Origin of the sequence: Enterobacter cloacae complex sp. P47BA, from assembly GCF_014930485.1 — a bacterium.
Classification (GTDB): Bacteria; Pseudomonadota; Gammaproteobacteria; order Enterobacterales; family Enterobacteriaceae; genus Enterobacter; species Enterobacter bugandensis.
Genome location: NZ_JADBRF010000022.1, coordinates 1 through 56,870 on the forward strand (window position 1 = coordinate 1; position 56,870 = coordinate 56,870).

Genomic DNA, 56,870 nt, shown 5'->3' on the forward strand with positions numbered 1-56,870 from the left:
GAAGTGAAACGCCGTAGCGCCGATGGTAGTGTGGGGTCTCCCCATGTGAGAGTAGGGAACTGCCAGGCATCAAATAAGTGAAGAGGCCATCCGAAAGGATGGCCTTTTTGCGTTTCTGCGCTGCACAAACCGTAGGCCGGGTAAGGCGAAGCCGCCACCCGGCAAGTCAGACCGCACACCACTTCACAATAAACTCAGCAATCCCATCCTCATCATTTAAATCCAGCACCGGAACCTCAATATCGAGAGCAACATCGCTGGCCACCGCAATCACATGCTCATCCAGCGTTAACTCGCTGATATCGTGCCCGGCATCACTTCTGAACAGTAGGATCTTAGGCACGGCCTCATGCTTAAATCCCTCAACCAGCACCAGATCCAGCGTGGAATGATCCATCCGGCTCACCAGATACGCGAGATCCAGCGGTGCCTCATCCGGCGTTTCTGTCATCAATGCCCAACGCTGGTTGCTTGCTACCATTGTCTGCGCGGCACCCACTTTGCGCAGCTCATAGCTATCTTTGCCCGGCTTATCGATATCCATATTATGGTGAGTATGCTTAATCAAGCCTGGACGAATACCGCGGGCGCACAGTGCGGGTATCAGTTTTTTCAGCAACGTGGTTTTTCCTGTCCCACTCCAGGCTGAAATGGCTAAAACAGAATTCATCTCTTCTCCTGCATGGCCTGTAAATCTTCTATTGTGTTCACATTCACGAACGATGTTTTCATGTCGCTAAAATCAACAGTATGTCCGCCGACCTTACGCATAAACACCATCACTCTTCGCTCTCCGGAAGCCAGATAGTCGCTCATAGCAGGAATCAAGGATCGGTTAATGAGCGCGATAGTTGGGTGGTCGCGCTCGCCGTCATGCACCCAGACCACGGGTGAATCACCTCGCTGTTGCACCATCCGTTCCACCAGGCAGGTGGGTATATATGGCGTATCACACGAACAAAAGAGAAACCACTCTCCCTGCGACTGCTGCATCACCGAAAGCATACCGGCCAGCGGCCCCGGAAAATCTGCGAGATTATCCTGATAAACGGGAAACCCGCTGCGCTGGTAAATATCGATATGGCGATTTGCGCTCAGCGCCATTGCCGATACCTGATCGACAAGCGTATCAGCGACATGCTGCCATAAGGGCTTGCCTTTCAGGAGCTGTAGTCCTTTATCTTCCCCGCCCATCCGCGTAGCTCTGCCGCCTGCCAGAACGACCCCAGTGATTTCCAGGCTAAGATTCACGAATATCGCCTCTTTTATTGTGGGATTGACCCTGCTAACGTGTCACTCTAAATGAAAGGAGCACCACCATGAAATGTAAACGTCTGAATGAAGTCATTGAACTCCTCCAGCCAGCCTGGCAAAAAGAGCCAGAGCTGAATCTGATGCAATTCTTACAGAAACTGGCAAAAGAGTCAGGTTTTGACGGCGATCTGGCAGACCTTTCTGACGACATCCTGATCTACCACCTCAAAATGCGCGACTCAGCCAAAGATGCTGTTATTCCTGGTATTCAGAAGGATTATGAGGAAGATTTTAAAACTGCATTGCTGCGCGCCCGAGGCGTAATTAAAGAGTAAAAGCTTGTAAGCGGAGCCACCGAAATCGCTACAAGATGATATCCTGAATCATTCGTATAATTTCCGGATGATCGGATGAACGACCAGGCTTTTACTTTCCAGACACTACACCCGGATACCATTATGGATGCCCTGTTTGAACAGGGTATTCGTGTGGATTCCGGGCTAACTCCGTTAAACAGCTACGAAAACCGCGTCTATCAATTTCAGGACGAGGATCGTCAGCGCTTCGTCGTAAAGTTCTATCGCCCTGAACGTTGGTCTGCACAGCAAATTCAGGAGGAGCACCAGTTTGCTCACGATCTGCTGGTTGATGACGTCCCCGTTGCCGCACCGATAAAGTTCAATAACCAAACGCTGCTCACGCATGAAGGGTTTTACTACGCCGTATTCCCCAGTCTGGGTGGCCGCCAGTTTGAAGCGGATAATATCGATCAGATGGAGTGGGTTGCTCGCTATCTGGGACGCATTCATCAGACGGGACGTAAAACAGCGTTCACTGCCCGACCAACGATCGGGATTCATGAATATCTCACCGAACCACGTCAGATATTCGAAACGTCTGCGCTGATCCCCGCTGCGTTGAAGGATGATTTCCTCAACGCCACCGATAAGCTTATTGCTGCGGTGAAAACCTGCTGGCGTGATGATATTTCCGTTCTGCGCCTGCATGGCGATTGTCACGCCGGAAATATTCTCTGGCGCGATGGCCCACTGTTTGTCGATCTCGACGATGCGCGCATGGGACCAGCGGTTCAGGATCTGTGGATGCTGCTCAATGGCGACAAAGCCGAGCAGCGCATGCAGCTTGAAACGATTATTGAAGCCTATGAAGAATTTAGCCCGTTTAATTCAGACGAAATTGCCCTGATTGAGCCTTTACGTGCGATGCGTTTTGTTTATTATCTCGCATGGTTAATCAGGCGTTGGGACGATCCCGCATTTCCTCGTAATTTCCCGTGGCTTACCGGAGAAGATTACTGGCGCAGCCAGATATCTACATTCACTCAGCAGGTTAAGGTTCTTCAGGAACCCCCTCTGCAATTAACGCCGATGTATTAATTGGACACACCCAGGAGAGAGTTAATCATGAAAAAAATTTGGCTGGCGCTGGCAGGTATGATTCTGGCATTTAGCGCTTCTGCTGCGCAGTTTACCGACGGTAAACAGTTTATCACGCTGGAAAAGCCGGTTGCTGGCGAGCCACAGGTTCTGGAGTTCTTCTCATTCTATTGCCCGCACTGCTATCAATTCGAAGAGGTGCTGCATGTTTCTGACAACGTGAAGAAAAAGCTGCCGGAAGGCACCAAAATGACCAAGTACCACGTTGAATTCCTGGGCCCGTTGGGTAAAGACCTGACTCAGGCGTGGGCGGTTGCGATGGCGCTGGGCGTGGAAGATAAAATCACTGCTCCAATGTTCGAGGCCGTACAGAAAACCCAGACCGTTCAGACCACTGCGGATATCCGCAAAGTGTTCGTTGATGCCGGTGTGAAAGGTGAAGAGTACGACGCCGCGTGGAACAGCTTTGTAGTGAAATCTCTGGTTGCTCAGCAGGAAAAAGCGGCTGCTGATCTGCAGCTTCAGGGCGTTCCGGCGATGTTTGTTAACGGCAAATATCAGCTGAACATGCAGGGCATGGACACCAGCAGCATGGATATTTTCGTACAGCAGTATGCTGATACCGTGAAATACCTGGTTGAGAAGAAGTAATTTCGTTGATATGAAAACGCCGGTCACTGACCGGCGTTTTTGTATGAAGATTTAATGCTGTCTATCTGTTCGTCTTTCTCTTTCCAGAGCGTATTAAGCCACTGCTGGAAACCACGTTTGAAATTCTTATCGTTAACGTAGTCACCGTGCAGCCCGGCATCGATCGGCACTAAATTCACCCGAACAACAATGCGAGTCAGCTTGCCGCTGAGCATATCGAAGAATGGCGTCCTGTCATTTTCCGGATAGCAGAGCGTAACGTTCAGAAGTTTATCGAACTGTGCACCCAGCACGTTAAGCGCCATCGCAATACCCGCCGCCTTTGGCGGAAGCAGGTTCTGATAAGGGGAGCGTGTTTGTTGATGTTTATCTTCCGTAAACCGTGAGCCTTCCACAAAGTTCACGATGGTCGTTGGATGTGCGCGAAACTTTTCACAGGAGCGGCGCGTGGTCTCCACATCCTTACCGCGACGCTCCGGATGACGAATCAGATAGCTGCGCGAATAGCGTTTCATAAACGGCATATCGAGCGCCCAGCAGGCCAGCCCGATAAAGGGCACCCAGGCGAGCTGCTGCTTCAGGAAGTACTTGTTCATCGGGATATGTTTGCGAAAAAGCACGCATAACACCACGATGTCCGCCCAGCTGTGATGATTGCAGATCAGCAGGTACCAGTTCTTTTTGTTGAGGCTCTCCAGCCCTTCGACATCCCACTTCAGATGCGGATTCAGGCACAGCAGGATCGCTAGCCCTTCACACCAGCAATACATCATGAAATTACAAAACGCAGAGACGGATCGCCACACCGCAGGCACAGGCAGCAGCAGTTTAACGATCCCGGCGATAATGATTGGCACAGAACACGCAATCGTCACCAGAATTGTTAAAATGATGCTTAGCGGTAATGTTATTGCAGCGAGCAATCTCGACATGATGAGCTTTTTCAGGTGGTTAGCTTTAATGGACCCGCCGATGATACGGCGCTGGGGGCTGATTTTATCAGAAAAGTGACAAAATTATGGCGCTTTCATATCGTCAATAGACGGCTTTTCCCCTGAAGCAGAAGATTTCTCTATTATTGTGCGCTAATCAGGACTTATATCCACATAGACTAAATTGCCATCAGCAGGCTATTTTCATGCAGTGTTAGTTGTTAACGTTATGATATGTAATAATTTATTCTCAACGCGCACCTGCTTTTAGTATCTGTTTTTCATTTGAAGTGAAAATATTCACAAACTTATCCACAGTTTGAATTTTGCGAGCGATCCTCACGATCGCAAAATCTTTTCCTGTATCGAACCTGAATAACTGATGTTTTCATCCTTCTGTGGCATCCTTTACGCATAAATTGATTAAAGGCACGGACATTATGGTTCAGATCCCAGAAAACCCACTTATTCTCGTCGACGGCTCTTCTTACCTGTATCGGGCGTACCATGCGTTTCCTCCTCTGACCAATAGCGCAGGGGAACCTACCGGCGCGATGTACGGCGTGCTGAACATGCTACGCAGCCTGATTCTTCAGTATCAGCCCACCCATGCGGCTGTCGTTTTTGATGCGAAAGGCAAAACCTTCCGCGATGAGCTGTTCGAACATTACAAATCCCATCGTCCGCCAATGCCTGACGATCTGCGTGCGCAGATTGAGCCACTGCACGCCATGGTGAAAGCAATGGGCCTGCCGCTGCTGGCCGTCTCTGGAGTGGAGGCTGACGACGTCATCGGTACGCTGGCGCGTGAAGCTGAAAAAATGGGCCGTCCGGTGCTGATCAGCACCGGTGATAAAGATATGGCGCAGCTGGTGACGCCAGGTATTACCCTGATCAACACCATGACCAACACCATTCTGGGGCCAGAAGAAGTAGTCACTAAGTATGGCGTGCCGCCAGAGCTGATTATCGACTTCCTCGCGTTGATGGGCGACTCCTCGGATAACATTCCTGGCGTTCCTGGCGTCGGTGAAAAAACCGCGCAGGCGCTGCTTCAGGGGCTGGGTGGCCTGGATACGATCTACGCGGAATCAGACAAAATCGCCGGACTTTCCTTCCGTGGCGCAAAAACCATGGCCGGGAAGCTGGAAGAGAACAAAGAGGTGGCTTATCTCTCCTATAAGCTGGCAACAATCAAAACCGATGTGGAACTGGAGCTGGGCTGTGAGCAGTTGGAAGTGCAACAGCCTTCCGCTGACGACCTGCTGAGCCTGTTTAAGAAATACGAATTCAAGCGCTGGACCACTGACGTAGAAGCCGGTAAATGGCTGCAGGCTAAAGGGGCCAAACCTGCTGCTAAGCCGAAAGAGACGATTGTCGTTGATGCCGAAGATCAGGCGGAAGAAGAAGCCGCAGCGCTCTCCTTCGACAACTACGAAACCATTCTGGAAGAGTCACAGCTGATCGCCTGGATCGAGAAACTGAAAAAAGCGCCGGTCTTTGCCTTTGACACCGAAACAGACAGCCTCGACAACATCTCAGCCAATATGGTGGGATTGTCCTTTGCGACAGAGCCGGGTATTGCCGCCTACGTTCCCGTGGCGCACGACTACCTGGATGCGCCGGAGCAGATCTCCCGCGAGCGCGCGCTCGAGCTACTGAAGCCGATTCTGGAAGACGAAAAGGCGCTGAAGGTTGGGCAAAACCTCAAGTACGACCGCGGCATTCTGCAGAACTACGGCATTGAGCTGCGCGGGATTGCCTTTGACACTATGCTCGAATCCTACATTCTGGACAGCGTGGCGGGCCGCCATGATATGGATTCCTTATCTGACCGCTGGCTCAAGCACAAAACCATTACCTTTGAAGAGATTGCCGGTAAAGGGAAAAATCAGCTCACCTTTAACCAGATTGCTCTTGAAGAGGCAGGGCGCTACGCGGCGGAAGATGCCGACGTCACGCTGCAACTGCATCTGAAGATGTGGCCGAAACTGCAGAAGCACGAAGGTCCGCTGAACGTATTCCAGCATATTGAAATGCCGCTGGTGCCCGTGCTGTCCCGTATCGAACGCAATGGCGTTAAGATCGATCCAACGGTGCTGCATAACCACTCTGGCGAGCTCGCGCAGCGTTTGACCGAGCTCGAGCAGAAAGCGCATGAGCTTGCAGGCGAGCCGTTTAACCTCTCTTCACCGAAGCAGCTGCAAACCATTCTGTTTGAAAAGCAGGGCATCAAGCCGCTGAAGAAAACCCCTGGCGGCGCGCCGTCAACCTCTGAAGAGGTGCTGGAAGAGCTGGCGCTGGACTACCCGCTGCCAAAAGTGATTCTGCAGTACCGCGGTCTCGCGAAGCTGAAGTCTACCTACACGGACAAACTTCCACTGATGATCAACCCGAAAACGGGCCGTGTGCACACGTCGTATCATCAGGCGGTAGCGGCAACCGGGCGTCTCTCGTCAACCGATCCTAACCTGCAGAACATTCCGGTGCGTAACGAAGAGGGCCGCCGTATTCGCCAGGCTTTCATCGCACCAGAGGATTATCTGATTGTCTCGGCGGACTACTCGCAAATTGAACTGCGCATTATGGCGCACCTGTCCCGCGATAAAGGTCTGCTGACGGCATTTGCGGAAGGAAAAGACATCCACCGGGCGACCGCGGCGGAGGTCTTTGGTTTACCGCTGGACAACGTGACCAACGAACAGCGCCGCAGTGCAAAAGCGATCAACTTCGGTCTAATCTACGGCATGAGCGCGTTTGGCCTTTCACGCCAGCTAAACATTCCGCGCAAAGAGTCGCAGAAGTATATGGATCTTTACTTCGAGCGTTATCCGGGCGTTCTGGAATATATGGAACGCACCCGCGCGCAGGCGAAAGAGAAAGGTTACGTTGAAACCCTGGATGGCCGTCGTCTCTATCTCCCGGACATCAAATCCAGCAACGCGGCGCGCCGCGCTGGCGCAGAGCGTGCGGCGATCAACGCCCCGATGCAGGGTACCGCAGCGGACATCATCAAGCGCGCAATGATCGCTGTTGATGCCTGGCTGGAGAAAGAGAAGCCGCGCGTGAAAATGATCATGCAGGTACACGATGAACTGGTGTTTGAAGTGCACAAAGACGATCTCGATATTGTGTCGAAAAAGATCCACGAACTCATGGAAAGCAGCATGACGCTAGACGTGCCGTTGCTGGTGGAAGTGGGAAGTGGTGAAAACTGGGATCAGGCTCACTAAAGGTTCTGTGAATAACGCGCTTTTTATGTAAGTTAGCAACATAACAACGCGCGTTTTGTGACGATCATTAGAATTCCCTATGTAAAGAATGAAAAAAAACTACAAAAAGTGCTTTTTCTACAGCAAAAAAAGGGGTAGAGTTATCGACGTAGGGTACAGAGGTAAGATGTTCTATCTTTCAGACCTTTTACTTCACGTAATCGGATTTGGCTGAATATTTTAGCCGCCCCAGTCAGTAATGACTGGGGCGTTTTTTATTGCGGCAAAGAAAAGTTCGGGCAAAAAAAAGCGCGGACATCGCCGCGCTCGGTATTACTCTTCTTCCGCTTCCGTCGCGGGTTCCAGCTCGTTAAACCAGCTGTCGAGCTTCTGACGCAGCTTGTCCACGCCCTGTTTTTTCAGCGAAGAGAAAGGCTCAACCTGTACATCGCCATTGAAGGCCAGTACCGCTTCGCGAACCATATTCACCTGCGCTTTACGCGCGCCGCTTGCCAGCTTGTCGGCTTTCGTCAGCAGCACCAGCACGGCGATATCGCTTGCTACGGCCCAGTCGATCATCTGCTGATCGAGATCTTTTAGCGGGTGACGAATATCCATCAGCACCACCAGACCTTTCAGGCACAGGCGTTTTTCCAGGTATTCGCCCAGCGCACGCTGCCACTTGATCTTCATCTCTTCAGGCACCTGCGCGTAGCCGTATCCCGGCAAGTCTACGAGGCGTTTGCCTTCAGCCACTTCAAAGAGGTTAATCAGCTGGGTACGGCCAGGTGTTTTTGAGGTACGTGCCAGGTTCTTCTGATTGGTCAGCGTATTCAGGGCGCTGGATTTCCCCGCATTTGAGCGGCCAGCAAATGCCACTTCAATACCAGTATCAGAAGGCAGGTGGCGAATATCGGGCGCACTGGTGACAAAATGCGTCTGTTGGTAGTTCCAGGTAGTCACGTGGTCGTCTCCAAAAATCGTAATCTGGAGGGATTATACCCGAATGCGGGCAAAAGGCTTTTCTGATTGCACGAGGCTTGCAGGCGAATGCCCAAACGGCTGTGAGAGATCGGCTAATGTTGCTATGGGAGATTTCAGAGAATTCGCAGACGTCAAAAAATGCAAACTGTTTTAAATCATAAGCTTATTTCCAGGTAATTATCTGAAAATCCGTATTTGTACCGTTTCGTTGCTTGTTAGTTTAACGGAACAAGGTAAAGTATGCGGCAAGGCGAGGAAGCCAACAGGAAATCGACTTAAGGATTAGGGTCAGGAGCGCCAGGAGGCGAAGACGCAGGATAGTCAGGACGACCAGCGCCTGGAGGCGTTTTAACAGGAAATGGAACCATACACGGACGGTATCAGCCAAAGGATAAACAGGGTGTGTTGTTGGTAAACATGGAATGTCTGACCCGTTAAGGGTTGTGAGTCAGGAAAAAAGGCGACAGATTGCTCTGTCGCCTTTTTTCTTTGCTTGCTTTCTGCTAGATTTCGCCGCAATTCTATACTGAAGAAAACGACTTTAAGATAAAACATCATGAAAAAACCAACCTCCGCTGCGGGCGCGAAACGCCCTGCAAAAGCACGCCGCAAAACGCGCGAAGAACTGAACCAGGAAGCGCGCGACCGCAAACGCGACAAAAAACATCGCGGTCATGCTGCGGGTAGCCGTGCCAACGGCGGTGGTGCAGCGGGCGCCTCTGCAAAAGGCAAACAGCAGAAAGACCCTCGTATCGGCAGTAAAACTCCCATTCCACTGGGCGTGACAGACACCCCGGTTACTAAGCAGCACAAACCAAAGAGCGAGAAACCTATGCTTTCACCGCAGGCTGAGCTGGATATGCTGGAGAACGATGAGCGCCTGGATGCGCTGCTGGAACGTCTTGAAGAGGGTGAAACCCTGACCGCTGAAGAGCAGTCCTGGGTGGACGCCAAACTGGACCGCATTGATGAACTGATGCAGAAGCTGGGTCTGTCCTACGATGATGAAGAAGACGAAGAGGAAGACGAAAAGCAGGAAGATATGATGCGTCTGCTGAAAGGTGGAAACTAACATTTGCACCCGGCAGGTACACTCGTCCTGCTTATAACCCTTCCGGTTATATGTTATCTGGTGTGGTTATTCGTTAAACTACGGCGGTTGTCGCGGCGACAGAAGTGGCTGCGCACCCGAATGATGGCCCGCAACGGGACCAGAGCGGGCCGCCGTATACGAACGCGACACCAACGGAAGGAGTGAGCATGTCTGTACCAACTATCGACTGGGATTTGGCCCTAATCCAGAAGTATAACTATTCCGGGCCGCGTTATACCTCATACCCCACCGCGCTGGAGTTCTCCGATGCCTTCGGCGAGGCGGATTTTCTGCAGGCCGTCGCGCGCTATCCAGAGCGTCCGCTGTCGCTCTACGTCCATATTCCGTTCTGTCATAAGCTCTGCTACTTCTGCGGCTGCAATAAAATCGTGACCCGTCAGCAGCATAAAGCCGACCAATACCTCGATGCGCTCGAACAGGAAATTGTGCACCGCGCGCCGCTTTTTAAAGGGCGTCACGTCAGCCAGCTTCACTGGGGCGGCGGCACGCCAACGTATCTCAATAAGGCGCAAATAAGCCGCCTGATGACGCTGCTGCGCGGAAATTTCAATTTTAACGACGACGCCGAAATCTCGATCGAAGTCGATCCGCGTGAAATTGAGCTGGATGTACTGGATCACTTACGCGTCGAAGGCTTTAATCGTCTGAGCATGGGCGTGCAGGATTTCAATAAAGAGGTGCAGCGTCTGGTCAACCGCGAGCAGGACGAAGAGTTTATCTTCGCCTTACTCAACCACGCACGCGACATTGGCTTTACCTCGACCAACATCGACCTGATTTACGGCCTGCCAAAGCAGACGCCGGAGAGCTTCGCCTTCACGCTGAGGCGCGTGGCTGAACTTAGCCCGGACCGCCTGAGCGTCTTTAACTACGCGCACCTGCCGACGCTATTCGCCGCCCAGCGCAAAATCAAAGATGCCGATCTGCCTTCTGCCCAGCAGAAGCTGGATATCCTGCAGGAAACCATCACCTCTCTGACCGAGAGCGGCTATCAATTTATCGGCATGGATCACTTTGCCCGTCCGGATGACGAGCTGGCGATTGCCCAGCGTGACGGCGTTCTGCACCGCAACTTCCAGGGTTACACCACTCAGGGCGATACCGATCTGCTCGGCATGGGTGTCTCCGCCATCAGCATGATCGGTGACTGCTACGCGCAGAACCAGAAAGAGCTGAAGCTCTACTACCAGCAGGTTGATGCAACCGGCAACGCGCTGTGGCGCGGCATCGCGCTGACCCGTGACGACTGCATTCGTCGTGATGTGATTAAGGCGCTTATCTGCAACTTCCGTCTCGACTTTAGCGACGTGGAAGCACAGTGGGATCTGACATTCAGCGAATATTTTGCGGAAGACCTGAAGCTGATTGCGCCGCTGGCAAAAGACGGGCTGGTGGATGTGTCGGAGAACGCGATTGAGGTCACGCCGAAAGGGCGTCTGTTGATCCGTAATATCTGCATGTGCTTTGACGCGTATCTGCGCCAGAAGGCGCGTATGCAGCAGTTTTCACGGGTGATTTAAGGCGCAAAGCCGGGTAAGGCGAAGCCGCTACCCGGCTTTTACATTTCAACCTGCTAGCTAAACAGCCCAACCAGCGCCGCACATAATACCGCAGCAACAGCGGTTTGCGGCGTGTGGCTTTCAGCTGCTCCGCTCGACAGTAAAGTCACTAATGATTCCAGCATGATGGTTCCCCCAATTTCCGGGCACGATCATACAAAACTCATCGGAACAGTAAAGCGCAAAATAACGGCAATTTGCGCTCAATTAATAACCTTTACACAGCGGCGTACGATCACTCCATTCCCAGCTCTTTCAGCTTGCGCGTCAGGGTATTACGTCCCCATCCCAGCAGGCGCGCGGCTTCCTGCTTATGGCCCTGCGTATGACGAAGCGCGGTGGTCAACAGCGTACGCTCCATCTCTGGCTGAGCCTCAGACAGCAGGTTTTGATGACCGGAACGCAGCGCGCGGTCGGCCCACTGCGCCAGCAGCGTTGCCCAGCTGTCCGGCAGCGCGTGCCCGGTGCTGCTTTCGGGCGCGGTGGCCTCAAACAGTTCGGCAGGGAGATCCTGAATCAACACTTCCTGTCCGGCGGCCATCACGGTCAGCCAGCGGCAGGTGTTTTCCAGCTGGCGAACGTTGCCCGGCCACGCCAGACGGGTGAGGGCGGCATCGGTTTCCGGGTGAAGCTGCTTGGCTTCCACGCCCAGCTCGCGGGCCGCCACCTGCAGGAAATGACGCGCCAGGCGCGGGATATCTTCCCGACGCTCGCGCAGCGGCGGCAGGTGGACGCGGATCACATTCAGGCGATGGAATAAATCCTCACGGAATTTGCCCTCCTGCACGCGCAGCTCCAGGTTCTGGTGCGTCGCGGCGATAATACGCACGTCCACCTTCACCGGCGCATAGCCGCCCACGCGGTAAAACTGCCCGTCGGCCAGCACGCGCAGCAGGCGAGTTTGAACGTCCAGCGGCATATCGCCGATCTCGTCCAGGAATAGCGTGCCGCCGTCAGCCTGCTCAAAGCGCCCCTGGCGAATGGTATTCGCGCCGGTAAACGCCCCTTTTTCGTGGCCGAACAGCTCGGACTCAATCAAATCCTTCGGGATCGCCGCCATATTGAGGGCGATAAACGGCGCTTTTGCCCGCGGGCTGTGGCGATGTAACGCATGCGCCACCAGCTCTTTACCTGTACCCGATTCCCCGTTAATCAACACGCTGATGGACGAGCGGGACAGACGGCCAATAATGCGAAACACGTCCTGCATCGCCGGCGCTTCGCCGATGATGTCAGTGGTTGGCCCAAAATCGGGCGCGTGGCGCGGCTGTTGTTGCTCCTGGTAGTGGCTAATCGCGCGCTCAACCAGCGCCACCGCTTCGTCGATATCGAACGGTTTGGGCAGATAATCGAACGCCCCTTGCTGATAGGCGCTCACCGCGGCATCCAGGTCGGAATGAGCCGTCATTATGATGACCGGAAGCATAGGATGGCGCTGTTTGATCTGCTTTAACAGCGCCAGCCCGTCCATGCCCGGCATGCGAATATCCGACAGCAGAACGTCCGGCGTTTTGGTGGTGAGTGCGTCGAGCACCTCGCTGCCGCTCTCAAACGTCGTGCAGCTTAAACCTGCCCCTGTGAGTGCGCGTTCAAGCACCCAACGGATGGAGCTATCGTCATCGACTACCCAGACTATCCCTCGTTGCATAAACGTCACCTTTATTTTTTAATCGGCAGGAAAACCGAAAACTCGGTATGTCCCGGCCAACTGGTAAATTCAATTTTTCCGGAGTGCTGATCGATCAAGCTGCGGGCGATAGATAAGCCCAGTCCCGTACCGCCTTCGCGCCCGCTTACCATTGGGTAGAACAGGGTGTCCTGCAGATGAGAAGGAATGCCAGGCCCGTTATCCTCAACGTCGATGCGTGCCGCCAGACGATAGCGCACGCCGTGCAGCGTGAGCTGGAAGGCGGTGCGGGTGCGTAAAATAATCTCGCCCCCTTCCGGCCCCAGCGCCTGCAGGGCATTGCGCACAATATTCAGCAGAACCTGCTCAATCTGGTCCGGGTCATGCGCCAGTTCCGGCAGGCTTGGGTCGTAATCACGCACCAGCGTGACGTTCTCCGGCAGCTCCATGGAGACGAGCTTCACCACCCGTTCAGCGACTTTATGAATACTTTCTGAAACGTGCATACCCGGCTGCTGCGGCCCGAGCAGGCGATCGACCAGGTTACGCAGGCGATCCGCCTGCTCAATGATGACGTTGGTGTACTCCGCCAGCGCGGGATCGGGCAGCGCCTTGGTCAGAAGCTGCGCCGCGCCGCGTAACCCACCCAGCGGGTTTTTGATTTCATGCGCCAGACCGCGTACCAGGTCACGGGCGGCAATTTGCTGCGCATGCTGAAGCTGCTCCTGGCTCAGGCGACGCTGATTATCCATCGGCGCCATTTCCAGCAGGATCAGTCCTTCGGGAAGACGTTGCGCGGTAAGAGAGAGAATATGTGAGCGCCCGTCGATCACCAGCGTGACTTCGTTATCGGTGAACCCCTGACCGGCCTGCAAACTTTCCTGCATCAGGCCAATATTCAGCGAGAAATAGCTCAACAACTCAGGAAGCGGGGTGCCAAACAGTTTGCGTGAACTCTGGGCGAGCAGCTGTTGCGCCGCCGGGTTGGCGTAATGGACGGCCAGCTCGTCGTCGACCAGCAGAATGCTGTTAATCAAAGAATTGAGAATCTGCCCAGCATCGGGCAGCGTGCCAGTTGCCATTCAGCAGTCTCCTGGAGTCGTTGCACTGTTTTAGTGCAGTATAGCGGTTTCGGCGTAAAAAGCGCGTGAGATCAGGTTGTTGGTGGAGAAAAAAGCCCATCCGGAGATGGGCTAAAAGTTTCCACGGCAACTACCCCCGGCGCTTTTGACGCCGGGTAAAACAACTAAATTAAACGCTGTAGTACAGTTCGAACTCAACCGGATGCGGAGTCATACGCACGCGGTCGTTCTCTTCAGTACGCAGGGCGATGTAAGCATCGATAGCGTCGTCAGTGAATACGCCACCCGCAGTCAGGAACTCGCGGTCTGCATCCAGCGCCTGCAGGGCTTCTTCCAGAGAGCCAGCAACCTGTGGGATCTCTTTCGCTTCTTCTGGCGGCAGGTCGTACAGGTTTTTGTCCATCGCTTCGCCTGGGTGAATCTTGTTCTTGATACCGTCCAGACCGGCCATCAGCAGTGCTGCGAAGCACAGGTATGGGTTAGCCGCTGGGTCCGGGAAGCGAACTTCGATACGACGCGCTTTAGGAGACGCCACCACCGGGATACGGATAGAAGCAGAACGGTTACGCGCAGAGTAGGCCAGCATAACTGGCGCTTCGTAGCCCGGGACCAGACGCTTGTAGGAGTTAGTGGTTGGGTTCGCCAGGGCATTGATCGCTTTAGCGTGTTTGATTACGCCGCCGATGTAGTACAGCGCCTGCTCGGACAGACCGGCATATTTGTCGCCAGAGAACAGGTTGGTACCGTTCTTGGACAGAGACATGTGGCAGTGCATACCGGAACCGTTGTCGCCAAACATTGGTTTTGGCATGAAGGTCGCGGTTTTACCGAAACGGTGCGCAACGTTGTGCACAACGTATTTGTAGATCTGAATTTCGTCCGCTTTTTTGGTCATGGTGTTGAAGCGGGTTGCCACTTCGTTCTGACCCGCCGTCGCCACTTCGTGGTGGTGCGCTTCAACAACCAGGCCCATCTCTTCCATCACCAGGCACATGGTGGAACGGATATCCTGTGCAGAGTCGACCGGAGGAACCGGGAAGTAACCGCCTTTCACACCAGGACGGTGACCTTTGTTACCACCTTCGTATTTGGTGGAAGAGTTCCATGCGCCTTCGATGTCGTCGATAGCCACGTGGGAGCCAGAAATAGAGGCACCGAAGCGGATGTCGTCGAACAGGAAGAACTCTGGCTCTGGCCCGAACAGAACGGTGTCCGCGATGCCGGTGGAACGCAGGTACTCTTCAGCGCGTTTAGCGATAGAACGTGGGTCGCGGTCGTAGCCCTGCAGCGTGCCTGGCTCGAGGATGTCGCAGCGGATGATCAGGGTTGGTTCTTCGAAGAACGGATCAATGACCGCAGTGGTTGCGTCTGGCATCAGAACCATGTCGGATTCGTTAATGCCTTTCCAGCCACCAATGGAGGAGCCGTCAAACATTTTGCCTTCTTCAAAGAATTCGGCGTTCACCTGATGAGCAGGGATTGTGACGTGCTGTTCTTTACCTTTGGTATCGGTGAAGCGCAGATCAACAAACTTCACTTCATGTTCGTTCAGCATCGTCAAAACGTGTTCAGCGGACATACTTAACTCTCCAGATTGGTCATTGTCGTCGTGGTAACGAGGTCTTCAATTTCTGTTGGTACTGGCTGTTGCCATGTATTTTTTATAAAGCGAAATCTGTGCCAACTTTTAAAACACCCCAAAAAGGCGTTATCATGCGCACCATAGTGCAAAAGGGCTGCACCATGATGGATTTGTTGCACCAGTATGGTGCTTCAATGTGAACATTAAGCACCATATTGGTGCAATTTACGTTAAAGTGCCCTTTTACCGCTCCGTGAAAGCGATCACAAAGCATCTCTGCAATACTTGTTTGCGGGGGATGTTTGTGATCCTGTTTTGTAGTGCGATTAATCCGTGTACAATAACGCGCTATTTCTAAATGCCTGAGGCAAAGTTGTGATCGAAAATTTGCGTAACATCGCCATCATCGCGCACGTTGACCATGGTAAAACTACCCTGGTTGATAAGCTGCTGCAGCAATCCGGTACGTTTGATGCGCGTGCCGAAACCCAAGAACGCGTGATGGACTCCAACGATTTGGAGAAAGAGCGTGGGATTACCATCCTCGCGAAAAACACCGCGATTAAATGGAATGACTACCGTATCAACATCGTTGATACCCCAGGGCACGCCGACTTCGGTGGTGAAGTTGAACGTGTAATGTCCATGGTAGACTCCGTTCTGCTGGTCGTTGACGCAATGGATGGCCCAATGCCACAGACGCGCTTCGTGACCAAAAAAGCTTTTGCCCATGGTCTGAAGCCAATCGTTGTTATCAACAAAGTTGACCGCCCTGGCGCGCGTCCTGACTGGGTTGTTGACCAGGTCTTCGACCTGTTCGTTAACCTCGACGCGACCGACGAGCAGCTGGACTTCCCTATCGTTTACGCCTCTGCGCTGAACGGTATCGCAGGTCTGGACCACGAAGACATGGCTGAAGACATGACCCCGCTGTATCAGGCGATTGTTGACCGTGTTCCTGCGCCAAACGTTGACCTGGAAGGCACCCTGCAGATGCAGATCTCCCAGCTCGACTACAACAACTACGTTGGCGTAATCGGCATTGGCCGTATCAAGCGCGGTAAAGTGAAGCCTAACCAGCAGGTCACTATCATCGATAGCGAAGGCAAAACCCGTAACGGTAAAGTCGGTAAAGTCCTGACTCACCTGGGTCTTGAGCGTATCGAGAGCGACATCGCTGAAGCGGGCGACATCATCGCGATCACCGGTCTGGGTGAACTGAACATCTCCGACACCATCTGCGATCCGCAGAACGTCGAAGCGCTGCCAGCCCTGTCCGTTGATGAACCAACCGTATCCATGTTCTTCAACGTCAACACCTCTCCGTTCTGTGGTAAAGAAGGTAAGTTCGTTACCTCTCGTCAGATCCTTGACCGTCTGAACAAAGAGCTCGTGCACAACGTTGCGCTGCGCGTTGAAGAAACCGAAGACGCTGATGCATTCCGCGTTTCTGGTCGTGGTGAACTGCACCTGTCTGTTCTGATCGAAAACATGCGTCGTGAAGGTTTCGAGATGGCGGTTTCCCGTCCGAAAGTAATCTTCCGTGAAATCGATGGCCGTAAACAAGAGCCGTTCGAAAACGTAACGCTGGACGTAGAAGAGCAGCACCAGGGTTCTGTGATGCAGGCACTGGGCGAGCGTAAAGGCGACCTGAAAAACATGAATCCAGACGGCAAAGGCCGCGTACGTCTCGACTACGTGATCCCAAGCCGTGGCCTGATCGGCTTCCGTTCTGAGTTCATGACCATGACCTCCGGTACCGGCCTGCTGTACTCCACCTTCAGCCACTACGATGACGTTCGTCCGGGCGAAGTGGGCCAGCGTAACAACGGCGTGCTGATCTCCAACGGTCAGGGTAAAGCGGTCGCGTTTGCGCTGTTCGGTCTGCAGGATCGCGGTAAGCTGTTCCTGGGTCACGGTGCTGAAGTTTACGAAGGCCAGATCATCGGTATTCACAGCCGTTCTAACGACCTGACGGTAAACTGCCTGACCGGTAAGAAGCTGACCAACATGCGTGCGTCCGGTACTGACGAAGCAACGGTTCTGGTTCCACCGATCAAGATGACCCTGGAGCAGGCTCTGGAGTTCATCGATGATGACGAACTGGTAGAAGTGACTCCACAGTCAATTCGTATCCGTAAACGTCACCTGACCGAGAACGATCGTAAACGTGCTATGCGCGGTGCGAAAGAAGACTAATACGGTCAATCCGTAGTAAAAAAAGCCGCTGAGAAATCAGCGGCTTTTTTATTAGAACGAATAACGTAACCCCAGGCGGATCCTGTACTGCTCGCGGTTGTAATCATTCCATCTGTCCAGCCACTGGAGTTCGAGGTACGGCAGCCAGTTTCTGTCGATCTTATAGCTGAACTTGTTGGTAATTTCCCAGTGATGGTCTTTGCCATTTTTGCTGTGGTAGTCATTCACCCGCTGGAAAAAATGCGGCTCAAAGGTGTAGAAAAACGCATCCGTCACCTTGAAATTCCAGTAGTTGGCGAATTCGTGCGTGTCGTTCTTATCCATCTGCCCGTTATAGTCCGGCGTATCGTAATTGTTATGGTTATAGCGATAGCGGAACGTCAGATTAAACCCGTCCGTGAATTTATAGTTGGTATCTAAATAAACCGCGCCACCCGAACCGGCGCTGCTGTCGTTGATCAACCCGCCCGGCTGGAAGGTGAGTTTGTCCGTCGGTTTAAAGAGCGGATACCACCCCTCTATTTCGTTATAGCTGTGCTTGAGCTCATCCCACCTCCCCACGTTGTAGGCGTTGGTGAACATCAACCCCGCGCCCATATCGAAGTTATAGCCGGCACGCAGGATCACTTCGTGCAACTCAGAGGCCGTATTGTAGGCTTCACGGGTTTCAACATATGCCCCGGCGAATACCGGGCAGGACACAGACGACACGATCAGTACAGTGATGATTCTTTTCATAATTTGTCCATGTATCAGGTACAGAAAGGCCTCCCTCCTGATAAACAGGAAGGACATAGTGGCCGGATTTATTGTTATAAAGTGACTGCTGACGCTTTATTGTTGGTGGTTATCTCAGGGGGATTCGCGGTTTGTTTCTTCCGTTTTCCAATCTCCTCAATAATAAAGGCGAAGCGCGCTTCGTTGAGTTTATAAAACAGCCCCATGGTCACGGCGGCGACGATTGCCAGGGCACACGGCCAGAGGAAAATAAGCTGACGCAAACCCAGCAGCGTACCCGCGCTCTGCACGGCGTGAGGAACGTAGCCGATCTGGGTCAGCATGATGCCGGGCAGGAAGCCGGCGAGGGCGGCGGAGATTTTGCGCGAGAAGGTGTAGCCGGTGTAAACCGATCCCTCGGCGCGGATGCCGGTTTTCCACTCGCCGTAATCAACGGTATCCGGCACCAGCGCCCAGTTCAGGCTGTTCACAAACGCGGTGCCGAAAAAGGCCATGCAGGAAAACAGCACGAACAGCAGGGAGCTGGTTCCCCAGAAGAAGTTCAGCACGTCGCCCACCGCCCACAGCGCCAGTCCGCCCAGATAGACCGGCTTCTTGCCAAAGCGCTTCACCGCGCCGGGCACCAGAAACACGCCAATCAGAATGCAGCCCATGCTGAAAAAACCCATCCACGACAGTAGATGCAGGTCGTTGAGCACGTACTGGGTGTAATAGACCTGAATCGCCAGCTTGATGTTGAACGCGGCGAGAGTACACAGGTTGGCAATGCACAGCACCAGCAGCGGCGGATTGCGAAAAATCGCGCAGAACGATTTCAGAATGCCGGGCTTATGGTTATCGGGCGTTATCTCGACGTAGCGCTCTTTCACCCCGCTGTAGCACCACCACATGCAGAACAGGCCGCCGGTGACGAACACCAGCGCAGCCACCAGATAGCCGAGGGAGGGCTGGTGGACGAACAGCGCCTGAATGGGCATAAAGCCGACGGTGCAGAGTAACAGCCCCACCGTTGCGCCGCCCTGACGCCACGCGGCAAGCTGCGCGCGCTCGTTCGGGTTTTTGGTGATGGCAGGGACCATCGCACCGTAGGCGCAGTTCATCAGGCTGTAGCAGAGCCCAAACATCATGAAGAGCACGGTGGCGAGGGCCGTTTTGACCGTCAGGCTAAAGTCGTTGGCCATAAACTGCGCCGTGGCAACCAGCGCCACCGGGACGGAGGCATACAAAATGAATGGCCGGAATTTTCCTCGCGCGCCAATGTTTCGCCGGGAGTCCAGCAGCACCCCGGTCAGCATGTCGGTAAACGCGGTGAAAAACTTCGCCACCAGGAAAATTATGCCGCCGTAGAACGCGGGCATCCCCAGTTCATCGGTGTAAAACTTCAGCAAATACAGCGTGCCAATACAGAGCATCAGGTTCGAGCCAAAATCGCCCATCCCGTAGGCGCACTTCTCTCGCAGGCTCAATTTCAGGGTTAACGGATCAGTATTGTGTGTCATGGTCGATCCTCAGAGCGCCCCGCCGGGCGCTCTATCACGTCATTTAGGCCGTACGTTTGCGCAGTTCGATCTCTTCCACGATGCGCACATACATCTTCTCGTTGAGGTTGTAGAAGCAGCCCATCGCCACGATGGTGATGAACGCCAGCAGGCTCGGGTAGATAAATATCAGCTGCCGCAGCCCTTCAACCGTCCCGGCGGACTGCACCACGTTGGGCACATAGCCGATCTGGGTGAGCATGATCCCCGGGAAGAAGCCGGCCAGCGCCTGGGATACCTTACGGAAGAAGGTAAAGCCGGTATAGACCGTCCCTTCGGAGCGCACGCCGGTGCGCCACTCGCCGTATTCCACGGTATCGGACACCAGCGCCCAGTTCAGACTGTTCACGAACGCGGAGCCGAAGAACGCCAGGCAGGAAAACGCCACAAAGCTCACCGAGCCGCCGCCGAAGAAGTAGTTAAGCAGATCGCCCGCCACCCAAATTGCCAGCCCGCTGATGTAGACCTTTTTCTTGCCGAAGCGCCGCACCGCGCCGGGCATCATAAAGACGCCGATAAAAATACAGCCCATGCTGAAGAAACCCATGTACGACAGCAGGATCGGGTCGTTCAGCACGTACTGCGTGTAGTAGACCTGAATAGCGAGTTTGACGTTAAAGGCGCCCAGCGTGCACAGGTTCGCGATGCACAGGATAAACAGCGGGCGGTTCCCGGCAATGGCGCGAAACGACTGCAGCAGCCCCGGCTTTTGCGCCGGGTTAGCGGGCTGCGTCTCGACGTAACGCTCGGTGACGCCCTTATAGCACCACCACATAAAGAACAGCCCGAACAGCGAGAAGAGGGTGGCGGCAAAGATGTAGCCAAGCTGGTCGTTACCCTCAATCAGGTTCATCACCGGGACAAAACCCACCGTACAGAGCAGCAGGCCCAGCGTAGCGCCGCCCTGACGCCAGGCAGCCAGCGAGGCGCGCTCGTCCGGGTTTTTGGTGATGGCGGGCACCATCGCGCCGTAAGAGCAGTTCATCATGCTGAAGAACAGGCCGTACAGCATGAACAGCACCGTCGCCATCACCGTTTTGCCGGTCATCTCAAATGGCGTACCAACGAAGTTGGCAATCGCCAGTAAGGTCACCGGGAAGGCGGCATACAGCACGAACGGGCGGAATTTCCCTTTCGGACCAATCTTGCGTCGGGAGTCGAGCATGATTCCGGTGCCCATATCGGTGAAGGCGGTAAAGAACTTCGCAATCAGGAAGATAATCCCGCCGTAGGTGCCGGGCAGCCCCAGCACGTCGGTGTAAAACTTCAGCAGATAAAGCGTGCCGATGTCCAGCAGGATGTTTGAGCCGAGATCGCCCATCCCGTAGGCGAGTTTATCTTTAAACGGCAGGCGTAGGGTTGCCGGATCGGAAGTATGTTGACTCATTATTGTTCTCCGTCTGCCCGCAGGTTTCCCTGCGGGCGAGCCTTATCAGATATCACGTAAGGTGCTAAACAGATCTGCCCATTCGCTGTGCTGGCGATAGAAGACCGGCGGCTTGCCGATCGGGGCATCAACGGTCACGTCACCGCCCTGGCAGGTTTCTCCGGTCCACGCATTGACCCAGCTGTCCTGCGGCAGATAGAGCGACCAGTCCCGGCGGCCCTCTTCATGAACCGGTGCCACCAGCAGATCGCGGCCAAACAGGTACTGGTATTTCAGCGTGTAGGCGCGCGCGTCGTCCTCATAGTGCAGGAACAGCGGACGCATCACCGGCAGGCCGCTTTTCGCGTTCTGCGCGACCGCAGCTTTGATGTACGGCTTAAGGGTGGTGAACACGGTGGTCATGCGCGCAAAGTGCGCGATGGTTTCCGCGTCGCCGTCGAACTGCCAGTTATCGCCAGGGCGGTTGCCCTCGTGGGTACGCATCATCGGCGTAAAGGCGCTGAAGTCGCACCAGCGCAGCAGCAGCTCCTTGCTGCGCTTCATCTCGAACAGGGTCGTATAGCCGCCGATGTCGCTGTGGTGCAGGCCGTGCCCGGTCATCGCCAGCGACAGCGCCGCAGGCACGACGGACGCCAGACCGTCATCCAGGCTCCAGTCAACGTTCTGATCCCCCGCCCACATCATCACCGAGTGCTTCTGGCTGCCGGTGTAGCCCGCGCGCATGAAGAACAGGATCTCCCCGAGCTTGCCGGTTTCCTGGAGCGCCTCGTAGTTACATTTTGCCCACAGCGCAGGCCAGGCGTTATGCATGATCTCCGCGCTCACGCCGTTGTGCAGGAAGGTATCGGTCGGCAGATATTCCCCGAAATCGGCCATCCAGCCGCCGCAGCCCAGTTTGATCAGATTCTTTTTAATGATCTCTTTGTACCAGTCGTAGGCTTCCGGATTGGTCAGGTCGATAACGCCCGCGTAAAACTCACCGAACTCGACGTGGTAGTCCTTGCCGTTGGCGTCTTTGGTCAGATAGCCGCGCGTTGCCGCCTCTTCGCAGAGATCTTTATCGCTGGCGACGTACGGGTTGATATAGGAGAGGAATTGTACGCCCTCCTGCTTCCACTGCCCGATCCGCTCGTCAAGCTGCGGATAGAGCTCGCTGTTCCACTTCCAGTTCCACATCACGCGTTTGCCGAAGGAGGTCATGCGGATGCCGGACCAGTCCTGCGCCCAGATGCCGTTCACCTTCACGCCGCCCTCGCGCATGGCGTCGAGCTTCTGCTGGCACACCTCGGTGCCGCCCTGGATGCCCAGCGTCACGCCGTCGTAAACCCAGTCCGGCAGCTCAGGCTGGCGCCCCAGCAGGCCGGTGAGTTTTTCCAGCAGATCGACGTAGGTTTGTGCACATTCGAAGCGCAGCGTGGCGTTATCTTCCCAGAACGCCAGCTCGTGGAAATCCGGCGCGCTGAAGTCAAAGTTCATGTAGCAGCTGTTATCCACGTGGCAGTAGTACTTCTGGGTGCTCACAAAGGTAGGCTGCGGGAAGAAGGTCCAGTAGTAGTCACCACCCGCGTTCTCTTTACAGTCGGCCTGCCAGGTGACGTAGGTCTGCTTGTTGCGGCCCACGCCCTGCTCGCTGGTCCACAGCGGGAACGGCTTGCCGCGCAGGTCGAAGTACGAGAATTGCTCGCCGCAGCCGTAGATATGATCTTCCGGCTGCGCCGCCAGCCGCAGCCAGATGCGGTTATGGCTGGCGGCGTCATTTTTCAGCTTCAGCTCCAGACGGCCTTCCGCATCCACGCCCACCAGCAGCGTCGCGCTTACCGCATCGCCGCGGGTAAAGCGGATCGCCCAGCCCGCGCTTTGCTGCGTGACGGTCGCGTCCGTCAGGGCAATCTTTTCGTTGAGCTTGTCTTTAATGCTGAAATTGCCGCGAAACATCTCGATGTCGGCCTCGCCTGCTCCGATCCACAGGCAAGGCGCTTCTTCAGAGTGGGACAAAATCAGGCGATCCTGCCAGCGCAGGGTAAAGCCACGTTCGTTATTTTTTAGGTCAATATTGTGTAGGGTACGCATAAAAACTCCGTCTTTATTATTTGGCCTGGCTGTCCAGCAATCCGGCGGCGACGGCAGGCGCTAAGCCCGGCGCCAGCGGCAGGCGGGGGATCACCAGGCAGTGCAGCAGATGGTAAATATCCTGCTTGCCGTCCCAGACTTTGGTGGTCACTTCGTTATTGGTGTCCAGCTCCTGCCACCAGGAACCGTTTTCGTAATCCATCAGGTACTTGATGCAGTAATCCCACCACTTCTGATACCAGGCTTCGTACTGCGCTTCGCCGGTCACGGTATAGAGGGCATAGGCCGTGCCCATCGCCTCGACGATTGGCCAGCGCACGCGTTCGCGGACGATAGGCTTGCCATCCCAGCCCACGGAATAGACAAACCCGTCGGCGCCGTCGGGTGCCCAGGCGTCGCGGATGGTGGCGTGGAACAGGCCTTTCGCATCTTCCAGCAGCCATTCAGGTGGAGTTTCAAAGCGCGCTTCCAGCGCGGCGCGCAGGTGCAGCATCAGGCGGCCCCACTCAATCCAGTGCCCCGGCGTGCCGCCGTAGGCGCGGAAGCGGTGGGCAGGGTTATCGATGTTGTAATCGCGGATCGGGTTCCAGTCGGTGTCGAAATGCTCGTTAACGCGATACTCACCTTTGCGCGCTACGTCGTGAATAATCACCGAGGCGATGCGCAGGGCGCGGTCGAGCCATTTGCGGTCGTGGGTTACGTCATAGACAATCAGGAAGGCTTCCACGGCGTGCATGTTGGCGTTACCGCCGCGGTAATCTTCCGTTTTGCTGAAGGCTTCATCCCAGGACTCGAGGCACATTTGCTCCTGTTCGCTCCAGAAGTAGCGCTCAATCACCTCGATGGCATCGTCCAGCAGCTTGCGTGCCTGCGGGTGTCCGGTGGTGACGGCGCTCGCCGCGCCCAGCAGGACGAAGAAGTGCTGATAACCCTGCTTGGAGGCGTCGACCACGCCCTCATCGTTGACGCAGGCATACCAGCCGCCGTGCTGGCTGTCGCGCAGCGGGCCGTTGAGGGCGTTAATACCGTGCTCAACCAGGGCATACGCGCCGGGACGGCCCATGTTCGCCGCCACCGCGTACACGTGAAGCATGCGGGCGGTGATCCACAGATGGGTGCCCATATCGCTGCGAACCTGCCCGTTATTGCCCAGCCAGCCAAAGCCGGTCGGTACGGCGGCGTTTTTGCCGAAATCGAGAATGCGGTCGGTCTCTTGTTCGAGCCAGCGGTTGTGGCTCAGGGTGTTAAACCATTTCATGTTCGGGTCCTTTCTTAACGGCGAGCCATCATTTCGTCGACGATCTCACCCAGACGCTGAAGTTTTGGTACGGAAATATCACGCAGCATCAGCTCGGTATCCGGCAGGCCAATCACCGAGGACCAGACGGCGCGACCGGCTAAAAAGCCCGATGCCCCAGCCTGCATCGCCACGCTCACGGCGCGCGGGAACAGCTTATCGTCCACGCCGGACGAGAGGATCACCCACGGCATGGCGATGTTCTCGTTCAGCTTCTGCGAGGCCGCCAGCAGTTCCTGCTGGGTGCCCTTGCCGAACAGCGGCATCTCCACCTTGTAAAGGTCGGCACCGCTGTCGCCCAGCTCTTTAGCCGCATCGATAATCGCCTGTTCGCGGTTAAATTCGGCTCCGCGACGCGGCGGACGCACCACAGGCTCGATAATGCTCAGCAGCCCGTTGTCGTGGCACAGCGTATTGAACGCTTTCACCATCTCCAGGCGCTGCTGCGGATCTTCATCGCTACGCCACAGCACCAGCAGCTTCAGCGCCTTGCCGCCATCGCGTTTGATCGCCTGCGCGTCGATGTTCTTGTCGATGACCACGCTGTCGACCGGGATCCCGTTCCCTGGAATAAACTCGTCGGCCGCCACAATCATCGCGCAGCTTTCGGCAACGGCCTGCTGCTCCACAATCTGGCGATAGCAAAACTGCTGATCGACGAGAATGGCAGAGGCGTACGGCGACAGAATCTTCGCCGCGTTGACCTTAAAATCCGTCAGGTGCTGGTCGGTTACCGGCACCGGCGCGCCTGCGGCGGCAAACATCAGGCGCATCGCTTCGCGCTGATCCACGGCCAGCATTGCAAAACCGCCGGAAGGTCGGGTGATATCTTTCAGGGTGTACATCGTCATTCCTCAGTCCTTTCGTATCAGTGTGATTTTTTCAGCCCGGCAGATGCGCGAACCTGTTCAAGAATGGCCGTCCAGTCTTCGCGCCCGCGCCCGGCGGCGCGAGCCTGGTTATAAACTTCGCGGGACGCCGCGCCCAGCGGCATCGGAACGTGGAGCTGGTTAGCCACGTCCAGGGCGATCCCCAGATCTTTATGCGCAAGGTCGATCATGAAGGCGGGTGAAAGATCGCCTTTCAGCACCTTGTTCGGCCATGAGGTGGTGAAGTGGCCTTTACCCGCAGGCGTACCGCTCATAACCTTCAGCGCCACGTCAAAGGAGAGGCCAAGCGCTTCACACAGCACGGCCGCCTCGGCGGAAAGCGCGTTCAGGGCGATGCTCATGTAGTTATTGATGAGCTTCACGCGGATGCCCATGCCCGGCCCGCCGGCGTTAATCAGCTCACTGCCCATCGCCATTAAGACGGGGGTGGCGCGTTCCACCTGCTGCGCGGTGCCGCCCGCCAGCAGAAGCAGCGTGCCGGCGATGGCATGGTCAGACGTGCGTCCCACGGGCACGTCCATCAGGCTGAAGCCGCGCTCTGCCATGTCGCGGATCAGCGCGTCGGTTTGCAGCGGGTGAATGGTGGACATATCAATCACCAGCGCGTCGCGGGATAACCCTTCGCACACGCCGTGCTCGCCGAACAGGACGCTGCGCACCAGGTCGCCGTTTGGCAGCATGGTAATGACGAATTCGGCATCCGTTGCGGCCTGAGCGGGCGTAGCCGCCGCCCGTGCGCCGCTCTCTACCAGCGCCTGAACCGCCTGCGGGTTCACGTCAAACACGTTAAGCTGGTGGCCTTGATTCAACAGATTCTTCGCCATTGGCGCGCCCATCTGCCCTAAACCGATAAATGCGATTGCTGACATGCCTCTCTCCTGTCACATCGTGTCAATTTCTGCGCGTTTGCGTTGTCTGTTTTTGATCGTATTTGTAATTTATAGTCAAAAAATTGACACGGGTCACTTTTTAAACATTTGGTGAAATTAAAATGAAGGCATCAGAAATCGCAGAAGGAATCAACATGACTCGCATCGTTTGTGTCGGCATTACCGTGCTGGATCGCATCTGGTATCTCGATGATTTACCAAAGGAAGGTGGGAAATATGTCGCAAAGGACTATACGGAAGTGGGGGGCGGTCCGGCGGCAACTGCGGCTGTGGCGGCGGCGAAACTGGGCGCGGAAGTGGATTTTATTGGCCGGGTGGGCGACGACGATACCGGCAGACGGCTGCTGGCGGAGCTGGAATCCCTGGGGGTGAACACTCGCAATACACGCGTGTTTAAAGGTGCCCGATCGTCACAATCCGCGGTGCTGGTGGACGCAGGCGGAGAACGAGTGATTGCCAACTACCCCAGCCCCGATCTGCCCGCCGAGGCAGACTGGCTGCATGAAATCGACTTCTCGCAATGGGATATCGTGTTAGCAGACGTGCGCTGGCATGACGGGGCAAAACAGGCGTTTACCCTGGCCCGTCAGCAGGGCGTTCCTACTTTGCTTGATGCCGACGTTACCCCGCAGGACATCGCGGAGCTGATAGCCTTAAGCGACCACGCGGCCTTCTCCGCGCCGGGCCTGCGGCGACTAACTCAGTTGGATAAAGCAGCAGATGCCCTTAAAAAAGCACAAACGCTCACAAATGGACATGTGTATGTCACTCAGGGGCGAGATGGCTGCTACTGGCTGGAAAACGGCGCCTTGTGTCATCAATCCGGCTTTGAGGTGAAGGTGGTGGATACCACCGGCGCGGGCGACGTTTTCCACGGCGCGCTGGCGTTCAGCCTGGGGCAGCATTCCACCGCCGCAGACGCCGTGCGTTTTGCCAGCGCCGTCGCAGCCCTGAAATGCACAAAGCCCGGCGGGCGCGCGGGTATACCCGACTGTGATCAAACCCGCTCTTTTTTGTCACTTTTTGTATAAAATGCGGAGCGTGATGGTTTTCAGAGGACAGCCCATGAGTCTTACCGAACTGACCGGCAACCCGCGTCACGATCAGCTTCTGACGCTGATTGCCGATCGCGGCTATATGAACATTGATGAACTGGCGCAACTGCTGGACGTGTCGACGCAAACGGTGCGCCGGGATATCCGTAAGCTCAGCGAGCAGGGGCTGATCACGCGTCATCACGGCGGCGCGGGCAGGGCATCCAGCGTGGTGAACACGGCGTTCGAGCAGCGCGAAGTGTCGCTTACCGAAGAGAAGCGGGCGATTGCCGAGGCGATTGCGGACTATATTCCCGACGGCTCAACTATTTTCATCACCATCGGCACGACCGTAGAGCACGTTGCCCGGGCGCTGCTTAACCATAATCATCTGCGCATCATCACCAACAGCCTGCGGGTGGCGCATATTTTGTATAAGAACCCGCGCTTTGAAGTGATGGTGCCGGGCGGCACGCTGCGCCCGCACAACGGCGGCATTATCGGGCCTGCGGCGACGGCGTTTGTGTCTGGTTTTCGGGCGGACTATCTTGTGACCAGCGTCGGGGCGATTGAGCACGACGGCGCGATGATGGAGTTTGACGTGAATGAAGCCAGCGTGGTGAAAACCATGATGGCCCACTCTCGCCACATTTTGCTGGCGGCCGATCATACGAAATACCACGCCTCCGCGGCGGTTGAAATCGGCAACGTGGCGCAGGCAACGGCGCTGTTCACCGACGAACTGCCCGGCTCGGCGCTGCAAAACCACCTTAAATCCAGCAAGGTTGAGGTTGTTGAAGTCAATTCCGGAGAAGAGCAGCAGGCTGGCTGACCTTCTGATGGCCCGATATGCCTATTCGGGCCTTTCCTTTCTCTAAGCTGAATCTGGCGCATAGCTAAAGTTACTCTTTCCCGCTACAGTTACTTTTCCACGGCGAAAGGAGATAAACATGCTTTATATCTTTGACTTAGGAAATGTAATCGTCGATATCGATTTTAACCGGGTGCTGGGCGCATGGAGCGATTTTAGCCGTGTTCCGCTGGCGACGTTAAAGCAGAATTTCGCGATGGGCGACACTTTCCATCTGCACGAGCGCGGTGAGATCAGCGATGAAACGTTCGCAGAGCGTTTCTGCCAGGAAATGGGTCTCTCGTTAAGCTATGAGCAGTTTTCCCACGGCTGGCAGGCCATATTTGTCGCGATCCGCCCCGAAGTGATCGACATCATGCATAAACTGCGCGAGCAGGGGCATCGCGTGGTGGTGCTGTCGAATACCAACCGCCTGCATACCACCTTCTGGCCGGATGAATACCCGGAGATCCACGCGGCAGCAGATAAAATTTATCTCTCCCAGGAGATGGGCATGCGCAAGCCTGAAGCGCGTATTTATCAGGCGGTTCTGCAGGAAGAAGGATTCTCCGCGGCCGATGCGGTCTTTTTCGACGACAACGCCGATAATATAGAGGGAGCTAACCAGTTAGGTATCACGTCAATTCTGGTGACCGGAAAAGAGACGATACCGAACTATTTTGCGAAGCAGTTATGCTAAAAACCGTTCATCAAAAAGCCACGCACCATACTCGGCCGCTCCGGGCATGGCTGAAGCTGCTCTGGCACCGCATTGATGAGGACAACATGACGACGCTGGCGGGGAATCTCGCCTATGTGTCGTTGCTCTCATTGGTGCCGCTGGTGGCGGTCATCTTTGCCCTGTTTTCCGCGTTTCCGATGTTTGCAGATGTCAGCTTGCAGCTTCGTCATTTTGTTTTTGCAAACTTCATTCCGGCCACCGGCGACGTTATTCAGAACTATATTGAGCAGTTTGTCGCCAACTCCAGCAAGATGACGGCGGTGGGCGCCTGCGGCCTCATCGTCACGGCGCTGCTTTTGATGTATTCCATCGACAGTGCTCTCAACACCATCTGGCGAAGCAAAAAAATCCGTCCTAAGGTTTACTCCTTTGCCGTGTACTGGATGATTTTGACCCTCGGTCCGCTGCTGGCAGGGGCGAGCCTGGCGATAAGTTCCTATCTTCTTTCTCTGCGCTGGGCGAGTGACTTAAACAGCGTGATTGATAACGTTCTGCGCATTTTCCCGCTCATTTTATCGTGGCTCTCATTCTGGCTGCTTTACAGCGTGGTGCCGACGACGCGCGTACCTAACCGTGATGCCATCGTGGGTGCGCTGGTCGCAGCCGTCCTCTTCGAGCTGGGCAAGAAAGGATTCGCGCTTTACATCACCATGTTCCCGTCTTATCAGCTGATTTACGGCGTGCTGGCGGTGATCCCCATTTTGTTTGTCTGGGTCTACTGGACCTGGTGTATCGTCTTGCTTGGTGCCGAAATAACTGTCACTCTCGGAATATACCGCGAACTTAAAAAAGCAGCAGAAGCTGAAAAACAACAAGAAGCAGACCAACCATGATTGCATTGATACAGCGCGTAACCCGTGCCAGCGTCACCGTGGAGGGAGAGGTGACGGGTGAAATTGGCCCAGGACTTTTGGTGTTGTTAGGTGTCGAAAAGGATGATGACCAACAAAAAGCGAACCGCTTATGCGAGCGCGTGCTGGGCTACCGCATATTCAGCGATGCGGAAGGCAAGATGAATCTGAACGTCCAGCAGGCGGGCGGCAGCGTGCTGGTGGTTTCCCAGTTTACGCTGGCAGCGGATACCGAGCGCGGCATGCGCCCGAGTTTCTCTAAAGGCGCCGCGCCGGATCGTGCAGAAGCACTTTACGGATACTTTGTTGAGCGTTGTCGCCAACAGGAAATGAATACGCAAACCGGACGATTCGCTGCAGATATGCAGGTCTCGCTGGTGAACGATGGCCCCGTCACATTCTGGCTCCAGGTATGAGCCAACTGGCGGCGTGGCCGCGGGTAACAAGAGAGAGTACAGCTATGTATCACCTTCGAGTACCGCAAACGGAAGAAGAGTTAGAAGCGTATTACCAGTTCCGCTGGGAAATGCTGCGCAAGCCACTGCATCAGCCAAAAGGATCTGAACGCGACGCCTGGGATGCGATGGCCCATCATCAGATGGTGATGGACGAAGAGGGCAACCTCGTCGCCGTCGGGCGACTGTATATCAACGCTGATAACGAAGCGTCGATTCGTTTTATGGCGGTTCACCCTTCCGTGCAGGATAAAGGGCTGGGGACGCTAATGGCGATGACGCTGGAGTCCGTCGCCCGTCAGGAAGGCGTTAAGCGCGTCACCTGTAGCGCCCGGGAAGATGCCGTGGAGTTTTTTGCCAAACTCGGTTTTGTTAACCAGGGTGAAATCACCGCTCCGCAAACCACGCCGATTCGCCACTTTTTGATGATCAAACCCATCGCCACGCTGGACGATATTCTTCATCGCGCGGACTGGTGCGGGCAGCTGCAGCAGGCCTGGTATGAACACATCCCTCTGAGTGAAAAGATGGGCGTGCGCATTCAGCAGTACACCGGGCAAAAATTCATTACCACCATGCCGGAAACCGGCAATCAGAACCCTCACCACACCCTGTTTGCCGGCAGCCTGTTTTCCCTGGCGACGCTCACCGGCTGGGGGCTGATCTGGCTAATGCTGCGCGAGCGGCATCTTGGCGGCACCATTATTCTGGCCGATGCCCACATTCGCTACAGCGCGCCGATCAGCGGCAAGCCGAGCGCGGTGGCTGACCTGGGCGCGCTGGGCGGCGATCTTGATCGTCTGGCACGTGGCCGCAAAGCGCGCGTGCAGATGCAGGTTGAGTTGTTCGGCGATGAAACGCCGGGCGCGGTGTTTGAAGGAACCTATATCGTTCTTCCTGCGAAGCCGTATGGCGCTTATGAAGAGGGGGGGAACGAGGAGGAGTAGTCTCTTCCGTTTTTATCGCCGGGCGGCACTGATCCGCCAGGCGATATCCCGCATCACGTCCCTCGCCGACTGACTCACGCCGCCAAGCTGAAAGAAACCGTGTATCACACCCAGCCACCGTTGGGCCGTGCACGTCACCCCCTGCTCTGAAAGATGCCGATACAGCATCTCGCCCTCATCACAGAGCGGATCATACTCAGCGGTAACAATATGCACTGGCGGAAGTCCGCAAAAATCATCCCGCCACAGTGGGCTGGCTTCTGGATGTTGGCGATCGGTGCTGGCCAGATACATTTCATACCCGCTGAGCAGGGTGTCGCGAGTGATGACATAATCCGCGCCGTTGAGAATATAGCTTTCAAAACGAGCCGTCGCGTCGAGCATTGGGTAGATCAGGATCAGCTGTGCTGGTTGCCAGACACCTTTCGCTTTGAGCCGCAGCGACGTCACCAGCGCCAGATGTGCCCCTGCACTGTCTCCGCAAAGGGTTATCCGGTTTCTGTTAACCCCAAGCCTGTCGGCATACTGCCAAACTAAATCTGCCCCTCTTTCAGCGTCGTCATGTGCGGCGGGGAAAAGATGTTCTGGCGCAAGCCGGTACTGCACCGCAACGATACGGCAGTTGCCTTTAAACGCCAGCTGGCGAAGCTGATTATCATGCGTTTCAAACCCACCGCTGACAAAACAACCGCCGTGATAGTAGATGGCTGCAGGTAAGGTTTCGGGTGCATTGAGAGGTGAAAACACCCGAAAGGTCATCTCCTCAAGAACGAGCGTTTCAACAATGACGCGATTTTCAGTCTCACCGGCAAGTTCTGTGCTCGCAATGTACCCGGCTCTGCGGTCATCAATACTTTGCTTTCGCGGGGAGGGCCGTCCTGCCGCAATAAAATCCTGAACAAGCTTTTTAATACCCTTTTCCAGCGCCATGGCTACGTCCTTACACTGTGTTTATATACAGCTTTATAGCCTGGTTTACAGCAGATGAAAACAGTGAAATTTGCGGGTGTGAACATTCTGGAAAGCGGCTCGCAAAACCTGCAACTACCTTGGCTATGCCCTTTAACTCTGTTTTTAATGTGGATATATTGCCTGAAAATTAACCGCAGATGATATACTAAGGTGATATATGAGTCTTTTGGCGGACCTTGATATGGGCAGAATACTGATCGATTTGTCTGATGACGTGATTCAACGACTGGATAACCTGAAGCAGTTACGTAACCGGCCCCGCGCCGAATTGCTGCGGGAAGCCATTGAGCAGTATCTCGATCGGCAAAGCTCGTCCGTTATCCGTGATGCGCTTGGTCTGTGGGGGAACCAGCAAGAAGACGGTTTAGAGTATGAGCGCAAGCTGCGTGAGGAGTGGTAATCATGGAGCACATGGCAGTGTTTGATACCAATATTCTCATTGATCTCTTCAACAACCGTGTTGAAGCTGCGGATGCGATTGAGCATACCGCGTCGCATCGTGCCATCAGCTTAATTACCTGGATGGAAGTGATGGTGGGCGCTCGCAGGCATGGTCATGAAGCGAAAACGGCAGCCGTGATGGGCGCTTTTGAAATTATTGATGTGTCTCGGGATATCGCGGAAAGAAGCGTTTTACTACGTGAGAAGCATGGAATGAAACTGCCTGATGCTATCATCCTGGCTACAGCGCAGAGCAGAAAATGTCCGTTGATTTCTCGCAACACGAAAGATTTTGCGGGTATTGACGAGGTCCTTACGCCTTACCAGGTGTAGGCCGGGCAAGCTCGCGCCGCCCGGCACTCTCACAGGAGATTACTCCCCTTCCCCCGGGAACAGGAACGGGTTGATCGAGCTGCGGGCAAAGCCCTCTTGCTCCATCTTCGCATCCAGAATCAGCGAGGCGAGATCGTCGGCCACCGCTTCGACTTTCGGGTCTTTTTCCTGATACAGGATCTTCAGGTAGGTTCCGCAGTCGCCGCAGCTTTCGGCTTTCACCGCCGCGTCTTCATTTTCCAGCGACCAGTAGTTGAGATCGCGAGTCTGCTCGCAGTTGCTGCACTTCACGCGCACCACGTGCCACTCGGTTTCACACAGGTTGCAGTGCAGGTAGCGCAGCCCCTGCGTGGTCCCAATCTGCACCATGCTGGAGACCGGCATTGAGCCGCACACCGGGCAGAACTGGCGCGCTTCGCCGTATTCGGCCCGGGCTTTGCCCGGGATCAGGCTCGCCATTTGCGCCCAGTAGAGCGACAGCGCGGCCCAGATAAACGGCGCTTTATCGCTGCTGACCAGCGAGAAGTCGGAGGCAAACAGCGCGCTCGCCATCTCTTCCAGCTCCAGGTCAGAGGCTTTTTCCAGGTTCTCAATGACAGCCAGCGCCGTGCCGCTCATTTCCGGCTTCAGCTCGGCAATCAGCGAATGCAGCAGCTTATGCCAGTGCTTGTCGCGCGGCAGGACGTGAATATCCAGCGGCGGCTTGCCCTGCTCGTTAGCTTCTTTGATGCGCGCGGTCAGGTCCATTTGCAGAGGGTGGTCGTACAGCACCACCTCCTGCGCATGGGCGACCAGCGCGGCAAAACGCAGAAAATCGCCCAGCGGGTTGTTCTCTGCCAGCTCGCGCAGACGCTCTGCGCGGCGGTTGTAGAGGTTCTTGAGTCTGGGGAATAACAACGGCGGAATATACTCCGCCGTACGTTTCTCGCTCGACCCCAGCTCATCTTGCGGGATTATGCGAATACTCATTCAGATGACTTTTCCTGTTTCTGGCGGACTTCACGGTACCAGCGCGGGTGATGTTTTTTCGCCCACGTTTTGGTTACCCATCCTTCCACCATCGCGGTAATGGTGCCTTTCACCCAGAGGGCGGCGTAAATATGCACCATGATAACCACAATTAACGCCACTGCGGCAAATGAATGCAGCATTAGCGCAAATCGGATCACCGGGATTGAGAAAGCAGGCGCAAAGTACGGACGCCAGATGATCACGCCGCTCACCAGCAACAGGACCAGGAAGATAATCGCCGCCCAGAATACGCATTTCTGGCCGAAGTTATAACGCCCGGTATCACCCACTTCCTCGTTGACGACGATCTTACGAATATTCTTCGCCCAAAAGATATCATCCCGATTGATTAGGTTATGGTGCCAGTAGCGGAAAAACATGATGATAAACGAGGCAAACATCACCACACCCACGAACGGGTGAAGGATGCGCGCCAGCTGCGGCGTGCCCAGGATCTGCATCAGCCAGTTGAAGGAGGGGAAGAAGAACCCCAGCCCGCTTATCGCCGCCAGCATGAAGCAGAAGGCGGTGACCCAGTGGTTGATGCGTTCCGGCGCGGTGTAGCGCACGATGGTGTCACGTTTTCTCATTTGCGCACCTCGTCTTTCTCTTCATGCAGGTTGTCGTCTTCCTCTTCCGCACGGTTCGGACCGACGCCGACGTAGTGGAAGATGCTCGCTGCGAAGGTGGCAGCAAAGCCCACCGCGGCCAGCGGTTTCCAGATGCCTTTCCAGAACTTCACGGTGGCGCTGATTTCCGGGTTCTCCGGCAGGCCGTGATACAGGTTCGGCTTGTCGGCGTGGTGCAGCACGTACATCACGTGCGTACCGCCAACCCCGGCCGGATCGTACAGGCCCGCGTTGTCGTAACCACGGGTTTTCAACTCGCCCACGCGCTCTGCCGCCAGCGTTTTCATATCCTCTTTGGAGCCAAAGTGGATAGCGCCGGTTGGGCAGGTCTTCACGCATGCAGGCTCCTGGCCTACGTTAACGCGGTCAACGCACAGGGTACATTTGTAGACGCGGTTGTCTTCCGGGTTCATGCGCGGCACGTCGAACGGACAGCCCGCGATGCAGTAGCCGCAGCCAATGCACTGCTCGGACTGGAAGTCGACGATGCCGTTGGCATACTGAATGATAGCCCCTTCTGACGGACACGCCTTGAGGCAGCCCGGATCCGCGCAGTGCATACAGCCGTCTTTGCGGATAAGCCATTCCAGCTTGTCGTTCTGCTCCACTTCCGAGAAACGCATTACCGTCCAGGACTTGGCGGTCAGGTCTGCCGGGTTGTCGTACACCCCGACGTTGTGACCCACTTCGTCACGGATGTCGTTCCACTCAGAGCAGGCCACCTGACAGGCTTTACAGCCGATACAGGTGGTCACGTCGATCAGCTTCGCCACTTCCTGCTGGTGGTCCCGCGCCTGAGGCGCGGGCGTGAAACCGTTAGTCGCGGAACGACGGATAATGTCTTGAGATTGATAAGCCATAAGTCGTCTCCGTTACACCTTTTCCACGTTCACGAGGAAGGCCTTAAACTCCGGCGTCTGCGTGTTCGCATCACCGACGAACGGCGTCAGGGTGTTCGCAATGAACCCTTTCTTCGCCACGCCCTCATAGCCCCAGTGAATTGGGATGCCGATGGTATCCACCTGCTGACCGTGAACGTTCAGCGTGCGAATACGCTTGGTCACCACCGCCTTGGCCTTGATGTAGCCGCGGTTAGAGGAGACCTTCACGGTATCGCCATGGGCAATGCCGAGCTTGTTCGCCAGCTTCTCGCCGATCTCCACAAACTGTTCCGGCTGCGCGATGGCGTTAAGCAGCGCGTGCTTGGTCCAGTAGTGGAAGTGTTCGGTCAGACGGTAAGTGGTGCCCACGTACGGGAACTTGTCTTTTTTACCCAGCGCTTCAAAGTCGCCCTTGAAGATACGCGCTGCCGGGTTAGAGACCACGTTCGGGTGCAGCGGGTTGGTGCCCAGCGGCGTCTCAAACGGCTCGTAGTGTTCCGGGAACGGCCCTTCCGCCATCTTATCGATAGCAAACAGACGCCCCATCCCTTCAGGCTGCATGATAAACGGCCCGACGTCGCTGCCTGGTGCGGCAGTGCTGTAGTCCGGAATATCCACGCCGCCCCATTTCGCGCCGTCCCACTTCAGCAACTGACGCTTCGGATCCCACGGGTTACCCTGCGGGTCAGCGGAGGCACGGTTATAGAGGATGCGGCGGTTCAGCGGCCATGCCCATGCCCAGCCCAGCGTATTGCCGAGGCCCGACGGGTCGGCGTTGTCGCGGTTGGCCATCTGGTTGCCTTTCGGCGTCCAGCTACCGGCAAAGATCCAGCAGCCACTGGAGGTGGTACCGTCATCGCGCAGGTGGGCGAAGGTGCTGAGCTGGTCGCCTTTCTTCGCCAGAACCGCGCCGGTGGCCGGGTCGATAACGTCCGCCAGCGCCTTACCGTTGCTCTCCATGGCCACTTCTTCCGGCGCAGGATTTTCCGGCGTCGAGTAGTTCCAGGTCATGTTCAGCACCGGCTCAGGGTTCGCGCCGCCTTCTGCCGCATACATCTTACGCAGGCGTAAGAAGATGCCGGCCAGGATCTCGCCGTCGTTCATGGCGATGCCCGGGGCGTCCGCGCCTTTCCAGTGCCACTGCAGCCAGCGGCCGGAGTTGACGATAGAACCGTTCTCTTCCGCGAAGCAGGTAGACGGCAGGCGGAACACTTCGGTCTGAATCTTCGACGGATCGACGTCGTTCGACTCACCGTGGTTCTGCCAGAAGGTCGAGGTCTCGGTGTTGAGCGGGTCAATCGTCACCAGGAACTTCAGCTTCGAGAGGGATTCAACAACCTTGTTCTTGTTCGGGAACGACGCCACCGGGTTAAAGCCCTGGCAGATATAGCCGTTGACCTGGCCCTGGTGCATCATTTCGAAGTACTGGAGAACGTCGTAACCTTTGTCCCACTTCGGCAGCCAGTCAAAGCCCCAGCTGTTTTCCGCCGTCGCTTTGTCGCCGTAGAAGGCTTTCATCAGCGAGACGAAGAACTTCGGATAGTTGCCCCAGTAGTTCACCTGGCCTTCGAGCAGCGGTTTTGGCGTGCTGGCCGTCAGGTAGGTCTGCAGGTCAGTCTGTTTCTCGCTCGGCAGGTTCATGTAACCCGTCAGGCTCTGCGACAGCAGGCCGAGGTCGGTCAGACCCTGGATATTAGAGTGACCGCGCAGGGCGTTCACGCCGCCGCCTGCCATCCCCATGTTGCCGAGCAGCAGCTGCACCATTGCCATGGTACGGATGTTCTGCGCGCCGATGGAGTGCTGCGTCCAGCCGAGTGCATACAGGAACGACGCGGTTTTGTCCTTCGCGCTGGTCTCCGCGATCAGCTCGCAGACCTTCAGGAAGTCCGCCTTCGGCGTGCCGCAGATGTTCTCAACAACGTCCGGCGTGTAGCGGGAAACGTGCTCTTTCAGCAGGTTCCATACGCAGCGCGGGTGTTGAAGAGTGGTGTCGCGCTTCGCAAAGCCTTTCTCATCCAGCTCGTAGTTCCAGCTGGTTTTGTCGTACTTGCGTTTTTCCGCGTCATAACCGCTGAACAGGCCATCTTCGAAGTGGTAATCCTCACGCACGATCAGGCTGGCGTTGGTATAGGCTTCGGTGTACTCGCGGTTATATTTTTCGTTGGTCATCAGGTACAGCAGTACGCCTGACAGGAAAGTAATGTCAGTACCTGAACGAATAGGGGTGTAGAAATCCGCCACTGACGCAGTACGCGTAAAGCGGGGATCGATCACAATCAGTTTCGCACCGTTGTGGATTTTGGCTTCCATCGCCCAGCGGAACCCGACAGGGTGCGCTTCAGCGGCGTTACCGCCCATCACCACAATGAGGTTGGCGTTCTTGATGTCGACCCAGTGGTTGGTCATCGCACCGCGACCAAATGTTGGAGCAAGACTTGCTACCGTTGGTCCGTGTCAGACACGCGCCTGGTTGTCGACCGCGAGCATACCGAGTGCGCGCGTGAATTTCTGGGTTAAATAGCCGGTTTCGTTGCTGGAAGCAGAGGCACACAGCATCCCGGTGGAGAGCCAGCGGTTGACCGTAACGCCGTCGGCGTTCTTCTCAATAAAGTTGGCATCGCGGTCTTCTTTAATATGTTTTGCGATGCGGTCAAACGCCTCTTCCCAGCTGATTTGCTGCCATTTATCGGAGCCAGGTGCGCGATATTCCGGGAATTTCAGACGACTTTCGGAGTGGATAAAGTCCACCAGACCGGCCCCTTTCGGGCACAGCGCGCCGCGGTTGACCGGATGGTCCGGGTCGCCTTCGATATGGAAAATAGACGCTTTGGCGTTTTTCGCACCGTCGCCGAGGCTATACATCAACAGCCCACAGCCGACGGAGCAGTACGTACAGGTGTTACGGGTCTCGCGGGTGCGCAGCAGTTTGTACTGCCGCGTTTCCGCCAGCGCTACGCCGGGCGCAAAGCCCAGTGCCGCCGCCGTGGTGCCTGCCATACCGCCAGCGCAGATCTTAAAGAACTGCCTTCTGCTGACCTGCATGGGTCACTCCTTGTTTCGACATTGCTTACATATGGTGTTTTAACTTCGCGGTTGAGAATTGACCGCAAAGGAGAAAAATTTGCGTTAATCCCTCATTTCCACGAGGGATATCATCAGAATACCACAATGTCGGTACGACTGTTCCAATGGCGTTAAAACAAAGTGAACGTATTATCACCCTGTTGACTATAAAGTGTGATATCAATCACACTATTAACCCCGCATGTTAAAGGGGTGTAGCATGCGTTTTGTTGTACCTCTCACAAGTGAGTAGGTAAACTTGATGCTGAAAAGTTGATCCATACTATGCGTAAGCCCTGTTGTTTGTGATGCAATAGCAGGCTCACCTCCGTGGTTGTTCAGGAATACCGTCGTGTCTAAACAAAACCGTGCTACCCACCCGTCACCACTGCCTGCAGGCGTTGTGGAACGGGTGGTACACAGACCGCCCCACATTACCCATGCCATGCCCGATTTTCTGGCGGAAGAGGTGCCTGTTGCCCTGGTTTACAACGGCATTTCGCACGTGGTGATGATGGCTTCGCCAAAAGATCTTGAGCTGTTTGCGATGGGGTTTTCCCTCTCGGAAGGCATCATTGACCATCCGCAGGAGATCTACGGCATGGACGTGGTGAAGGCGTGTAACGGTCTTGAAGTGCAAATCGAGCTCTCCAGCCGCCGCTTTATGGGGTTAAAAGAGCGTCGACGCGCGCTGGCCGGACGCACCGGCTGCGGCGTGTGTGGGGTTGAGCAACTCAACGATATCGGCAAGCCCGTTACGCCACTGCCGTTTACCCAGACGTTTAACCTCGCCAACCTCGATAAAGCACTGGAACACCTCAACGATGTACAGCCCATAGGTCAGCTGAGCGGCTGCACGCACGCCGCGGCGTGGGTTCTGCCATCGGGCGACATTATCGGTGGTCATGAAGACGTGGGCCGCCACGTGGCGCTGGACAAGCTGCTCGGTCGCCGCGCGCGTGAAAGTGACGTCTGGCAGCAGGGGGCGGCGCTCGTTTCCAGCCGCGCCAGCTACGAGATGGTGCAGAAAGCCGCCATGTGCGGCGTGGAAATTTTGTTTGCGGTCTCAGCGGCAACCACGCTGGCGGTAGACGTGGCGGAGCGCTGCAATCTGACGCTGGTGGGGTTCTGCAAGCCGGGCAGGGCGACGATTTATACCCATCCGCAGCGGTTAATGGTTGATCAGTAATTTTGAACGATAATAGCAAATCCTTCCGCTTTTAGTTGTTCAGTATGAGGGCTAGTATTTATCTCATCAAGGCACGGTGCCTTACCTAAACAACTTAATGAAAGGGTTTATATCATGAAAAGCATCAAAACTTTTGTCGCTGTAATCGCTCTGGCTGCTTCTTTCGGTTCTTTCGCTGCGCAGACTGTCACCGCAACCGCCTCTACCATTGATGGTGCAGAAGCGAAAATCGCGGCTCAGGCTCAGGAAGCGGGCGCGTCTTCGTACAAAATTACCCAGGCGTTCACCGGTAACCGCGTACACATGACGGCTGAACTGAATAAATAAGCCGTACAGCCGCTGTCCCTGGCTCTTCGGAGCGGGGACAGGTTTCCTTTCTGCTGCCCTTCTACGAATTTCCCGCATATCATCCTGTCCATTCCTGGCTAACGAAACAATAACTGTAAATGTTTCTCCTCTTTAGTTAATTTTGTTTGAAATTCAGCAATTCTATACACAATTTAAATATAAGGTCAGACCAGTCTGTGGTGTGCATCATTAAAATGAATACATTGTGCCTTTTTGGTTCTCTGTTACCGGTTTTATATTCAATTTAAATATAATTGATCTTAGGTTTTGAGGAATTCCTCAGGCGTAAATCCTAAAAGAAATTTGAAGTATTGATTGGGTTTATCTGAGGTGCTATTTTTCAAAAAATAAAATGTTTGAAGTAATAACCCCGAGCCAGATATTCATTATCTGGTGTGTTTTGTTTTTCACTAATATAAGGAAATAAAATGAACGCGATGTTTAAAAAAGGGTTGCTGGCCTCCGTGCTGGCTGTAACAGCGTCTTCTGCAATGGCGGCATCCAGTGTTGATATTCGGGTTACCGGTAAAATTGTGCCAGCCTCCTGTACGCCGACATTTACTAGCGGTGGTGGTGTTGCTGATTTCGGTACCATTAAAGTGTCATCATTGAATGACACTACAATGACGGCCCTGCCGGATGTGAAAACTATCCCAATTACGATTACCTGCGAAGAAGCCACCCGTATTGGTATGACCTTTAACGATGCTCACGCTGATTCCGCGCCAACGGCAATTCTGCCGATCGCTTATCCTGACACTGATTTTGCCACTCAAGTGGCAAATACATCAGGCCTGGGTATGTATAACGGCAAGAAGATTGGTGCTTATTCAATGGGTATTCAGAAGGATGTGGGTACTGTGACAAATGATGTGGGCGATAATCTTTACCCAATCTACAACACTGATGCAAGTGCAACTTCAGGTTGGGGAGGTAGATTCGGGAATCATTATCTGCAAATTGCTACGGATAAAAGTGAGACGTACTCTTTCACCAATGTATCAGGCGGCACTTCACCTGTTGCACAGAAACAGGTGAATTTTATTGTTGGCATCATGGCGCAGATCAACCCAGCCAATGACCTCCATATTACCGATGAAGCGACGCTGGATGGTTTAACCAACGTAGAGCTGGTTTATCTGTAATAGCGTTATCGTAAACACTCCACGTCAGTGGAGTGTTATTTCAATATTAATGGACTAATATTATGCTGCATTTAACCAGAACGCTGATTTGCGCTTGTTTGCTAGCCTCGTTTAATATTTTGGCTGCCGGAATGGTGCCAGAAACGTCACTGTTGATTGTGAATGAAGACGAGCAGGGCGCCAGCATGGACGTCAAAAACACGGACGGCGACGCACAACTTCTGTATACCAAACTGATTGATTTACCCGATGATCCAAAACCCGGCCTGATTGTGACGCAGCCTGTGGTACGCGTGGATGCGGGCAAAACCCAGCGCGTGCGCTTTGTGCTGAAAAGCAGCGCTGAACCGCTGAAGGTGGAACATTTAAAGCGCGTTATTTTTACCGCCATTCCACAGCGTGAGAAAAATAAAGTCAAAGTGAGCTTTAGTCAGAATCTGCCCGTAATTATCCGTCCAGCCGGACTGGCGGTTAATCTGGAACCGTGGAAGGATCTGGCCTGGCATATCAGTAGTGGGATCGTCACTGTCGAGAACAAAACGCCTTACGTTATACGTATGGAGCAAAAAGCAAAATTAATACCCTCGGGTATTTTTGTTCAGTTCCCTAAAACCTATATATTACCGGGCGAAAATATGACGGCCAGCGTTAGAGGAAAAATCACGTCGTCAGAAAGGAAAGTTGAAATATACCCTGCAACCCGTTATGGCTATAAAGCGCAGAGTTATATTGCCGAACTGAAATAACAACCACACATTTAACAGCACATGGAGTAGTTATGTTAAAGGTTTCCTGTAAAAAGGGAGTGCTGGCATTTTGCCTTACGGCGCTGGCTTTCAGTATTCGGGCGGAAATAAATCCTTCCGCAAATGAATCGGTAGAATTGGCAAGAGCGATATTTGATACCGATGCATTAAAAAATCAGGGCCTTGATCCTACAATTGCTGATTACTACTCCGTGGCTCCTCGTTTTGCTCCCGGCTATCATAACGTCACCGTCAATATTAACGGCAAGCAGCGTACCCTTATGCCGGTAAAATTTGACGAAGAGGGTTCACCCTGTATTGATAACGAGTTTTTGGAAAATGCGGGTTTGCTTAAAAAAACCAGACGCGGCACCTGTCCTAAAATTCATCAATACTGGTCCGGCTCGACGATTCAGTCTTCCCCGGATATTGAAGAAATATCGGTTGTCGTTCCATCGGAAGCGTTAGATCCTAATTTTGGGCGTCAGTATGCGGAAGTGCGCGGCGGGCGTGCGGCAATGCTGAATTACTCCATGTTCGGCACCCATAATCAGTATGACGATGAAAATGCAGATCGTTTTCAGTCAACCTTTGAACTGGGCTTTAATGCCGGGGACTGGATTGTACGCAGCACACAATTCATCAGCGACGGTAGCGATCAAAGCTTTGACGTTGAATCACTCTATACCTACGCCCAGCGCACCTTTACCGATTACGGCGTGATGGTACAAGGCGGCCAGATTAACGTGGCCAACAGCCGCTTCAGTATTCCGTCTATTTATGGGGTGCAGATGATGCCGGATAACGCACTTCTGCCTCAGGCGGGGACCGGGGTGGAAGTCACCGGTATCGCCCGCAACCCGCAGGCACGCGTGGATATCCGCCAGAGCGGACAGTTGATTTACTCAACGCTGGTACCGGCCGGGCCGTTTAATCTGGACGACGTGCCGCTGGCCAACCTCAATACCGACCTGAATGTGACGGTGACCGAGACTGACGGGAGTGAAAACCGCTTTACCGTTGCGGCGAGCACCTTCCGCAGCAATCACGTGGGCCGCGCGCCAGGCTTTACGATGGCAGTCGGACGCGTTGAAGACGACATGGATTCGCGCTTTGAAAATCCGTGGATCGTCTCCGCCAACAACGGCTGGTCCATCAACAAGCGCATGAACTTCCTCGCCGGCATGGTGATGGCGGATAACCACTATTACGGGTTCTCCGGTAACGTGGATACCGTGCCGATGCAGAACCTATATGCCTCACTCGGTTTTCTGGCGTCGATAGACAATCAGACGCAAACGGACGGTAATAAAACCACGCTCGACCTGGGGTATTCTTTGCCGTGGGGCATCAGCCTTTCGATGGGCGGCAGCTACGGCACCCCGGATTACCGTGAAATGGCGGAGCTTTACGGTGACGACGACGATATGTCGCAAACCAAGTACGACACCAATGTGGGTATTAGCTGGTCCAACACCACGTTTGGACGCTTCTCCCTTAGCTATTACCGCAATGAGAGCTGGAACAGCGAGTACGACAGCCGTCGCTTCATTTCATCGTGGTCGCAATCCTTTAAATACTTCAGCGTGAGCGTGAACTGGGAATCTGACGTTAGCCGCAGAGACGAAAGCGATAACGATCAGTTTTACGTGAACGTCTCTGTGCCGCTCGGTCGTACTGGCGTTAACACCAGCTCCTGGTATCGTGAAAGTGAAGGAAAAAGCTCCTACGGGACGCGCGCGATGGGAGCGCTCAACGATGCGAACCAGTATATGGTTGGTATCTCTCAGGATCATAACGAGAACACCACCAGTTGGGACAGCTCTCTTAACAGCAACCTGCATTACACCAGCCTGGCGCTGGCGGCAGGCGGTGATAACAACAGCAACACCAACTACTCCGCGGCGCTGAGCGGTGGGATTGTGGCGCACAGCGAGGGTGTGACCTTCTCGCCTTACCGCGTGGCTGACACCTATGCCATCGCCAGACTGGATAAACCGGTAGCAGGCATTGAGATTGGCACGACGCATGGCCCGGTATGGACGGATAAATGGGGCCAGGCGGTGATCCCTTCGCTGTCACCGTTCCGCGAGAGCACGATAGAGGTCAACACGGAAAGTCTGCCAGGCAACCTGGATGTCAGAAACGGCAGAACGGCAATTAAGGCTTCTCACGGGGCTGTCGCGAAGTGGGAGTTTGCGACGTTAAGCCAGCGCCGCGTGCTGCTTTCTATCATCCGCGCGGACGGTACGCCGCTGCCGGAAGGTGTTTCAATTGTCGACGGGGCGGGTGAGTACGTGACGACCGCGCCTGAGGACGGGGTGATCTTCCTCAACGATATCTCCGCCAGCCAGTCGCTCTACGCGAAGGTAGATGGGGGACGTTGCAAGCTGACGTATACCCTGCCGGAGGCTGAACCCAATAAATTCTATGAAGAGGTGACAGGGAAATGTCTCTAAATAACGCTCATAAGTACGTGATGGCGGTTGCGTTGCTCTGCGGCATGTCGGGTATGTCAGCGACGGCGCAGGCCGATGACGGCGAATGCGAAATGATGTCTGCGGTAAAGACGGTCGATTATGGCCGCTACCGCAAAGACGATATGCGCAAGGGGAGCGCTGAGCATGTGGGCAAAGTCTATAACGGTTATGCCTCGGTCACGCGGGAATTTCAGGTGTCGGTGATGTGCCCTGATGCGCGTAAAATGCGTATCTTCATCACCGGTGCTGCCCGAGAGAATCTGGCCTATCGGTTTACGGACAGCGGCGCGATGAAAATCGAATTCAAGGATGGGCGGGTAGACGGGAGTTCGGTGCAGCTTGCTGCGGTCGATATCGGGTCGGTCGCCGTCCAGGGCGGGGCCGCACAGGTGGGGCTGCCGCCAGAAAAAGCGCTGGCTGCCGTTAACGGTTCGGAAGTGGCGGGAGAACAGTTCACCGCAACGATGATGGTAACGACTTACCTTTCAGACAAAGCGTTTAGCGTAACCAACACAACGGATTTTACCGAGACACTGACGCTAAACGTTGACACTCTTCCTGCGCAATAAACCCTCTGATGCCCGGCAAAGGTGTTCTGCCGGGTATTTTTCTTATTGGATCCCCACCAGCCGCAGCAGCGCCGTCACGATTGCCGCCGCGATAATCACCACGATCAGCGGCATTTTTCGCCAGGCTAAAAACACCGCAAAGGCTACGCCGAGCACGCGGGCCATGCCGGCGAAATGCTCCCCTTCATAGAAGGTGGTTGCCAGCGCCACGGAAAACAGCAGCACCGTCGCCGCATCCGACAGCAGCGCCTGAGAGCGTTCGGACAAGGCCAGCCGACTGCCAAGCTTCGCTCCGCCAAGGCGCATCAGGTAGGTACCCGCCGAGAGAATGGCGATGCCGAGAATAAAAAACGTCATGTTTCCCATTATTTTTTCCTCGCAGCGAGACCGAGTAACGAAAGCAGAACCGGTAAACCCACCGGGGCAAACGGCACGGCAGCCAGTGATAACGCGGCACCGCTGCAGGCGCGGATCAGCGTGGTACGGTTTTTAAACGCGGGTACCACTAACGCCAGCAGGATCGCCGGAAACACCGCGTCCAGCCCGATGGTCTCCGGGTCCGGCAGCAGTTTACCGACCATGGCACCCAGCAGCGCCCCCACCGGCCAGATAATCGCCACACCTAAACCGCACAGCCAGTAGGCCGCTTTACGCTGCTCGGGCGTTTTTTGCGACAGGCCAAACACCACGCTTTCATCGTTCATGATGTGACAGCCGAGATAGCTCAAACCCCGTTTGCCCACCAGTTCACGCACCGTCACGCCAAACGGCACATGGCGCGCGTTGACCAGCAAACCGGCGGCCGCTGCCGCCAGCGGGTTACCTCCGCTTGCCACAATGCCGATAAACATAAACTCGGATGCGCCCGCCAGCACCGTGAGGGAAAGCACAAACGGCACCCACAGCGGAAAACCGTAGGCCATCGCCAGGGAGCCGTAAGACATGCCGACCACGCCTACCGCGAGGCAGACCAAAATTATCGCTTTTATCGTGTCGCCTTTCAGGCAAGAGAGGGGATTCTTCATATCATTTTAGCCATATCGAACGTATTTCCATTATAATGAACGCATCAAAATCGTTTTACAAGATGAACGAATCGTTCGTTATAGAGAGAAAGAGGCCGTTTTTATGACGCAGCCAATCAGCGTGATCGCCAAAAGCCTGGTGCGGGAACGCCTGCGAACCGGGCTGTCACTGGCGGAAATTGCCCGCCGTGCCGGGATCGCCAAATCTACGCTTTCTCAGCTGGAGTCTGGCAACGGCAATCCTAGCCTGGAAACGCTCTGGTCGCTTTGCGTGGCGCTGGATATCCCGTTTGCCCGGTTACTGGAGCCGCAGCAGCCCGTCACGCAGGTGATCCGCCGCGGCGAGGGCACCAAGGTGGTTGCCGGGCAGGCAAACTACGAGGCGATTTTGCTGGCGGCGTGTCCGCCGGGCGCGCGTCGTGATATCTATCTGCTGCTGACGCAGCCGGGCGCAGACCGTATTTCCCAGCCGCATCCGCCGGGGTCGGTTGAGCATATTATCGTGACCCAGGGGCGGGCGATGGTCGGCCTGATCGACGCCGCGGAAGAACTCGGCCCGGGCGATTACATTTGCTACCCTGCCGATCAGCCGCATATCTTTAAGGCGCTGGAGCCAGACACCCACGCCCTTCTGGTGGCGGAACAAAATTAACGAAGATACGGAAAATCATGTCGCTCAAAGCCATTGCTAAAGAACTGGGGCTGTCCGTCACTACCGTCAGCCGCGCCCTCAACGGGTATGACGATGTTTCTGCTGAGACGCGCGCCCGCGTGGAGGCGGAGGCTCAGCGCCGTGGCTACCGACCTAACACCTTCGCCCGCCGCCTCAAGATGGGTAAAATCGACGCCGTCGGGCTGGTCTTTCCCGTACACCCTGTTCCGCTCAATAACAGCGTATTTATGGACATGGTCGGCGAAATTAGCCACGAACTGGCGCGACATGAGATCGACTTATTGCTCATCGCCGACGACGATCTGGCCGATAAGCACAGCTATATGCGCATGGTGCAAAGCCGCCGCGTCGACGCGCTGATCGTGGCGCACACGCTGGATCACGATCCGCGTCTTGAGCAACTTCAGGCCGCCGGGTTCCCCTTTCTGGCGCTCGGGCGCAGCCAGCTGCCGCAGCCGTACGCGTGGTTTGACTTCGACAACTATGCCGGTACGCATCAGGCCACCCGCTGGCTGATCGAGAAAGGCCATCAGCGCATTGCGCTACTGGGCGAGAGCAATAATCAGGCATTCATCACCCAGCGTCGTCATGGCTATCTGGACGCGCTGCGGGAAGCCGGGCTCTCCAGCGAATGGCTGCGCGCCATGCCCCCTTCGCGTCGCGTGGGGTATGCCACCACGAAAGAACTTCTCTCCCTGCCTCAGCCGCCCACGGCCATCATTACCGACTGCAACACCCACGGCGACGGCGCGGCGATGGCGCTGGCGGAACTGGGCCGCCTGACAGGCGAGAACGCCGTTGCGCTGGTGGTTTATGACGGACTTCCGCAGGACAGCATCGTTGATGCTGACGTGGCGGCAGTGATCCAGTCCACTCGTCAGGGCGTCGGGAAACAGATTGCCGATATGGTGCGCCAGCTGATTAACGGCGACGACGTCGAACGGCTCCAGGTGCTCTGGCAGCCCGAATTCTTCCCGGGCCAGACGGCCTAAACCGCGTAAATTTCCAAACCCGATCACAGATCCGAAACGTTTTGGTTTGTATCCGAAACGTTTCGGATCAACACTCAAGGCATCCCGACGACAGGAGATGTCTGATGCAAGATGCCATTTTACGACTCGAAAGCACCACGGTTGACGTGGTGATAAAAACCCAACCGTTCGCCGAAATTCTCTACTGGGGGGCGCACCTTCAGCACTTTTCGCCGCAGAATGTCGCTACGCTGGCGCGGCCGGTGGCAAACGGCAGGCTGGATGTGGACTCCCCGGTAACGCTGATGGCCGAGCTGGGGCACGGGCTGTTTGGCTCGCCCGGTATTGAGGGGCATCGCCAGGGGCTGGACGGTTCTCCGGTGTTTAAAACCACGCAGGTGCAGCAGGACGTAAACACCCTGACGATAACCGCCGAAGATGGATGCGCGGGCCTGCGTCTGACCAGCGAGCTGACGCTGGAGGCCAGCGGCGTGCTGGTGGTGCGCCATGGAGTAACCAACCTGAAAGCGCTGGCGTGGCAGGTGGACCGATTCGCCGTCACGCTGCCGGTGGCCGAGCGCGCGCAGGAGGTTATGGCCTTTCACGGACGCTGGATCAGAGAATTTCAGCCGCACCGCGTCACGCTTGAACACGACAGCTTTATCATTGAAAACCGTCGGGGTAAAACGTCCCACGAACATTTCCCGGCGCTGATCGCCGGTACGCCATCGTTCAGCGAAATGCAGGGCGACGTCTGGGGCGTGCATCTGGGCTGGAGCGGCAACCACCGCCTGCGCGCCGAAGCGAAAACCGATGGTCGCCGTTATATACAGGCCGAAGCGCTCTACCTGCCGGGTGAAATGGCGATTGAAGAGGGCGAAACGCTCTGGACGCCGCGCCTGTATGCCAGCTACTCCCCGCACGGGCTGAACGGCATGAGCCAGCAGTTCCACCGCTACCTGCGCGACAGCATCATCCGCTTCCCGGAAAACAAACCGCGCCCGGTACACCTCAATACCTGGGAGGGGATCTACTTCAGCCACGATCCGGAGTACATCATGCGCATGGCCGATGAGGCCGCCGCGCTGGGCGTGGAGCGCTTTATCATTGACGACGGCTGGTTCAAAGGCCGCAACGACGACCATGCCGCGCTGGGCGACTGGTACCTGGATGAGAAAAAATACCCGAACGGCCTGACGCCGGTAATCAGTCACGTTAAACGGCTCGGCATGGAATTTGGCATCTGGATCGAGCCGGAGATGATTAACCCGGATTCCGATCTCTATCGCGCGCATCCTGACTGGGTGCTGGCGCTGCCGGGCTATCCCCAGGCGACCGGACGACACCAGCTGGTGCTCAATCTCAACATCCCGCAGGCCTTTGATTATCTCGTGGAGCGCATGAGCTGGCTGCTGGGCGAGCATGCGGTTGACTACGTGAAATGGGACATGAACCGCGAGCTGGTGCAGCCCGGGCACAACGGTAAAGCTGCCGCCGACGCGCAGACCCGCCAGTTTTACCGCCTGCTGGACGTGCTGGGCGAGCGTTTTCCGCACATTGAATTTGAATCCTGCTCCTCCGGCGGGGGGCGAATCGATTATGAAGTGCTGACCCGCAGCCATCGCTTCTGGGCGTCCGACAACAACGACGCGCTGGAGCGCAACACGATCCAGCGCGGCATGAGCTACTTTTTCCCGCCGGAGGTGATGGGGGCGCATATCGGTCATCATAAATGTCACGCCACCTTCCGCCAGCACAGCATCGCTTTCCGTGGGCTTACTGCGCTGTTTGGGCATATGGGGCTGGAGCTGGATCCGCTCACCGTCGATGCGCAGGAGCGTGAGGGCTATCGCCATTATGCCGCGCTGTATAAGCGGTGGCGTGAGGTGATTCATCACGGTACCCAGTGGCGCGTGGACATGCCGGATGCCACCACGCTGGCGCAGGGTATAGTGAGTGAAGACAAAGCGCAGGGGCTGTTTATGGTCAGCCAGCTCGCGATGCCGGATTACACCCTGATGATGCCGCTGCGCATGCCGGGGTTAGACGCCAGCGCGCAGTACCGTATTACGCTGCTGGATCACCCGAACATTCAGATCACGGGCGAGGGCGGGCACACCATGCGCAAGCTGCCGGCGTGGATGGAAGCCTCGCAAACGGCAAGCGGTGAATGGCTGATGCGGGCGGGTATTGCGCTGCCGATTCTGGATCCGGAAACCGCCATTCTGATTGGCGTGGAACGCGTGTAAAGGTGACGGGCCGGGCAGCCGGCCCTCCGTTGAGGATAAAAATAATGAACACAACAACATGTACCCACAAAGACAACCCCAATTTCTGGATCTTCGGGCTGTTCTTCTTTCTCTACTTCTTCATCATGGCCACCTGCTTTCCGTTCCTGCCGATTTGGCTGTCGGACATCATTGGCCTGAATAAAACCCATACCGGGATTGTCTTCTCCTGCATCTCGCTGTCGGCCATCGCGTTCCAGCCGGTGCTGGGCGTCATTTCGGACAAGCTGGGGCTGAAAAAACACCTGCTGTGGATAATCTCGGTGCTGCTGTTTCTGTTCGCACCGTTTTTCCTGTACGTCTTCGCGCCACTGTTGAAAACCAATATCTGGCTGGGCGCGCTGAGCGGCGGGTTGTATATCGGCTTTGTTTTTTCAGCCGGATCCGGGGCCATTGAGGCCTACATTGAACGCGTGAGCCGCAACAGCCTCTTTGAATACGGCAAGGCGCGCATGTTTGGCTGCCTCGGCTGGGGCTTGTGCGCCTCAACGGGCGGCATCCTGTTCGGCATCGACCCGTCGTATGTTTTCTGGATGGGATCGGCGGCGGCACTTTTGCTGATGCTGTTGCTGGTGGTCGCGAAACCGAAGCCCAACCAGACGGCGCAGGTCATGAACGCCCTGGGCGCGAACCAGCCGCAGATCACCGCTAAAACCGTGTTCAACCTGTTCCGCCAGCGCAGAATGTGGATGTTCATCCTGTACGTAATTGGCGTGGCCTGCGTGTATGACGTTTTCGACCAGCAGTTTGCCACCTTCTTTAAAACCTTCTTCGCCACGCCGCAGGAAGGAACCCGTGCCTTTGGTTTTGCCACCACGGCGGGGGAGATTTGTAACGCCATCATCATGTTCTGCTCGCCGTGGATCATTAACCGCATCGGCGCGAAGAACACGCTGCTGATCGCCGGGGTGATTATGGCGACGCGCATTATCGGCTCGTCGTTTGCCACCACCGCCGTGGAGGTCATCGCCCTCAAGATGCTGCACGCGCTGGAGGTCCCGTTCCTGCTGGTGGGGGCATTCAAGTACATTACCGGAGTGTTTGATACGCGCCTGTCGGCCACCATCTACCTGATTGGTTTTCAGTTTGCCAAACAGTCGGCAGCGATTTTCCTCTCCGCCTTTGCCGGAAATATGTATGACCGAATCGGCTTTCAGGAGACGTATCTGATGCTGGGCTGTTTCGTGCTGGCGATTACGGTGGTGTCGACGTTTACGCTGAGCAGCAGGCGGGAGATTGCTGCCACCACAGGGGCGGCAGCGTTAACGCATCACTCCAGGTAAAACACCTCTTTCAGCCCGGCGCTCACCGGGCTGTTATCCGGGTTCGACGGCATGACGTCAGCCATATATTTCCACCAGCGCTGGCACACGTCGGTATTCGCCACCGCGTTCCAGCGCTCCTCCGACTCAATCTCCACCGTCGCAAACAGCAGGTTGCGTTCTCTGTCGAGATAAATGGCGTAGTGGTGCGCGCCGTGGGCTTTCAGCACCGCTTCCAGTTCGGGCCAGATCGGATTGTGGCGACGCGCGTACTCCTCGTGCGCGTCCGGATTTATCTGCATCACAAACGCTTTGCGGATCATAATGCCTCCAGGTACAGCTCGCGGACCTCGTCGCGGCTGGCGGTACGTGGGTTACAAGGCGCACACGGATCGGCGAGGGCTTTATCCAACCAGCCTTCGATATCGGCTTTGGTGACGCCGAGCTGGCTGAAGCCTGACGGAATGCCGACGCGGGCGCTCAGGTCGCGAATCGCCTGAATGGCGGACATGCTTGCGGCTTCATTGCTCATCCCGCGGGTATCGACGCCCATTGCCTCCGCCACGCGGGCAAAACGCGCGACCGCGTTCGGGCGGTTAAAGTTTTCGATGATCGGCAGCAGGATGGCGTTGCACACGCCATGCGGCAGGTTGTGCGTTGCGCCCGGCTGGTGCGCCAGAGCATGTACCAGCCCCAGCCCGGCGCTGTTAAACGCCATACCCGCCAGGTACTGACCAAACGCCATCTGCTCGCGCGCTTCCACGTTATGACCGTCGTCGACCGCTTTCGGCAGCCAGAGGTTAATCAGGCGAATCGCTTCCAGCGCGTTGGCATCGGTCAGCGGGTGTGCGCCAACGGACACGTAGGCTTCAATGGCGTGCGTTAACGCATCCATACCGGTCGCGGCGGTCACGGAGGCCGGAATATCAAGCATCACGCTGGCATCGTCCACGGCAATATCCGGGATGATGTTCGGGTCGATAATCACCTCTTTCACCTGGCGCGCGGAGTCGATGATCACCGCGTTGCTGGTCATCTCTGCCGCGGTGCCTGCGGTAGTGTTAATCGCCACCAGCGGCACGCCTGCGTTTTTCACCTTGCCGACGCCGGAGTAATCGGTAGACGGGCCTGGATTAGCGGTGAGGATTTTAATCGCCTTGGCGGTATCAATCGGGCTGCCGCCGCCAAAGGCGATGATGTAATCACACTCCGCGTCCCGGTAAGCCGCAAATCCTTTTTGCACCAGCGCTTCCGTCGGGTTCGGAAACACCTCATCGAACAGGTGATATGACATTTGATGGGCGTCCAGCGCGGTAAACAGGCTGTCGAGCAGGCCCAGTTTCACCAGTTGGCCGTCGGTGACAATCAGCGCTTTGCCCCACTGCCTGGTCGCCACCAGGGTGACCATATCGCCGATTGCACCCGCGCCATGCAGGCTAATTTTGGGAAGTGCCAACATAAAGCTCATGATAATTCTCCTTAACTATCGCCTGTGGCGTTACGCGTATAAATCCAGGGCCGACTGCATCGGGGTAACGCCAAAACGTTTGCCCAGCGCGATCAGCTCTTCCCGGGGGATGGTCTGCTTCATGCCGCCCATGGAGTAGACCTTCACCAGCACTTCTGCGGATTTCTCGGCGGTGTCGATCAGGCCGAAGGTTTCATCCAGCGTCGGACCGCTGCCGAAGACGCCGTGGAACGGCCACAGCACCAGCGAATGTTTTTGCATATCTTTGGCGGTCGCCTGGCCGATCTCGTCGGTACCCGGCACCATCCACGGCAGAATGCCGACGCCGTCCGGGAACACCACCAGACACTCGGTACTGCCTTCCCACAGCTTGCGGGTAAAGAAATCAGAATTATTTTCCAGCACGTAGGTCAGGGCGATCAGGTTAGTGGCGTGGCAGTGCATGATGACGCGGTCTTTGCCGTTGGTCGCCTTGATGCGCTCGCAGTGGGAGAGGAAGTGCGCCGGCAGTTCAGAGGTCGGCACCGCGTCGTCCGTTAGCCCCCACAGAATGTGGTAGCCCGCGCCGTCGCTGTCTACCCTCACGACGCCGAGATTGGCTTCCGGGTCCAGTTGAACGTTACGGAAGAACTTGCCGGAACCGGTAACGATAAACGGCGTGTTGGCGAGCAGCGGCATCGGCTGACTCAGGGCAATATAGCGCGGCTTCTGGTGAAAATCGGCGGCGTAGGGCTCGATGTCCGCATCGTCCAGGCGCAGCGTGAGGTTGCCGCCGTTGCGTTCATCCCAGCCCTTCAGCCAGGCGTCGGAGGTGGCTTTGATCATGCCCTGGACGAACCAGGAGGTGGTGATGGTCTGCATACAGTGTTTCCTTTGAAAATGCCGGGTGGCGCTACGCTTACCCGGCCTGCTTTTACCTGTAGGCCCGGCAAGCAACGCGCCGCCGGGCGATATTTTTTACTGACGAGCGGCGAGCACGTCTTTTTCATACGCCCGCACGTTGTCCAGCCACTGGCTGCCCGCAGGCGCATCGTGACGCTGGCAGTACATCTCCCATACCGCCTGCCACGGCAGGGATTTTTGCTCCTCCAGCAGCGCCAGACGCGCGGTGTAGTCGCCGTTTTCTTCAAGCTGTTTCAGCGCAGCAGTCGGCTCCAGCAGAGCGCGCAGCAACGCTTTCTTCATGTTGCGGGTGCCGATAACCCACGCCGCGATGCGGTTGATGGAGGCGTCAAAGAAGTCGAGGCCGATGTGCACGCGGTCATACAGATCGTGGCGGATGATTTCGCTGGCAATCGCCTGGGTTTCGTCGTCCAGCAGGACCACGTGGTCGCTGTCCCAGCGCACCGGACGGCTGACGTGCAGCAGCAGGCGCGGCACGTAGAGCATGGCGGCGGAGATTTTGTCGGAGATCACCTCGGTCGGATGGAAGTGGCCAGCATCCAGGCACAGCGCGGTCTGGCGGCTGGTGGCGTAGCCCATGTAGAACTCGTTTGAGCCCACGGTGTAGCTCTCTGCGCCAATGCCGAACAGCTTGCTCTCCACCGCGTCGATATGGTGCGACGGGTCCAGCTTTTCGCTGATGGCTTCATCCAGCGCGGCCAGCAGCCGCTGACGCGGGGCCAGTCGGTCTACGGTGATGTCCTTCATGCCGTCCGGGATCCAGATATTCATCACCGACGGCGTGCCAAGCTGTTCGCCGAAATACGCCGAGACGCGTCGGCTGGCTTTGACGTGGTCGATCCAGAACTGCCGGATTTCGTCGTTGGCGTGTGCAAGGGTAAACCCGTCCGCGCTCAGCGGGTGCGAGAAGCAGGACGGGTTAAAATCCAGTCCCAGCCGGTTGGCCTTTGCCCACTCCACCCAGTTCTTAAAGTGTTCCGGTTTGATTTCGTTACGCGCGACCGGCGAGTCCGATTCGAGATAAATCGCGTGCAGATTCAGGCGTTTTGGTCCTGGGATCAGGCTCAACGCCATTTCAAGATCCGCACGCAGTTCGGTGGCGTTGCGCGCTTTGCCCGGGTAGTTACCCGTTGCCTGAATGCCACCCGTCAGGGAACCGCCCGGATTCTCGAAACCGGCGACGTCATCACCCTGCCAGCAGTGCATGGAGACGGGCAGACGGTCGAGCTGGCGCAGCGCCTCTTCGACATCCACGCCGACGGCGGCGAAACGCTGTTTAGCCAGGTCCCAGGCTTGTTCAAGTTGAGTGGTCATGCGCAAAGCTCCTTAGTCAGTCGTTTTTGCTGAAACTGCGCCCGGTAGCGGGCAATGTCATGGCAGGGATTGGGGGTGAAGGTGGTCAGGCTGTTATTCGCCGTCACCACCGAACGGAAATCGTCGACGTTTGATAGTTCGTCCAGCGTCATCAACTGAATGCCAATGTTGCCGAGCGTGGAAGCCTCTACGGGACCTGCCACCACCGTAATGCCGCAGGCATCGGCGCAGAGCTGGTTCAGCAGCCGGTTCTGGCAGCCGCCGCCCACGATGTGCAGCTGGCTGAACGGTTTACCGCGAAGGTCAGCCAGTTCGCTCAGGATGTCGGCATAGAGCAGGGCGAGGCTGTCAAAAATACAGCGCGCCAGCTCGGCGGGGCGGGAAGGTACCGGCTGCCCCGCGTCAAAACAGGCGGCCTGGATCTCAGCGCTCATGTGCACCGGGTTAATAAAGCGGTCGTCGTTCGGGTTAATCAGGAAGGTGCAGGCCTTCAGTTTTTCGGTTTCCGCGATAAGCGCGGGCAGGTCGGTGACGTTCTGCTCTTTCAGCACCCGCTGAAGCAGCCACAGGCCCATGATGTTCTTCAGCACGCGGTAGCGTCCTTCGGCACCGCCTTCGTTGGTGATATTGGCGGCCAGCGCGGCGTCGCTGGTGTAAGGCGTTTTGCTCTCAAAACCCATCAGCGACCAGGTGCCGGAGGAGAGATAGGCCGCGTCTTTGCTGGCGAGCGGCGAGGCAATGACCGCGCTTGCGGTGTCGTGACTGGCGACGGCGACAACGGGAATTTCATTCCCCTGCGGGCAAATCCACTGGCCGATCACATTGCCCGGATGGGTTGGCGCGCCGAACCAGGACGGCGAGGCGCCCGTCCATGCCAGCAGGTGTTCATCCCAGTTATCGGTGTTGATATTGACCAGCTGCGTGGTGGTGGCGTTGGTGTATTCCCAGTTCATGTTGCCGGTCAGACGATAGCTTAAGTAATCCGGGATCAGCAGTGCATGCGCCACCTTTTCAACCAGCTCTGGCTGTTGCTCCACCAGCGCGCGCAGCTGGTACAGCGTGTTAAACGGCAGAAACTGAATGCCGCTGCGACCATAGATGTTCTCCTTGCCAAGCTGCGCGATGGCGTGCGCCATCAGCCCATCGGTGCGGCTGTCGCGGTAGGAGACGGGCAGGCCGACGCGTTCGCCGTGACTGTCCAGCAGCACGTAATCCACGCCCCACGTATCAATGCCGATACTGTCGATGCGGATACCGTTTTCGAAGACGTTGTGAAGTCCGGTGCGGATCTCCGCCTCCAGCGCATCGATATCCCAGGTCACAAAACCGTCCTGTTTTTGCAGACAATTGGCGAAACGGTGCATTTCGCGAAGCGTAAGGGTGTGCTGGTCACAGTCCCAGGTGGCGAGCATTACACGGCCGCTGGATGCGCCTAAATCGACAGCCACACAATGGCGAAAAGTCATGGTCGGGTCCTTTCTTAAGTCATTAGCGATGAGTGTAAGAAAGGGAAGAAATAGCCACCTTCTCTCCACTGACAGCCCAAATCTCGCGCTGGCAAGAAAGCAAAGGTGAACGTGAGGGAGTTCACAGTTTCCAGTAATGGCGGGGTTTGCAGGCAGTGTGACGCTGACCGCATTTCCCGATCTTTCCGCCTGTTTCTTGAAAAACCGGCAGCTTTTGCGCGGTTTACTGTCAAAAATTTAAGGTGAGCGTGAAGGGCCTTAATTACTATTTTGAGAACTTTTCTCATTGGTGGGGGCCGTTATGACCGTACTGCACAGCGTCGATTTTTTTCCTTCGGGGGCTTCTCCCGTCGCGATTGAGCCACGGCTTCCTCAGGCTGCGTTCCCGGAGCATCATCATGATTTTCATGA

Annotated in this window: 54 protein-coding genes (1 of these 54 running past the window's edge); 27 read left to right on the forward strand and 27 right to left on the reverse strand. The window is 55.9% G+C overall.

Annotated features, from left to right (window positions below; all coding sequences use genetic code 11):
- Nucleotides 1–166 precede the first annotated feature (166 nt).
- Both mobB and mobA read right to left on the reverse strand, forming a co-directional pair.
- The gene (mobB, locus tag IM299_RS19525; RefSeq protein WP_193357969.1) at nt 167–670 is read right to left on the reverse strand and encodes a molybdopterin-guanine dinucleotide biosynthesis protein MobB; all 504 of its coding nucleotides are present in this window, start codon (nt 668–670) and stop codon (nt 167–169) included.
- Nucleotides 667–1,251 (reverse strand): molybdenum cofactor guanylyltransferase MobA, encoded by a 585-nt coding sequence (mobA, locus tag IM299_RS19530; protein WP_193357970.1) that lies wholly within the window; start codon nt 1,249–1,251, stop codon nt 667–669. Before mobA ends, mobB begins: the two co-directional genes overlap by 4 nt.
- Before the next feature lie 68 nt (nt 1,252–1,319).
- Between mobA and IM299_RS19535 the strand changes: the two genes are divergently transcribed.
- The 3 genes from IM299_RS19535 (at nt 1,320) to dsbA (ending at nt 3,302) form a co-directional block, all read left to right on the forward strand.
- Complete coding sequence (locus tag IM299_RS19535) at nt 1,320–1,589, forward strand: YihD family protein (RefSeq protein WP_008501866.1); 270 nt, start codon at nt 1,320–1,322, stop codon at nt 1,587–1,589.
- A 75-nt stretch (nt 1,590–1,664) separates the two neighbouring features.
- Entirely contained in the window at nt 1,665–2,651 is a 987-nt protein-coding gene (locus tag IM299_RS19540; RefSeq protein WP_047366771.1) for a serine/threonine protein kinase, read from the forward strand.
- A 27-nt stretch (nt 2,652–2,678) separates the two neighbouring features.
- Nucleotides 2,679–3,302 (forward strand): thiol:disulfide interchange protein DsbA, encoded by a 624-nt coding sequence (dsbA, locus tag IM299_RS19545; protein ID WP_028014899.1) that lies wholly within the window; start codon nt 2,679–2,681, stop codon nt 3,300–3,302.
- 23 nt (nt 3,303–3,325) lie between these two features.
- Here the strand turns inward: dsbA and IM299_RS19550 are convergent, their stop codons facing one another.
- Nucleotides 3,326–4,177, reverse strand: coding sequence for an acyltransferase (locus IM299_RS19550; RefSeq protein WP_320701558.1), 852 nt, complete (start codon nt 4,175–4,177; stop codon nt 3,326–3,328).
- Between IM299_RS19550 and IM299_RS22990 the strand changes: the two genes are divergently transcribed.
- Complete coding sequence (locus IM299_RS22990) at nt 4,074–4,313, forward strand: hypothetical protein (RefSeq protein ID WP_227013203.1); 240 nt, start codon at nt 4,074–4,076, stop codon at nt 4,311–4,313. The genes IM299_RS19550 and IM299_RS22990 overlap by 104 nt on opposite strands.
- A 361-nt stretch (nt 4,314–4,674) precedes the next feature.
- Nucleotides 4,675–7,467, forward strand: coding sequence for a DNA polymerase I (gene polA / locus IM299_RS19555; protein ID WP_193357972.1), 2,793 nt, complete (start codon nt 4,675–4,677; stop codon nt 7,465–7,467).
- A gap of 312 nt (nt 7,468–7,779) precedes the next feature.
- Here the strand turns inward: polA and yihA are convergent, their stop codons facing one another.
- Nucleotides 7,780–8,409: a ribosome biogenesis GTP-binding protein YihA/YsxC gene (gene yihA / locus IM299_RS19560; RefSeq protein WP_045630625.1), complete on the reverse strand. Its 630-nt coding sequence runs from the start codon at nt 8,407–8,409 to the stop codon at nt 7,780–7,782.
- Between the two features lie 577 nt (nt 8,410–8,986).
- Here yihA and yihI point away from each other — a divergent pair.
- A complete protein-coding gene (gene yihI, locus IM299_RS19565) occupies nt 8,987–9,502 on the forward strand; it encodes a Der GTPase-activating protein YihI (protein WP_047052501.1) in 516 nt (171 codons plus the stop codon).
- A gap of 188 nt (nt 9,503–9,690) precedes the next feature.
- Nucleotides 9,691–11,064 carry an oxygen-independent coproporphyrinogen III oxidase gene (gene hemN, locus IM299_RS19570; RefSeq protein WP_193357973.1) on the forward strand — a complete coding sequence of 458 codons (1,374 nt, stop codon included), beginning with the start codon at nt 9,691–9,693 and terminating at the stop codon, nt 11,062–11,064.
- 53 nt (nt 11,065–11,117) lie between these two features.
- On the opposite strand, the gene IM299_RS19575 is transcribed toward hemN, so the two are convergent.
- The 4 genes from IM299_RS19575 to glnA all read right to left on the reverse strand — a co-directional run bounded on the left by IM299_RS19575 (nt 11,118) and on the right by glnA (nt 15,391).
- On the reverse strand, nt 11,118–11,228 hold the full coding sequence (locus IM299_RS19575) for a YshB family small membrane protein (RefSeq protein ID WP_017382667.1): 111 nt from the start codon (nt 11,226–11,228) through the stop codon (nt 11,118–11,120).
- 110 nt (nt 11,229–11,338) lie between these two features.
- Nucleotides 11,339–12,751 (reverse strand): nitrogen regulation protein NR(I), encoded by a 1,413-nt coding sequence (gene glnG / locus IM299_RS19580; protein ID WP_028014893.1) that lies wholly within the window; start codon nt 12,749–12,751, stop codon nt 11,339–11,341.
- Between the two features lie 11 nt (nt 12,752–12,762).
- Nucleotides 12,763–13,812, reverse strand: coding sequence for a nitrogen regulation protein NR(II) (glnL, locus tag IM299_RS19585; protein ID WP_014172250.1), 1,050 nt, complete (start codon nt 13,810–13,812; stop codon nt 12,763–12,765).
- Between the two features lie 169 nt (nt 13,813–13,981).
- Nucleotides 13,982–15,391, reverse strand: a complete 1,410-nt coding sequence (glnA, locus tag IM299_RS19590) for a glutamate--ammonia ligase (RefSeq protein ID WP_008501856.1) — start codon at nt 15,389–15,391, stop codon at nt 13,982–13,984.
- Nucleotides 15,392–15,769: 378 nt separating this feature from the next.
- Here glnA and typA point away from each other — a divergent pair, with 378 nt between their 5' ends.
- Nucleotides 15,770–17,593: a ribosome-dependent GTPase TypA gene (typA, locus tag IM299_RS19595; protein ID WP_028014891.1), complete on the forward strand. Its 1,824-nt coding sequence runs from the start codon at nt 15,770–15,772 to the stop codon at nt 17,591–17,593.
- Nucleotides 17,594–17,644: 51 nt separating this feature from the next.
- Here the strand turns inward: typA and ompL are convergent, their stop codons facing one another.
- The 7 genes from ompL to yihU all read right to left on the reverse strand — a co-directional run bounded on the left by ompL (nt 17,645) and on the right by yihU (nt 26,382).
- A complete protein-coding gene (gene ompL, locus IM299_RS19600; protein WP_045630623.1) occupies nt 17,645–18,331 on the reverse strand; it encodes a porin OmpL in 687 nt (228 codons plus the stop codon).
- A 74-nt stretch (nt 18,332–18,405) separates the two neighbouring features.
- A complete protein-coding gene (locus IM299_RS19605) occupies nt 18,406–19,830 on the reverse strand; it encodes an MFS transporter (protein WP_193357974.1) in 1,425 nt (474 codons plus the stop codon).
- A gap of 43 nt (nt 19,831–19,873) precedes the next feature.
- Nucleotides 19,874–21,256 (reverse strand): MFS transporter, encoded by a 1,383-nt coding sequence (locus IM299_RS19610; protein ID WP_193357975.1) that lies wholly within the window; start codon nt 21,254–21,256, stop codon nt 19,874–19,876.
- Between the two features lie 45 nt (nt 21,257–21,301).
- On the reverse strand, nt 21,302–23,326 hold the full coding sequence (locus tag IM299_RS19615; protein WP_193357976.1) for an alpha-glucosidase: 2,025 nt from the start codon (nt 23,324–23,326) through the stop codon (nt 21,302–21,304).
- Nucleotides 23,327–23,342: 16 nt separating this feature from the next.
- Entirely contained in the window at nt 23,343–24,584 is a 1,242-nt protein-coding gene (yihS, locus tag IM299_RS19620; RefSeq protein WP_193357977.1) for a sulfoquinovose isomerase, read from the reverse strand.
- A 14-nt stretch (nt 24,585–24,598) separates the two neighbouring features.
- Nucleotides 24,599–25,474, reverse strand: coding sequence for a sulfofructosephosphate aldolase (yihT, locus tag IM299_RS19625; RefSeq protein ID WP_188246135.1), 876 nt, complete (start codon nt 25,472–25,474; stop codon nt 24,599–24,601).
- A gap of 17 nt (nt 25,475–25,491) precedes the next feature.
- Nucleotides 25,492–26,382, reverse strand: coding sequence for a sulfolactaldehyde 3-reductase (yihU, locus tag IM299_RS19630; RefSeq protein ID WP_193357978.1), 891 nt, complete (start codon nt 26,380–26,382; stop codon nt 25,492–25,494).
- Between the two features lie 155 nt (nt 26,383–26,537).
- Between yihU and IM299_RS19635 the strand changes: the two genes are divergently transcribed.
- The 6 genes from IM299_RS19635 to fabY all read left to right on the forward strand — a co-directional run bounded on the left by IM299_RS19635 (nt 26,538) and on the right by fabY (nt 31,282).
- A complete protein-coding gene (locus IM299_RS19635) occupies nt 26,538–27,434 on the forward strand; it encodes a sugar kinase (RefSeq protein WP_193357979.1) in 897 nt (298 codons plus the stop codon).
- Between the two features lie 34 nt (nt 27,435–27,468).
- Complete coding sequence (locus IM299_RS19640; RefSeq protein WP_000059683.1) at nt 27,469–28,269, forward strand: DeoR/GlpR family DNA-binding transcription regulator; 801 nt, start codon at nt 27,469–27,471, stop codon at nt 28,267–28,269.
- 118 nt (nt 28,270–28,387) lie between these two features.
- Entirely contained in the window at nt 28,388–28,987 is a 600-nt protein-coding gene (gene yihX, locus IM299_RS19645; protein ID WP_041911771.1) for a glucose-1-phosphatase, read from the forward strand.
- Nucleotides 28,981–29,862, forward strand: a complete 882-nt coding sequence (locus tag IM299_RS19650; RefSeq protein ID WP_010436837.1) for a virulence factor BrkB family protein — start codon at nt 28,981–28,983, stop codon at nt 29,860–29,862. Before yihX ends, IM299_RS19650 begins: the two co-directional genes overlap by 7 nt.
- A complete protein-coding gene (dtd, locus tag IM299_RS19655; protein ID WP_193357980.1) occupies nt 29,859–30,296 on the forward strand; it encodes a D-aminoacyl-tRNA deacylase in 438 nt (145 codons plus the stop codon). The genes IM299_RS19650 and dtd overlap by 4 nt, the downstream gene beginning before the upstream one ends.
- A 44-nt stretch (nt 30,297–30,340) precedes the next feature.
- Nucleotides 30,341–31,282 carry a fatty acid biosynthesis protein FabY gene (gene fabY, locus IM299_RS19660; protein WP_028014875.1) on the forward strand — a complete coding sequence of 314 codons (942 nt, stop codon included), beginning with the start codon at nt 30,341–30,343 and terminating at the stop codon, nt 31,280–31,282.
- A gap of 12 nt (nt 31,283–31,294) precedes the next feature.
- On the opposite strand, the gene IM299_RS19665 is transcribed toward fabY, so the two are convergent.
- Nucleotides 31,295–32,212 (reverse strand): alpha/beta hydrolase, encoded by a 918-nt coding sequence (locus IM299_RS19665; protein ID WP_193357981.1) that lies wholly within the window; start codon nt 32,210–32,212, stop codon nt 31,295–31,297.
- 199 nt (nt 32,213–32,411) lie between these two features.
- Between IM299_RS19665 and IM299_RS19670 the strand changes: the two genes are divergently transcribed.
- On the forward strand, nt 32,412–32,654 hold the full coding sequence (locus tag IM299_RS19670; RefSeq protein ID WP_041911775.1) for a CopG family ribbon-helix-helix protein: 243 nt from the start codon (nt 32,412–32,414) through the stop codon (nt 32,652–32,654).
- Nucleotides 32,655–32,656: 2 nt separating this feature from the next.
- Nucleotides 32,657–33,028: a type II toxin-antitoxin system VapC family toxin gene (locus tag IM299_RS19675; RefSeq protein WP_077266491.1), complete on the forward strand. Its 372-nt coding sequence runs from the start codon at nt 32,657–32,659 to the stop codon at nt 33,026–33,028.
- 39 nt (nt 33,029–33,067) lie between these two features.
- On the opposite strand, the gene fdhE is transcribed toward IM299_RS19675, so the two are convergent.
- Genes fdhE through fdnG form a run of 4 tightly spaced genes read right to left on the reverse strand, consistent with a single transcriptional unit; the run spans nt 33,068 to nt 38,591 of the window.
- Nucleotides 33,068–33,997 carry a formate dehydrogenase accessory protein FdhE gene (fdhE, locus tag IM299_RS19680; RefSeq protein ID WP_028014872.1) on the reverse strand — a complete coding sequence of 310 codons (930 nt, stop codon included), beginning with the start codon at nt 33,995–33,997 and terminating at the stop codon, nt 33,068–33,070.
- Entirely contained in the window at nt 33,994–34,629 is a 636-nt protein-coding gene (gene fdoI, locus IM299_RS19685; protein WP_015569914.1) for a formate dehydrogenase cytochrome b556 subunit, read from the reverse strand. Before fdoI ends, fdhE begins: the two co-directional genes overlap by 4 nt.
- Complete coding sequence (gene fdxH, locus IM299_RS19690) at nt 34,626–35,528, reverse strand: formate dehydrogenase subunit beta (RefSeq protein WP_003861960.1); 903 nt, start codon at nt 35,526–35,528, stop codon at nt 34,626–34,628. The genes fdoI and fdxH overlap by 4 nt, the downstream gene beginning before the upstream one ends.
- Nucleotides 35,529–35,540: 12 nt before the next feature.
- On the reverse strand, nt 35,541–38,591 hold the full coding sequence (gene fdnG / locus IM299_RS19695) for a formate dehydrogenase-N subunit alpha (RefSeq protein ID WP_100171272.1): 3,051 nt from the start codon (nt 38,589–38,591) through the stop codon (nt 35,541–35,543).
- Between the two features lie 373 nt (nt 38,592–38,964).
- Here fdnG and fdhD point away from each other — a divergent pair, with 373 nt between their 5' ends.
- The 6 genes from fdhD (at nt 38,965) to IM299_RS19725 (ending at nt 45,089) form a co-directional block, all read left to right on the forward strand.
- Nucleotides 38,965–39,801 (forward strand): formate dehydrogenase accessory sulfurtransferase FdhD, encoded by an 837-nt coding sequence (fdhD, locus tag IM299_RS19700; protein WP_193357982.1) that lies wholly within the window; start codon nt 38,965–38,967, stop codon nt 39,799–39,801.
- Nucleotides 39,802–39,915: 114 nt separating this feature from the next.
- Complete coding sequence (locus IM299_RS19705; RefSeq protein ID WP_014885733.1) at nt 39,916–40,128, forward strand: DUF1471 domain-containing protein; 213 nt, start codon at nt 39,916–39,918, stop codon at nt 40,126–40,128.
- 449 nt (nt 40,129–40,577) lie between these two features.
- Entirely contained in the window at nt 40,578–41,294 is a 717-nt protein-coding gene (locus tag IM299_RS19710) for a DUF1120 domain-containing protein (protein WP_193357983.1), read from the forward strand.
- A 62-nt stretch (nt 41,295–41,356) separates the two neighbouring features.
- Nucleotides 41,357–42,040, forward strand: coding sequence for a fimbria/pilus chaperone family protein (locus IM299_RS19715; RefSeq protein ID WP_193357984.1), 684 nt, complete (start codon nt 41,357–41,359; stop codon nt 42,038–42,040).
- A gap of 32 nt (nt 42,041–42,072) precedes the next feature.
- A complete protein-coding gene (locus IM299_RS19720) occupies nt 42,073–44,499 on the forward strand; it encodes a fimbrial biogenesis usher protein (protein ID WP_193357985.1) in 2,427 nt (808 codons plus the stop codon).
- Nucleotides 44,490–45,089: a hypothetical protein gene (locus IM299_RS19725; RefSeq protein WP_193357986.1), complete on the forward strand. Its 600-nt coding sequence runs from the start codon at nt 44,490–44,492 to the stop codon at nt 45,087–45,089. Before IM299_RS19720 ends, IM299_RS19725 begins: the two co-directional genes overlap by 10 nt.
- Before the next feature lie 42 nt (nt 45,090–45,131).
- On the opposite strand, the gene IM299_RS19730 is transcribed toward IM299_RS19725, so the two are convergent.
- On the reverse strand, nt 45,132–45,455 hold the full coding sequence (locus IM299_RS19730) for an AzlD domain-containing protein (protein WP_193357987.1): 324 nt from the start codon (nt 45,453–45,455) through the stop codon (nt 45,132–45,134).
- Nucleotides 45,455–46,114: an AzlC family ABC transporter permease gene (locus tag IM299_RS19735; protein ID WP_028014867.1), complete on the reverse strand. Its 660-nt coding sequence runs from the start codon at nt 46,112–46,114 to the stop codon at nt 45,455–45,457. Before IM299_RS19735 ends, IM299_RS19730 begins: the two co-directional genes overlap by 1 nt.
- 103 nt (nt 46,115–46,217) lie before the next feature.
- Between IM299_RS19735 and IM299_RS19740 the strand changes: the two genes are divergently transcribed.
- The 4 genes from IM299_RS19740 (at nt 46,218) to IM299_RS19755 (ending at nt 51,329) form a co-directional block, all read left to right on the forward strand.
- The gene (locus IM299_RS19740; RefSeq protein ID WP_003861973.1) at nt 46,218–46,766 is read left to right on the forward strand and encodes a helix-turn-helix domain-containing protein; all 549 of its coding nucleotides are present in this window, start codon (nt 46,218–46,220) and stop codon (nt 46,764–46,766) included.
- 17 nt (nt 46,767–46,783) lie between these two features.
- Entirely contained in the window at nt 46,784–47,779 is a 996-nt protein-coding gene (locus IM299_RS19745) for a LacI family DNA-binding transcriptional regulator (protein WP_047362476.1), read from the forward strand.
- A 104-nt stretch (nt 47,780–47,883) separates the two neighbouring features.
- Nucleotides 47,884–50,007 (forward strand): alpha-galactosidase, encoded by a 2,124-nt coding sequence (locus tag IM299_RS19750; protein ID WP_193357988.1) that lies wholly within the window; start codon nt 47,884–47,886, stop codon nt 50,005–50,007.
- Between the two features lie 44 nt (nt 50,008–50,051).
- Nucleotides 50,052–51,329: an MFS transporter gene (locus tag IM299_RS19755; RefSeq protein ID WP_193357989.1), complete on the forward strand. Its 1,278-nt coding sequence runs from the start codon at nt 50,052–50,054 to the stop codon at nt 51,327–51,329.
- Here the strand turns inward: IM299_RS19755 and rhaM are convergent.
- The 5 genes from rhaM to rhaB all read right to left on the reverse strand — a co-directional run bounded on the left by rhaM (nt 51,317) and on the right by rhaB (nt 56,459).
- Complete coding sequence (gene rhaM, locus IM299_RS19760; RefSeq protein WP_028014863.1) at nt 51,317–51,631, reverse strand: L-rhamnose mutarotase; 315 nt, start codon at nt 51,629–51,631, stop codon at nt 51,317–51,319. The genes IM299_RS19755 and rhaM overlap by 13 nt on opposite strands.
- A complete protein-coding gene (gene fucO, locus IM299_RS19765; RefSeq protein WP_193357990.1) occupies nt 51,628–52,776 on the reverse strand; it encodes a lactaldehyde reductase in 1,149 nt (382 codons plus the stop codon). Before fucO ends, rhaM begins: the two co-directional genes overlap by 4 nt.
- Nucleotides 52,777–52,806: 30 nt before the next feature.
- Nucleotides 52,807–53,637 carry a rhamnulose-1-phosphate aldolase gene (rhaD, locus tag IM299_RS19770; RefSeq protein ID WP_193357991.1) on the reverse strand — a complete coding sequence of 277 codons (831 nt, stop codon included), beginning with the start codon at nt 53,635–53,637 and terminating at the stop codon, nt 52,807–52,809.
- 96 nt (nt 53,638–53,733) lie between these two features.
- Nucleotides 53,734–54,993, reverse strand: a complete 1,260-nt coding sequence (gene rhaA / locus IM299_RS19775) for an L-rhamnose isomerase (protein ID WP_193357992.1) — start codon at nt 54,991–54,993, stop codon at nt 53,734–53,736.
- Nucleotides 54,990–56,459, reverse strand: coding sequence for a rhamnulokinase (gene rhaB / locus IM299_RS19780; protein WP_193357993.1), 1,470 nt, complete (start codon nt 56,457–56,459; stop codon nt 54,990–54,992). The genes rhaA and rhaB overlap by 4 nt, the downstream gene beginning before the upstream one ends.
- Nucleotides 56,460–56,760: 301 nt before the next feature.
- Here rhaB and rhaS point away from each other — a divergent pair, with 301 nt between their 5' ends.
- On the forward strand, nt 56,761–56,870 hold the beginning of the coding sequence (gene rhaS, locus IM299_RS19785) for an HTH-type transcriptional activator RhaS (protein WP_193357994.1). Its footprint extends 727 nt past the window's final position; only the first 110 of its 837 coding nucleotides appear in the window; the start codon lies at nt 56,761–56,763; its stop codon lies off the right edge, out of view.

What these genes read in the sequence shown, in the direction of transcription:
- fucO (WP_193357990.1), bottom strand. Translation starts at nt 52,776, where the DNA reads ATGAGCTTTATGTTGGCACTTCCCAAAATTAGCCTGCATGGCGCGGGT.
- IM299_RS19535 (WP_008501866.1), top strand. Translation starts at nt 1,320, where the DNA reads ATGAAATGTAAACGTCTGAATGAAGTCATTGAACTCCTCCAGCCAGCC.
- glnA (WP_008501856.1), bottom strand. Translation starts at nt 15,391, where the DNA reads ATGTCCGCTGAACACGTTTTGACGATGCTGAACGAACATGAAGTGAAG.
- IM299_RS19725 (WP_193357986.1), top strand. Translation starts at nt 44,490, where the DNA reads ATGTCTCTAAATAACGCTCATAAGTACGTGATGGCGGTTGCGTTGCTC.
- dsbA (WP_028014899.1), top strand. Translation starts at nt 2,679, where the DNA reads ATGAAAAAAATTTGGCTGGCGCTGGCAGGTATGATTCTGGCATTTAGC.
- dtd (WP_193357980.1), top strand. Translation starts at nt 29,859, where the DNA reads ATGATTGCATTGATACAGCGCGTAACCCGTGCCAGCGTCACCGTGGAG.
- IM299_RS19745 (WP_047362476.1), top strand. Translation starts at nt 46,784, where the DNA reads ATGTCGCTCAAAGCCATTGCTAAAGAACTGGGGCTGTCCGTCACTACC.
- IM299_RS19670 (WP_041911775.1), top strand. Translation starts at nt 32,412, where the DNA reads ATGAGTCTTTTGGCGGACCTTGATATGGGCAGAATACTGATCGATTTG.
- rhaB (WP_193357993.1), bottom strand. Translation starts at nt 56,459, where the DNA reads ATGACTTTTCGCCATTGTGTGGCTGTCGATTTAGGCGCATCCAGCGGC.
- mobB (WP_193357969.1), bottom strand. Translation starts at nt 670, where the DNA reads ATGAATTCTGTTTTAGCCATTTCAGCCTGGAGTGGGACAGGAAAAACC.
- IM299_RS19665 (WP_193357981.1), bottom strand. Translation starts at nt 32,212, where the DNA reads ATGGCGCTGGAAAAGGGTATTAAAAAGCTTGTTCAGGATTTTATTGCG.
- IM299_RS19610 (WP_193357975.1), bottom strand. Translation starts at nt 21,256, where the DNA reads ATGAGTCAACATACTTCCGATCCGGCAACCCTACGCCTGCCGTTTAAA.
- IM299_RS19540 (WP_047366771.1), top strand. Translation starts at nt 1,665, where the DNA reads ATGAACGACCAGGCTTTTACTTTCCAGACACTACACCCGGATACCATT.
- IM299_RS19635 (WP_193357979.1), top strand. Translation starts at nt 26,538, where the DNA reads ATGACTCGCATCGTTTGTGTCGGCATTACCGTGCTGGATCGCATCTGG.
- fdxH (WP_003861960.1), bottom strand. Translation starts at nt 35,528, where the DNA reads ATGGCTTATCAATCTCAAGACATTATCCGTCGTTCCGCGACTAACGGT.
- fdoI (WP_015569914.1), bottom strand. Translation starts at nt 34,629, where the DNA reads ATGAGAAAACGTGACACCATCGTGCGCTACACCGCGCCGGAACGCATC.
- IM299_RS19615 (WP_193357976.1), bottom strand. Translation starts at nt 23,326, where the DNA reads ATGCGTACCCTACACAATATTGACCTAAAAAATAACGAACGTGGCTTT.
- IM299_RS19675 (WP_077266491.1), top strand. Translation starts at nt 32,657, where the DNA reads ATGGAGCACATGGCAGTGTTTGATACCAATATTCTCATTGATCTCTTC.
- IM299_RS19715 (WP_193357984.1), top strand. Translation starts at nt 41,357, where the DNA reads ATGCTGCATTTAACCAGAACGCTGATTTGCGCTTGTTTGCTAGCCTCG.
- IM299_RS19705 (WP_014885733.1), top strand. Translation starts at nt 39,916, where the DNA reads ATGAAAAGCATCAAAACTTTTGTCGCTGTAATCGCTCTGGCTGCTTCT.
- IM299_RS19710 (WP_193357983.1), top strand. Translation starts at nt 40,578, where the DNA reads ATGAACGCGATGTTTAAAAAAGGGTTGCTGGCCTCCGTGCTGGCTGTA.
- yihX (WP_041911771.1), top strand. Translation starts at nt 28,388, where the DNA reads ATGCTTTATATCTTTGACTTAGGAAATGTAATCGTCGATATCGATTTT.
- IM299_RS19730 (WP_193357987.1), bottom strand. Translation starts at nt 45,455, where the DNA reads ATGGGAAACATGACGTTTTTTATTCTCGGCATCGCCATTCTCTCGGCG.
- rhaA (WP_193357992.1), bottom strand. Translation starts at nt 54,993, where the DNA reads ATGACCACTCAACTTGAACAAGCCTGGGACCTGGCTAAACAGCGTTTC.
- yihI (WP_047052501.1), top strand. Translation starts at nt 8,987, where the DNA reads ATGAAAAAACCAACCTCCGCTGCGGGCGCGAAACGCCCTGCAAAAGCA.
- fabY (WP_028014875.1), top strand. Translation starts at nt 30,341, where the DNA reads ATGTATCACCTTCGAGTACCGCAAACGGAAGAAGAGTTAGAAGCGTAT.
- IM299_RS19735 (WP_028014867.1), bottom strand. Translation starts at nt 46,114, where the DNA reads ATGAAGAATCCCCTCTCTTGCCTGAAAGGCGACACGATAAAAGCGATA.
- glnL (WP_014172250.1), bottom strand. Translation starts at nt 13,812, where the DNA reads ATGGCAACTGGCACGCTGCCCGATGCTGGGCAGATTCTCAATTCTTTG.
- yihT (WP_188246135.1), bottom strand. Translation starts at nt 25,474, where the DNA reads ATGACGATGTACACCCTGAAAGATATCACCCGACCTTCCGGCGGTTTT.
- IM299_RS19650 (WP_010436837.1), top strand. Translation starts at nt 28,981, where the DNA reads ATGCTAAAAACCGTTCATCAAAAAGCCACGCACCATACTCGGCCGCTC.
- yihU (WP_193357978.1), bottom strand. Translation starts at nt 26,382, where the DNA reads ATGTCAGCAATCGCATTTATCGGTTTAGGGCAGATGGGCGCGCCAATG.
- IM299_RS22990 (WP_227013203.1), top strand. Translation starts at nt 4,074, where the DNA reads ATGAAATTACAAAACGCAGAGACGGATCGCCACACCGCAGGCACAGGC.
- IM299_RS19740 (WP_003861973.1), top strand. Translation starts at nt 46,218, where the DNA reads ATGACGCAGCCAATCAGCGTGATCGCCAAAAGCCTGGTGCGGGAACGC.
- IM299_RS19605 (WP_193357974.1), bottom strand. Translation starts at nt 19,830, where the DNA reads ATGACACACAATACTGATCCGTTAACCCTGAAATTGAGCCTGCGAGAG.
- IM299_RS19750 (WP_193357988.1), top strand. Translation starts at nt 47,884, where the DNA reads ATGCAAGATGCCATTTTACGACTCGAAAGCACCACGGTTGACGTGGTG.
- IM299_RS19755 (WP_193357989.1), top strand. Translation starts at nt 50,052, where the DNA reads ATGAACACAACAACATGTACCCACAAAGACAACCCCAATTTCTGGATC.
- ompL (WP_045630623.1), bottom strand. Translation starts at nt 18,331, where the DNA reads ATGAAAAGAATCATCACTGTACTGATCGTGTCGTCTGTGTCCTGCCCG.
- hemN (WP_193357973.1), top strand. Translation starts at nt 9,691, where the DNA reads ATGTCTGTACCAACTATCGACTGGGATTTGGCCCTAATCCAGAAGTAT.
- fdhE (WP_028014872.1), bottom strand. Translation starts at nt 33,997, where the DNA reads ATGAGTATTCGCATAATCCCGCAAGATGAGCTGGGGTCGAGCGAGAAA.
- IM299_RS19720 (WP_193357985.1), top strand. Translation starts at nt 42,073, where the DNA reads ATGTTAAAGGTTTCCTGTAAAAAGGGAGTGCTGGCATTTTGCCTTACG.
- rhaM (WP_028014863.1), bottom strand. Translation starts at nt 51,631, where the DNA reads ATGATCCGCAAAGCGTTTGTGATGCAGATAAATCCGGACGCGCACGAG.
- polA (WP_193357972.1), top strand. Translation starts at nt 4,675, where the DNA reads ATGGTTCAGATCCCAGAAAACCCACTTATTCTCGTCGACGGCTCTTCT.
- IM299_RS19640 (WP_000059683.1), top strand. Translation starts at nt 27,469, where the DNA reads ATGAGTCTTACCGAACTGACCGGCAACCCGCGTCACGATCAGCTTCTG.
- IM299_RS19575 (WP_017382667.1), bottom strand. Translation starts at nt 11,228, where the DNA reads ATGCTGGAATCATTAGTGACTTTACTGTCGAGCGGAGCAGCTGAAAGC.
- rhaD (WP_193357991.1), bottom strand. Translation starts at nt 53,637, where the DNA reads ATGCAGACCATCACCACCTCCTGGTTCGTCCAGGGCATGATCAAAGCC.
- yihS (WP_193357977.1), bottom strand. Translation starts at nt 24,584, where the DNA reads ATGAAATGGTTTAACACCCTGAGCCACAACCGCTGGCTCGAACAAGAG.
- glnG (WP_028014893.1), bottom strand. Translation starts at nt 12,751, where the DNA reads ATGCAACGAGGGATAGTCTGGGTAGTCGATGACGATAGCTCCATCCGT.